The 55698-nt window shown below is 65.8% G+C and carries 56 protein-coding genes (2 of these 56 only partly in view); 24 read left to right on the top strand and 32 right to left on the bottom strand.

Annotated elements, in window-relative coordinates; all coding sequences use genetic code 11:
* The 6 genes from QMG28_RS07855 to QMG28_RS07830 form a co-directional block, all read left to right on the top strand.
* On the top strand, positions 1 to 938 hold the 3' portion of the coding sequence (locus tag QMG28_RS07855) for an alpha-amylase family glycosyl hydrolase (protein ID WP_281841665.1). It extends 733 nt beyond the left edge of the window; only the last 938 of its 1671 coding nucleotides appear in the window; the start codon falls outside the window, past its left edge; its stop codon occupies positions 936 to 938.
* Between the two features lie 12 nt (positions 939 to 950).
* On the top strand, positions 951 to 2045 hold the full coding sequence (locus QMG28_RS07850; RefSeq protein ID WP_281841664.1) for an ABC transporter ATP-binding protein: 1095 nt from the start codon (positions 951 to 953) through the stop codon (positions 2043 to 2045).
* A gap of 273 nt (positions 2046 to 2318) precedes the next feature.
* A complete protein-coding gene (locus QMG28_RS07845) occupies positions 2319 to 2570 on the top strand; it encodes a hypothetical protein (protein WP_281841663.1) in 252 nt (83 codons plus the stop codon).
* A 79-nt stretch (positions 2571 to 2649) separates the two neighbouring features.
* Complete coding sequence (locus QMG28_RS07840; RefSeq protein WP_281841753.1) at positions 2650 to 3924, top strand: Hsp70 family protein; 1275 nt, start codon at positions 2650 to 2652, stop codon at positions 3922 to 3924.
* 56 nt (positions 3925 to 3980) lie between these two features.
* Positions 3981 to 5108 carry a peptide chain release factor 2 gene (prfB, locus tag QMG28_RS07835; protein WP_281841662.1) on the top strand — a complete coding sequence of 376 codons (1128 nt, stop codon included), beginning with the start codon at positions 3981 to 3983 and terminating at the stop codon, positions 5106 to 5108.
* A gap of 147 nt (positions 5109 to 5255) precedes the next feature.
* Positions 5256 to 6056 (top strand): DUF2189 domain-containing protein, encoded by an 801-nt coding sequence (locus QMG28_RS07830; protein WP_281841661.1) that lies wholly within the window; start codon positions 5256 to 5258, stop codon positions 6054 to 6056.
* Between the two features lie 75 nt (positions 6057 to 6131).
* Here QMG28_RS07830 and QMG28_RS07825 read toward each other — a convergent pair whose 3' ends face one another.
* The 4 genes from QMG28_RS07825 to bcp form a co-directional block, all read right to left on the bottom strand.
* Entirely contained in the window at positions 6132 to 6629 is a 498-nt protein-coding gene (locus QMG28_RS07825; RefSeq protein ID WP_281841660.1) for a bactofilin family protein, read from the bottom strand.
* Positions 6619 to 7932 (bottom strand): M23 family metallopeptidase, encoded by a 1314-nt coding sequence (locus tag QMG28_RS07820; RefSeq protein WP_281841659.1) that lies wholly within the window; start codon positions 7930 to 7932, stop codon positions 6619 to 6621. The genes QMG28_RS07825 and QMG28_RS07820 overlap by 11 nt, the downstream gene beginning before the upstream one ends.
* Positions 7933 to 8123: 191 nt before the next feature.
* Entirely contained in the window at positions 8124 to 8930 is an 807-nt protein-coding gene (locus QMG28_RS07815) for a ferritin-like domain-containing protein (RefSeq protein ID WP_281841752.1), read from the bottom strand.
* Positions 8931 to 8947: 17 nt separating this feature from the next.
* Positions 8948 to 9421 carry a thioredoxin-dependent thiol peroxidase gene (gene bcp, locus QMG28_RS07810; protein ID WP_281841658.1) on the bottom strand — a complete coding sequence of 158 codons (474 nt, stop codon included), beginning with the start codon at positions 9419 to 9421 and terminating at the stop codon, positions 8948 to 8950.
* Positions 9422 to 9514: 93 nt separating this feature from the next.
* Here bcp and QMG28_RS07805 point away from each other — a divergent pair, with 93 nt between their 5' ends.
* Together QMG28_RS07805 and queA are read left to right on the top strand one after the other, a co-directional pair.
* Positions 9515 to 12826 (top strand): AsmA-like C-terminal region-containing protein, encoded by a 3312-nt coding sequence (locus QMG28_RS07805; RefSeq protein WP_281841657.1) that lies wholly within the window; start codon positions 9515 to 9517, stop codon positions 12824 to 12826.
* 7 nt (positions 12827 to 12833) lie between these two features.
* Positions 12834 to 13916, top strand: coding sequence for a tRNA preQ1(34) S-adenosylmethionine ribosyltransferase-isomerase QueA (queA, locus tag QMG28_RS07800; protein WP_281841656.1), 1083 nt, complete (start codon positions 12834 to 12836; stop codon positions 13914 to 13916).
* A 43-nt stretch (positions 13917 to 13959) separates the two neighbouring features.
* Here the strand turns inward: queA and arsB are convergent, their stop codons facing one another.
* From arsB to QMG28_RS07770, 6 genes are all read right to left on the bottom strand, one after another.
* A complete protein-coding gene (arsB, locus tag QMG28_RS07795) occupies positions 13960 to 14976 on the bottom strand; it encodes an ACR3 family arsenite efflux transporter (RefSeq protein ID WP_281841655.1) in 1017 nt (338 codons plus the stop codon).
* 22 nt (positions 14977 to 14998) lie between these two features.
* A complete protein-coding gene (locus tag QMG28_RS07790) occupies positions 14999 to 16840 on the bottom strand; it encodes an extracellular solute-binding protein (protein ID WP_434784432.1) in 1842 nt (613 codons plus the stop codon).
* Positions 16841 to 17062: 222 nt separating this feature from the next.
* The gene (locus tag QMG28_RS07785; RefSeq protein WP_281841654.1) at positions 17063 to 17674 is read right to left on the bottom strand and encodes a LysE/ArgO family amino acid transporter; all 612 of its coding nucleotides are present in this window, start codon (positions 17672 to 17674) and stop codon (positions 17063 to 17065) included.
* Positions 17671 to 18453 (bottom strand): DUF502 domain-containing protein, encoded by a 783-nt coding sequence (locus tag QMG28_RS07780; RefSeq protein WP_434784434.1) that lies wholly within the window; start codon positions 18451 to 18453, stop codon positions 17671 to 17673. Before QMG28_RS07780 ends, QMG28_RS07785 begins: the two co-directional genes overlap by 4 nt.
* Before the next feature lie 127 nt (positions 18454 to 18580).
* Positions 18581 to 19492: a pseudouridine-5'-phosphate glycosidase gene (locus QMG28_RS07775; RefSeq protein ID WP_281841652.1), complete on the bottom strand. Its 912-nt coding sequence runs from the start codon at positions 19490 to 19492 to the stop codon at positions 18581 to 18583.
* A gap of 88 nt (positions 19493 to 19580) precedes the next feature.
* A complete protein-coding gene (locus tag QMG28_RS07770; protein WP_281841651.1) occupies positions 19581 to 20474 on the bottom strand; it encodes a PfkB family carbohydrate kinase in 894 nt (297 codons plus the stop codon).
* A 171-nt stretch (positions 20475 to 20645) separates the two neighbouring features.
* On the opposite strand from QMG28_RS07770, the gene rpsB reads away from it, so the two are divergent.
* Entirely contained in the window at positions 20646 to 21431 is a 786-nt protein-coding gene (gene rpsB / locus QMG28_RS07765; protein ID WP_281841650.1) for a 30S ribosomal protein S2, read from the top strand.
* A gap of 73 nt (positions 21432 to 21504) precedes the next feature.
* Positions 21505 to 22380 (top strand): translation elongation factor Ts, encoded by an 876-nt coding sequence (tsf, locus tag QMG28_RS07760; protein ID WP_281841649.1) that lies wholly within the window; start codon positions 21505 to 21507, stop codon positions 22378 to 22380.
* A gap of 362 nt (positions 22381 to 22742) precedes the next feature.
* Here the strand turns inward: tsf and QMG28_RS07755 are convergent, their stop codons facing one another.
* The 8 genes from QMG28_RS07755 to QMG28_RS07720 all read right to left on the bottom strand — a co-directional run bounded on the left by QMG28_RS07755 (position 22743) and on the right by QMG28_RS07720 (position 31189).
* Complete coding sequence (locus QMG28_RS07755) at positions 22743 to 23489, bottom strand: LuxR family transcriptional regulator (RefSeq protein ID WP_281841648.1); 747 nt, start codon at positions 23487 to 23489, stop codon at positions 22743 to 22745.
* Between the two features lie 292 nt (positions 23490 to 23781).
* Positions 23782 to 24468 carry a phosphate regulon transcriptional regulator PhoB gene (phoB, locus tag QMG28_RS07750; protein ID WP_281841647.1) on the bottom strand — a complete coding sequence of 229 codons (687 nt, stop codon included), beginning with the start codon at positions 24466 to 24468 and terminating at the stop codon, positions 23782 to 23784.
* 4 nt (positions 24469 to 24472) lie between these two features.
* Positions 24473 to 25201: a phosphate signaling complex protein PhoU gene (gene phoU / locus QMG28_RS07745; protein WP_281841646.1), complete on the bottom strand. Its 729-nt coding sequence runs from the start codon at positions 25199 to 25201 to the stop codon at positions 24473 to 24475.
* A 19-nt stretch (positions 25202 to 25220) separates the two neighbouring features.
* Entirely contained in the window at positions 25221 to 26006 is a 786-nt protein-coding gene (pstB, locus tag QMG28_RS07740; RefSeq protein ID WP_281841750.1) for a phosphate ABC transporter ATP-binding protein PstB, read from the bottom strand.
* A gap of 26 nt (positions 26007 to 26032) precedes the next feature.
* Positions 26033 to 27397 (bottom strand): phosphate ABC transporter permease PstA, encoded by a 1365-nt coding sequence (gene pstA / locus QMG28_RS07735; RefSeq protein WP_281841645.1) that lies wholly within the window; start codon positions 27395 to 27397, stop codon positions 26033 to 26035.
* Positions 27394 to 28872 (bottom strand): phosphate ABC transporter permease subunit PstC, encoded by a 1479-nt coding sequence (gene pstC, locus QMG28_RS07730; RefSeq protein WP_281841644.1) that lies wholly within the window; start codon positions 28870 to 28872, stop codon positions 27394 to 27396. The genes pstA and pstC overlap by 4 nt, the downstream gene beginning before the upstream one ends.
* 103 nt (positions 28873 to 28975) lie before the next feature.
* Positions 28976 to 30007, bottom strand: coding sequence for a substrate-binding domain-containing protein (locus QMG28_RS07725; protein ID WP_281841643.1), 1032 nt, complete (start codon positions 30005 to 30007; stop codon positions 28976 to 28978).
* Positions 30008 to 30154: 147 nt separating this feature from the next.
* Positions 30155 to 31189 (bottom strand): sensor histidine kinase, encoded by a 1035-nt coding sequence (locus QMG28_RS07720; protein WP_281841642.1) that lies wholly within the window; start codon positions 31187 to 31189, stop codon positions 30155 to 30157.
* Positions 31190 to 31390: 201 nt separating this feature from the next.
* Between QMG28_RS07720 and QMG28_RS07715 the strand changes: the two genes are divergently transcribed.
* Positions 31391 to 31741 (top strand): hypothetical protein, encoded by a 351-nt coding sequence (locus QMG28_RS07715; protein WP_281841641.1) that lies wholly within the window; start codon positions 31391 to 31393, stop codon positions 31739 to 31741.
* Between the two features lie 42 nt (positions 31742 to 31783).
* Here the strand turns inward: QMG28_RS07715 and QMG28_RS07710 are convergent, their stop codons facing one another.
* Entirely contained in the window at positions 31784 to 32893 is a 1110-nt protein-coding gene (locus tag QMG28_RS07710) for a DUF6456 domain-containing protein (RefSeq protein ID WP_281841640.1), read from the bottom strand.
* A gap of 233 nt (positions 32894 to 33126) precedes the next feature.
* Between QMG28_RS07710 and QMG28_RS07705 the strand changes: the two genes are divergently transcribed.
* Complete coding sequence (locus tag QMG28_RS07705) at positions 33127 to 33420, top strand: DUF6477 family protein (RefSeq protein WP_281841639.1); 294 nt, start codon at positions 33127 to 33129, stop codon at positions 33418 to 33420.
* A gap of 7 nt (positions 33421 to 33427) precedes the next feature.
* Here the strand turns inward: QMG28_RS07705 and QMG28_RS07700 are convergent, their stop codons facing one another.
* Positions 33428 to 34972 carry a trimethylamine methyltransferase family protein gene (locus QMG28_RS07700; protein ID WP_281841638.1) on the bottom strand — a complete coding sequence of 515 codons (1545 nt, stop codon included), beginning with the start codon at positions 34970 to 34972 and terminating at the stop codon, positions 33428 to 33430.
* Positions 34973 to 35363: 391 nt separating this feature from the next.
* On the opposite strand from QMG28_RS07700, the gene guaA reads away from it, so the two are divergent.
* From guaA to QMG28_RS07655, 9 genes are all read left to right on the top strand, one after another.
* Positions 35364 to 36920 carry a glutamine-hydrolyzing GMP synthase gene (guaA, locus tag QMG28_RS07695; protein ID WP_281841637.1) on the top strand — a complete coding sequence of 519 codons (1557 nt, stop codon included), beginning with the start codon at positions 35364 to 35366 and terminating at the stop codon, positions 36918 to 36920.
* Positions 36917 to 37210 carry a putative quinol monooxygenase gene (locus QMG28_RS07690; protein WP_281841636.1) on the top strand — a complete coding sequence of 98 codons (294 nt, stop codon included), beginning with the start codon at positions 36917 to 36919 and terminating at the stop codon, positions 37208 to 37210. Before guaA ends, QMG28_RS07690 begins: the two co-directional genes overlap by 4 nt.
* Positions 37207 to 38076, top strand: coding sequence for a DMT family transporter (locus QMG28_RS07685; RefSeq protein WP_281841635.1), 870 nt, complete (start codon positions 37207 to 37209; stop codon positions 38074 to 38076). The genes QMG28_RS07690 and QMG28_RS07685 overlap by 4 nt, the downstream gene beginning before the upstream one ends.
* Before the next feature lie 54 nt (positions 38077 to 38130).
* Positions 38131 to 39027, top strand: a complete 897-nt coding sequence (locus QMG28_RS07680; RefSeq protein ID WP_281841634.1) for a DMT family transporter — start codon at positions 38131 to 38133, stop codon at positions 39025 to 39027.
* A 56-nt stretch (positions 39028 to 39083) separates the two neighbouring features.
* Entirely contained in the window at positions 39084 to 39944 is an 861-nt protein-coding gene (locus tag QMG28_RS07675; protein ID WP_281841633.1) for an ATPase, read from the top strand.
* Positions 39945 to 39987: 43 nt separating this feature from the next.
* Positions 39988 to 40926 (top strand): homoserine O-succinyltransferase, encoded by a 939-nt coding sequence (locus QMG28_RS07670; protein WP_281841632.1) that lies wholly within the window; start codon positions 39988 to 39990, stop codon positions 40924 to 40926.
* 97 nt (positions 40927 to 41023) lie between these two features.
* Positions 41024 to 41971: an alpha/beta fold hydrolase gene (locus QMG28_RS07665; RefSeq protein WP_281841631.1), complete on the top strand. Its 948-nt coding sequence runs from the start codon at positions 41024 to 41026 to the stop codon at positions 41969 to 41971.
* A gap of 36 nt (positions 41972 to 42007) precedes the next feature.
* Complete coding sequence (gene ppk2 / locus QMG28_RS07660; RefSeq protein WP_281841630.1) at positions 42008 to 42877, top strand: polyphosphate kinase 2; 870 nt, start codon at positions 42008 to 42010, stop codon at positions 42875 to 42877.
* Positions 42870 to 43490 carry a TetR/AcrR family transcriptional regulator gene (locus QMG28_RS07655; RefSeq protein WP_281841629.1) on the top strand — a complete coding sequence of 207 codons (621 nt, stop codon included), beginning with the start codon at positions 42870 to 42872 and terminating at the stop codon, positions 43488 to 43490. The genes ppk2 and QMG28_RS07655 overlap by 8 nt, the downstream gene beginning before the upstream one ends.
* Here the strand turns inward: QMG28_RS07655 and QMG28_RS07650 are convergent.
* The 10 genes from QMG28_RS07650 to iscR all read right to left on the bottom strand — a co-directional run bounded on the left by QMG28_RS07650 (position 43451) and on the right by iscR (position 51758).
* On the bottom strand, positions 43451 to 44002 hold the full coding sequence (locus tag QMG28_RS07650) for a class I SAM-dependent methyltransferase (RefSeq protein ID WP_281841628.1): 552 nt from the start codon (positions 44000 to 44002) through the stop codon (positions 43451 to 43453). The genes QMG28_RS07655 and QMG28_RS07650 overlap by 40 nt on opposite strands.
* 86 nt (positions 44003 to 44088) lie before the next feature.
* Positions 44089 to 45309, bottom strand: a complete 1221-nt coding sequence (locus QMG28_RS07645) for a cysteine desulfurase (protein ID WP_281841627.1) — start codon at positions 45307 to 45309, stop codon at positions 44089 to 44091.
* Positions 45309 to 45917 (bottom strand): YIP1 family protein, encoded by a 609-nt coding sequence (locus tag QMG28_RS07640; protein ID WP_281841626.1) that lies wholly within the window; start codon positions 45915 to 45917, stop codon positions 45309 to 45311. Before QMG28_RS07640 ends, QMG28_RS07645 begins: the two co-directional genes overlap by 1 nt.
* Complete coding sequence (locus tag QMG28_RS07635; RefSeq protein ID WP_281841625.1) at positions 45914 to 46393, bottom strand: YIP1 family protein; 480 nt, start codon at positions 46391 to 46393, stop codon at positions 45914 to 45916. Before QMG28_RS07635 ends, QMG28_RS07640 begins: the two co-directional genes overlap by 4 nt.
* Positions 46394 to 46397: 4 nt before the next feature.
* Complete coding sequence (locus tag QMG28_RS07630) at positions 46398 to 47699, bottom strand: SufB/SufD family protein (RefSeq protein ID WP_281841624.1); 1302 nt, start codon at positions 47697 to 47699, stop codon at positions 46398 to 46400.
* Complete coding sequence (gene sufC, locus QMG28_RS07625) at positions 47699 to 48454, bottom strand: Fe-S cluster assembly ATPase SufC (RefSeq protein WP_281841623.1); 756 nt, start codon at positions 48452 to 48454, stop codon at positions 47699 to 47701. Before sufC ends, QMG28_RS07630 begins: the two co-directional genes overlap by 1 nt.
* A 9-nt stretch (positions 48455 to 48463) precedes the next feature.
* Entirely contained in the window at positions 48464 to 48610 is a 147-nt protein-coding gene (locus QMG28_RS07620) for a hypothetical protein (protein WP_281841622.1), read from the bottom strand.
* The gene (gene sufB, locus QMG28_RS07615; RefSeq protein WP_281841621.1) at positions 48610 to 50145 is read right to left on the bottom strand and encodes a Fe-S cluster assembly protein SufB; all 1536 of its coding nucleotides are present in this window, start codon (positions 50143 to 50145) and stop codon (positions 48610 to 48612) included. The genes QMG28_RS07620 and sufB overlap by 1 nt, the downstream gene beginning before the upstream one ends.
* A 13-nt stretch (positions 50146 to 50158) precedes the next feature.
* The gene (locus QMG28_RS07610; RefSeq protein WP_281841620.1) at positions 50159 to 51217 is read right to left on the bottom strand and encodes a cysteine desulfurase family protein; all 1059 of its coding nucleotides are present in this window, start codon (positions 51215 to 51217) and stop codon (positions 50159 to 50161) included.
* 43 nt (positions 51218 to 51260) lie between these two features.
* Positions 51261 to 51758 carry a Fe-S cluster assembly transcriptional regulator IscR gene (gene iscR / locus QMG28_RS07605; RefSeq protein ID WP_281841619.1) on the bottom strand — a complete coding sequence of 166 codons (498 nt, stop codon included), beginning with the start codon at positions 51756 to 51758 and terminating at the stop codon, positions 51261 to 51263.
* 151 nt (positions 51759 to 51909) lie between these two features.
* On the opposite strand from iscR, the gene QMG28_RS07600 reads away from it, so the two are divergent.
* The 3 genes from QMG28_RS07600 (at position 51910) to QMG28_RS07590 (ending at position 53600) form a co-directional block, all read left to right on the top strand.
* The gene (locus QMG28_RS07600; protein ID WP_281841618.1) at positions 51910 to 52563 is read left to right on the top strand and encodes an alpha/beta hydrolase; all 654 of its coding nucleotides are present in this window, start codon (positions 51910 to 51912) and stop codon (positions 52561 to 52563) included.
* A gap of 14 nt (positions 52564 to 52577) precedes the next feature.
* Positions 52578 to 52805 carry a hypothetical protein gene (locus QMG28_RS07595; RefSeq protein ID WP_281841617.1) on the top strand — a complete coding sequence of 76 codons (228 nt, stop codon included), beginning with the start codon at positions 52578 to 52580 and terminating at the stop codon, positions 52803 to 52805.
* 81 nt (positions 52806 to 52886) lie between these two features.
* A complete protein-coding gene (locus QMG28_RS07590) occupies positions 52887 to 53600 on the top strand; it encodes a VIT1/CCC1 transporter family protein (protein WP_281841616.1) in 714 nt (237 codons plus the stop codon).
* An 18-nt stretch (positions 53601 to 53618) separates the two neighbouring features.
* On the opposite strand, the gene QMG28_RS07585 is transcribed toward QMG28_RS07590, so the two are convergent.
* Both QMG28_RS07585 and ctaA read right to left on the bottom strand, forming a co-directional pair.
* Positions 53619 to 55097 carry a carboxypeptidase M32 gene (locus tag QMG28_RS07585; RefSeq protein WP_281841615.1) on the bottom strand — a complete coding sequence of 493 codons (1479 nt, stop codon included), beginning with the start codon at positions 55095 to 55097 and terminating at the stop codon, positions 53619 to 53621.
* Position 55098: 1 nt separating this feature from the next.
* Positions 55099 to 55698: the 3' portion of a heme A synthase gene (ctaA, locus tag QMG28_RS07580; RefSeq protein ID WP_281841614.1), read on the bottom strand. The gene runs 546 nt beyond the window's last position; 600 of the gene's 1146 nt are visible here — the last part of the coding sequence; its start codon lies beyond the right edge, outside the window — the gene reads right to left on this strand; the stop codon is at positions 55099 to 55101.

Genomic DNA, 55698 nt, shown 5'->3' with positions numbered 1-55698 from the left:
ACCCCTATAACTGGCAGGATCACCTCTATGACAAGAACCGCCCGGAAAACGTTGATTTCCTGCGTAAACTGCGCGCCGTGATGAAGCCCTACAACGCCGCTGCCGTGGGCGAGGTGGGCGATGCGCAGCGTGGGCTGGAAATTCTCGGCCAATACACCGCCGGCGACGACCTCATGCAGATGTGCTACGCCTTCGAGCTTCTGTCGGGCCAGCGCCCGACAGCATCGCGCATATCCGAGGTGATGGCGCGGTTCGAGGAGGTGGCGCCCGATGGCTGGGCCACCTGGGCCTTCTCCAACCACGACGTGGTGCGCCACACCACCCGCTGGGATCTGACGCCGCCGGCGCAGCGCGGCTTTGCCACGCTGATGATGTTCCTGCACGGCTCGGCCTGCATCTATCAGGGTGAGGAGCTGGGGCTGCCAGAGGCGCATGTTGCCTATGAAGACCTGCAAGACCCCTACGGCATCGAGTTCTGGCCCGAGTTCAAGGGCCGCGACGGTTGCCGCACGCCGATGGTCTGGGACCGTGACAACCTTTCGGGTGGCTTCTCGACCTCGCCGCGCACCTGGCTGCCGGTGGCGAGCGAGCATCTGGGCCTTGCCGTTGCGTCGTCCGAGGACGATCCGGCGGCGCTGATCCACCATTACCGCAAGGTGATCGCCTTCCGCCACGCCCATCCCTGCCTGATGAAAGGCACGATCGAAGAGATCGCGGTGAAGGGGCATGTGCTGTCCTTCATCCGCCGCCACGAGGGCGAGGAGCTGTTCTTCGCGCTCAATATGGGCGAGGAGCCGGAGACGATCGCTCCGCCGCAAGGCGCGGGCTGGCAGCCGGCCGGAATGGAACTCAACAGCGCCCAGCCGGGCGCGGACGGTAAGCTGCACCTGGCGCATTGGCAGCCATGCATCATGCTGCGCAGGCGCGCGCGGGGATAAGGGGAGGGAGAGATGGCAGACCTGAAACTGAGGAATGTCGGCAAGACCTATGGCGGCAAGGTCGAGGTGCTCAAGGGTATCGACATGGATATCAGCAAGGGCGAGCTCATCGTCTTTGTCGGCCCGTCCGGCTGCGGCAAGTCCACGCTTCTGCGGATGATTGCCGGGCTGGAAAAGATCACGGCGGGAACGCTGGAGATCGACGGCATGGTGATGAACGATGTGCCCCCCTCCCAGCGCGGCATCGCCATGGTGTTCCAGTCCTACGCGCTTTATCCGCATATGACGGTCTACGACAACATGGCCTTCGCGCTGAAGATCGCCAAGAAGTCGAAATCCGAGATCGACAAGGCGGTGCGCCGCGCGGCGGACATCCTGCAACTCACCGACTATCTCGACCGGCTGCCGAAGGCGCTGTCGGGCGGCCAGCGCCAGCGCGTCGCCATCGGCCGCGCCATCGTGCGCGACCCGAAGGTCTATCTGTTCGACGAGCCGCTCTCGAACCTCGACGCGGCCTTGCGCGTCGCCACCCGCATCCAGATCGCCGAGCTGAAGGAAGCGATGCCGGAAAGCACGATGATCTACGTCACCCATGACCAGGTGGAGGCGATGACGCTGGCCGACAAGATCGTGGTGCTGGCCGATAAGGGCATCGCCCAGATGGGCAGCCCGCTCGATCTTTACGAGCGGCCCGACAACGAGTTCGTGGCGCAGTTCATCGGCTCGCCGGCGATGAACCTGATCCCCGGCGAGATCGTGAAAACCGGCAAGATGACCGAGATCGACCTCGCCCATGAGGGCCATGCCGTTGCCGATGTCGAGACGCAGGCCGCCGAGAAGGGCTGGGCGGTAAACGCCGGCGTGCGGCCCGAGGATCTGCGCATTGCCGGGGCAGGGGATACGGTGCTGGTCGATGGCACGGTCGATTACATCGAGGCGCTTGGCGAAGTGACCATCCTTTACTTCAAGGCCGAGCATGGCCGCGATCCGCTGATCGCCAAGCTGCCCGGCATCCATGACGATCTGCGCGGACAGACCGTGCAGCTCACCGCGGACCCGTCGAAAGTGCAGATCTTCCACGAGGGCAAGAGCCTGCGCACCCGCTGAGGGGCCTTTTCTGCCGTGCCCTGTCTGACCGTCCCCCGGACCGGGGGGCGGTTTTTTGCTTGTTTGCGAGGTGTCCGGCAACTTTTCGCCCAGGCTGATGCCTGTTCGGGCGAGCTATTCCTGTTCTGCATGTCGGGTCTTCCTCTGCGGAATTGACCAAAAGGTCAAAAACCCATAGACCACGCCGCAGCGGCACAGCGCATCACGATTATGAGCCTTGTGTCCGACTATCCCAAACTGATCGACACAGGCGTTTCGGCGCAGGAGAAAGACATGACCGATAAACCCCGCGGACCCGCGGCCATTCGCAACCACCCGGCACTGGACGGCACGCCACTGCCGAAGGACGTTGTCCAGCGCCATATCTGGATGCTCGACGTATTGCGCCAGCTTCACCTCTACGCCACCCAGGAAGGGCTGCCCGCCGTGGCTGAAAATATCGTCGCGGCCAGCGACGCGCTGCTCAACGAGTTGCGCGGCCATTTCCACGGGTCCGACCCGGAGGGCGGCGCGGCGGGCGCCTGACCCTTCGGCGCTTGCATCAGCGACGCCAAAACGGTAGCTCCGGGGTCTTTCCAAAAGCCGGGGGCCATCCATGCCTGACATTCTGTCTCAGACGCTTGCCGTCGATTTCGGCACGTCGAACTCGGCTGCGGCGCTGCTCGATGGCGGCGCTGTGCGCCCCGTGCCGCTCGAAGACGGCGCGCCGACCCTGCCCACGGCGGTGTTTTTCCCTGCCGATGGCGGACCGATGCAGATCGGGGCGGCGGCGGGCGCGGCGCTGACCGGCGGGATCGAGGGGCGCTACATGCGGGCGCTGAAAAGCGTGCTGGGCACGCCGCTGTTTCATGAAGAACGGCTGATCGGCGGGCGGCGGCGCACGCTGGCCGAAATCGTCACCGCTTTTCTGGCCGAGGTGAAGCACCGGGCCGAGGCGCGCACCGGCCGCTCCCTGCGCCATGCCGTAGCCGGGCGGCCCGTGCATTTCCACTCTGCCGATGCCGCGCGCGACGCAAAGGCGGCGGACGACCTTGCCGCCTGCTATCGTGCCGCCGGCTTCGAGGGGCTGCGCTTCGTGCTGGAACCTGAAGCGGCGGCGCTGGCCAGCGCCGGGCCGGGTGTGCCCGGCGCGCTCGGGATGATCGTGGATATCGGTGGCGGCACCTCGGATTTCACCCTGTTTCGGCACGGCGGGCCGGGCGCGGCGCTGGAGATCATTGCAAGCCACGGCATCCGCCTCGGCGGCACGGATTTCGACCGGGCGCTGTCGCTCGCCCATGCCATGCCGCTGCTGGGGCAGGGCGGCAGCCTGCGGCGCGATTTCGGGCCCGGCGCGCTGCCGGTGCCCAACGCGATCTATGCCGATCTGGCCACATGGGCGCGCATCCCGTTTCTCTATACCGGCGAGACCCGCCGCGCCGTGGCCGAGATGCAGAAGCGTGCGCTCGACCCGGAGGCGATGGCGCGGCTCGCCGCCTGTATCGAGCACGAACTGGGCCACGAGCTGGCCTTCGCCGTCGAGGCGGGCAAGATCGCGGCCAATGGCGGCGCCGGCGATGCGGCGATCCGGATGGAGATGATCGCGCCGGGCCTTGCCGCGCCGCTGAGCCCGGCGGCGCTGGATGCCACGCTGGCGGAGCAAACGGGCGGGCTGGTTGAGGCGATGGCCGCGGCGCTGGCGCAGGCCGGGGTCGGCGGCAATGACGTGGGCACGGTGGTGCTGGTCGGCGGCTCCAGCCTGATGGCGCTGGTCGGGCGGGCGGCGCTGCAGGTCTGCCCCGGCGCGCGGGTGGCCCGGGCCGAGGCGTTCACCGCCGTGGTGGACGGGCTGGCGCTGGCGATCGGGCAAGAGATCGGCACGCCGGTTCACGCCGCTTGAACCGGGCGGCGCGGAGCGATACATCCCTGCGAGACCAGGAACAAGGCAGAGCGATCATGCGCGCGGAAACGGAAAAGGTGGTCGAGGCGATCAGGGCCTCGCTTGAACTGCTCGAAAAGCGGATCGGCATGGAAAGCGCCGATCACCGGATCGAGGAGCTCAACGCCATGACCGAAGACCCCGATCTGTGGAACGATCCGGAACGGGCGCAAAAGCTCATGCGCGACCGGCAATCGCTGGTCGACGCCGTCGATGGCTACCGCGACATGGCGCAGGAGTTGAGCGACAATGTCGAGCTTATCGAGATGGGCGAGATGGAGGACGATGCCGAGGTGGTGGCCGAGGCCGAGGCGGCGCTGAAGGCGCTGCGCGAGAAATCCGCCGCCGCCGAGCTGGAAGCGCTGCTCGATGGCGAGGCCGATGCCAACGACACCTTCCTCGAAGTGCATTCCGGGGCAGGGGGCACCGAAAGCTGCGACTGGGCCTCGATGCTGGCGCGGATGTATGTCCGCTGGGCCGAGGCGCATGGCTACAAGGTGGAGCTGGAAAGCACCACGCCGGGCGACGAGGCGGGCATCAAGTCGGCCACCTACCGGATTTCGGGCTACAACGCCTATGGCTGGCTGAAATCCGAAAGCGGCGTGCACCGGCTGGTGCGGATCTCGCCCTACGATTCAGCAGCGCGGCGGCATACCTCGTTCTCGTCGGTCTGGGTCTATCCGGTGGTGGACGACAATATCGAGATCGACGTCAAGCCCAACGATATCCGGATTGACACCTACCGTTCTTCCGGTGCCGGCGGCCAGCACGTCAACACCACTGACTCGGCGGTGCGGATCACCCATATCCCGACCGGGATCGTGGTGACCTCGTCGGAGAAATCGCAGCACCAGAACCGCGATATCGCCATGAAGGCGCTGAAATCGCGGCTCTACCAGATGGAACTCGACAAGCGCAACGAGGCGATCAACGCCGCCCACGAGGCCAAGGGCGAGGCGGGCTGGGGCAACCAGATCCGCTCCTATGTGCTGCAGCCCTACCAGATGGTGAAGGATCTGCGCACGGGGTTCGAGACCTCCGACACCGCCGGCGTGCTCGACGGCGATCTCGACGGGCTGATGGGCGCAACGCTGGCCGCCGGCATGTCGGGCAAAGGCCGCGATGCGGCGAGCGGCGAGAGCTGATTTTCCGGAGACGCGAAGTCTTTCCAAGACTTCGCCCCGGTTTCCTAGAAAGAAACCGGGGCGCGCCCGCATCGCTTGACCGATGCGGCGTTCTGACGCACCTTTCTCCTGCGCCACGGGCCGGCGACAAAAGACGACGGGAGAACGATGACAGACGCAACCACGCCGGAGGCCTCCGCGCCGCCGCAGATCGGGCGGGTGACCTTCGCCGATCTTCGTGCCGCCCTGCGGGCGGGCATCAACGACTTTGTCCGCGCACCGCTGCACGGGATATTCTTCGCCAGTTTTTTCGTGATCGGCGGTATCCTGATCTATTTCCAGCTCGACCAGCTCGAACGCAGCTATTCGATCATCCCGCTGGCCTTCGGCTTTCCCCTGCTCGCGCCGTTTCTGGCGATGGGGCTTTACGATGTCAGCCGCCGGCTGGAGCGCGGTGACGATCTGCCGTTTGGCCAGATCGTCGGCGTGGTCTACCGCCAGAAAGACAGGCAATGCCCGTCGATGGCGGCGGTGATCATCGTGATCTTCCTGTTCTGGGTGTTCATCGCCCATATGATCTTTGCGCTGTTCCTCGGCTTCATGCCGATGACGAACATTTCCACCGATTGGGGGGCGACGCTGTTTACCCAGAACGGGATTTCGATGCTGCTCTTCGGCACGGCGGTGGGGGCAGGGCTGGCTTTCGTGCTGTTCGCGATCACCGTGATGGGGCTGCCGATGCTGCTTGACCGGGAGTTCGATTTCATCTCGGCGATGATCTATTCGTTCCAGACGGTGATGGCCAATCTCGTGCCGATGCTGGCCTGGGGCCTGCTCATCGCGGTGCTCACCTTCGCGGCGATGCTGCCGTTCTTCCTCGGCCTGTTCGTGGTGATGCCGGTGCTGGGCCATGCCACCTGGCACCTTTACCGGCGCACGATGAGCTATGCCGACGCGCCCGCGCCGTAGCCGGGGCGCTGGGAAATGGACAAACAAAAAGGCCGCCCTTTGGGCGGCCTTCGTCTTTGGCGCTTTGGCCCGGGATCAGTTTTCCGGCAGCGGCAGCGGCTTCTTGCCGCCGGTGGTGCTGAGCGGATCGTCCTGACGCTGCACCGAACCTTCGAAATGGGCGCCGCTCTCGATCGCGATCGTCTTGTGGATGATGTCGCCCTCGACGCGGGCGGTGGCGGTGAGGCGCACCTTGAGGCCGCGCAGACGGCCGATGATCCGGCCATTGACCACCACATCGTCGGCCACCACTTCGCCCTTCACCGTGGCGCTTTCGCCGACGGTGAGCATATGGGCGCGGATATCGCCCTCGACGGTGCCTTCGATCACGATGTCGCCGGTCGATTTCATGTTGCCTTTGACGACGAGATCAGCCGACAGGGTCGAGGCCGGCGGCTTGGCTTTCGGCGTGGTGGCCGCGCCCGGAACGGGCGAGCTTGCGGCAGGTTTGGGTGCTTCCGGCATCGACGGTTTGGGAGCGCTGTCGCTGGCCGCTTTGGGCCCGGGTTCGTTGATCTTGCTTTTAGAAAACATTGCGTCCTGCCTTGATGTATATCATCGGGTCGATTGCTTTGCCGCCGACGCGCACCTCATAGTGCAGGTGCGGCCCGGTCGAGCGGCCAGAATTTCCCATATCACCGATCCGCTCGCCGCGCGAGACCCTATCGCCAACTTTCACCCCGATGGCCGACAGGTGCCCGTAGCGGGTTTCGACCCCGAAATCGTGGCGGATCTTGATCAGGCGACCATAGCCGGACTGCCAGCCGGCATGGATCACAACCCCGTCAGCGGTGGCGTAGATCGGCGTGCCCACCGGGCCGGCCATGTCGGTGCCCGCATGCAGCCGGCCCCAGCGGTAGCCGAAGCCCGAGGTGTAGCGGAACGAGCTTTTCACCGGCATCGCGAAGGGCAGTTTTTCCGCCGCGATGCGATAGAGGTTCATCCGGTCGAGCTCGCCGAGAATATCGTTGGCGCGCAGCGTATCGGCATCGGGCTCCTCGCCCTTGGTCGACAGGATCATCGGCATCAGCGGGCCGCCCTGGCCGGAATAGCCGCGCCGCACCGTGTCGAGGATCGAATCCGTCGACATCCCCGCCGCCTCGAACATCTTGTCGAGCGGCTCCAGCGAAACGGTCACCGCGTCTTCGAGCTGGCGGAAGATCTGGTCGTTGCGCTCATCGCGCAGACGCTGTTCGAAAACGAGGTTCTCGGCATAATCCTCGGCGGCGGCGGCGGTGCTCAGCGCCGCATCGCGCTCGGCGGCGGTGGCTTCGAGCGCGGCGGTGAGGAAGGAGACGGTGGAACTGTCATCGCGCAGCCCGGGGCGGGCGGCGCCATCGGCGCCATCGACCTCGGCAATCATGGTGTCCAGCTCGGCGCGGGCGGCGTCACGGTCGTTCATCGTGCGCCGCAGGGTGGCCTGGATCACGTTGATCCCGGTTTCAAGCTCCTTGCGGCGGTCTTCGGAGGAGAGCAGCTCCGACTGCATGACCGAGATCTGATCCATCGCCAGCGCAAAACGCCCCTGCGCGGCGGCGGCCTCGGCGGCGCGCGAATCCCGCTCGGTGGCAAGCACCTGCAGGCGTTCCTCGTAGAGCTTCTGTTCACGCTGCGCCTGGTCGCGCAGGGTGCCGGAGCCGATGGAATCCATCAGCAGAACGGCGGTGGCGATGATCGCCCAGGCAACGAAGGCCGCACTGCCGACCCAGCCGATCAGCTGGGTGAGCGGCGAGAGCGTGATGAACCGCGTCCCCTCATCGGAGCGCAGAAACAAGCGCTGCTCCGGAAATCTGCGTTCAAGTCTATGGTCGAGTGTGTGTGCCAGTCTTTTCAGCAATGGCTCATTTCCGTTTGCCCCATCCCGAAAGGCGCGCGACTTATCCACAATCGCGCGCGTTGTCAGTTTGAATAGCCGCTGGCGGCCGATGAGGCAAGAAATCGGGCGTTTTTTCATTGGGTTGGTATGTCGCACTTGGCGAGAAACCGCCGACTTTCGCGGCGATTTTGGCTGTCGGGCGGATGTGAGCGCTACCGCGCGGAAGTGGCGCGGTTTTCAGCAAGCGGCCAGTAGAATTCGGGCGGCAACCCGGCTTCGGCGCGTTTTTCCTCGTTGAATGGCGGCTTTAGCGCGCCGTGGAAGTAGCGCCGCACGAGGCCGTGAAACGTGTCTTTCGGGTCCAGCTCGTGGCGGCCGCAGAGAAAATGGAACCATTTCGACCCATAGGCGACATGGCCGACTTCCTCGGCATAGATCACCCTGAGCGCCTCCACGGCCTTTTCGTCGCCGGCCTTCTCGAACAGGGCGATCATGTCGGGGGTCACATCGAGCCCCCGCGCCTCCAGCACCATCGGCACGACGGCGAGGCGACCCATCAGATCGTCCATCGTGTCTTCCGCCGCACGCCACATCCCGGCATGGGCGGGAAGCGCGCCATAATGGCTGCCATGCGCCTCAAGAACGCCCGTTACGAGCTTGAAATGACGGGATTCCTCGGCGGCGGCCTTCACCCAGTCATCATAGAATCCAGGCGGCATCCTGGTGGCGGTGAAGCGCGCGACGATATCCCAGTGCAGGTCGATGGCGTTCAGCTCGATATGCGCCACGGCGTGCAGCATCGCGATCCGGCCCGCGGGCGAGCCGGGCCGGCGGCGCGGCACGTCACGCGGATCGAGCAATTCGGGGCGTGCGGGCCGGGCAGGCCGGTCGGGCGGGGTTGCGGTGCCGATATCGAGCGGCGCACCGGCTTCGCGCGAAGATTGCCAGCGGGCGGCAAGGCTTTGGGAAAGCGCGGCTTTTTCATGCCCGTCCGCGGTGCGCAAGACCGCTTCGGCCATCGCCGCCAGCGTTTCGGTCACAGCGCGCGCACCGCGTCGAGCACCTCTTCGGCATGACCGGCGACCTTCACCTTCGGCCAGACCTGCGCAACCGTCCCGTCCGGCCCGATCAGGTAGGTGGTGCGGGTGATGCCAAGGAAGGTCTTGCCATACATCTTCTTCTCGCCCCAGACACCGTAGCGCTCGCAGACGTCGCCCTCGGCATCCGACAGGACCGGCATCGCCAGCTCCTGCTTGGCGACGAAGTTTTCCTGCTTCTTCACGCTGTCTTTCGAAATGCCCAGTACCACCGCTCCGGCGGCCTCGAACGCGCCCAGCATGGCGGTGAAATCGCGCGCCTCGGTGGTGCAGCCCGGCGTATTGGCCTTGGGATAGAAGAACAGGACCACCGGCTTGCCGGCAAAATCCGAAAGGCTGACGCTGCCGCCGCCATCGCGGGGCAGGGTGAAATCAGGCGCTTTCGCGCCGAGCTCGACAAGGCTGTCCGACATTGCTTTCCTTCCTGAAGTCATTCGCTTATGGCATATTTCCATGGGCCATGCCCGCGAAACTAGGGCGGAGCTTGAGGCCCTGCAAGAAGCTGTATGACCGACACCACGAGCACGGACAAACCGAAGGCCACCACGCCGGAACCGCGCCGCCGCTGGCGGCCGCGGCGTCTGCACTGGCATCTGAGCATCTGGACGCTGGTTTCGGCCGGGCTGGTCGCGCTGTTTCTCCTGCTGGCCTCGATGTCGCTTACCGGCCGGGTGATCGCGCTGCCCGGCTGGGTGGCGATGCAGGTGCTCGACCGGATGAACGCGGCAATGCCCGAGGGGTCGTTCACGCTGCAGCAGGTGGAATTCGGCGTCACCCCGCGCGGGCGGCCGATGCTGCGCCTTGTCGGCCTCGGGATCAAGGATGCGACCGGGCTGGAACTGGCGCAGCTCAACAGCGTCGAGGGCGGCTTTCGGCTGGGCGGCGCTCTGGTCGGCAAGATCGAACCGACGATCCTGCGGCTGCGCGGCGCGCAGATGACGCTGCGGCGGCTTCAGGATGGCAGCTTCGCGCTGCAACTCGGGCAGGAAATCGGCACGGCGGGCAGCCTCGCCACCGTGCTCGACACGATCGACACCGCCTTCAACGACGGATTGCTCAAAACCACGGCGCGGCTTGAGGCAACCGATCTGACCATCACGCTGGAAGATGCGCGCTCCGGCCGGCTGTGGCAGGTCACCGACGGGCGGCTGGAAATCGCGCCGGGCGAGCGGGTGGTGGATACCACCGTGAGTTTCGATGTGTTCAACGGCACCGAGGAGCTGGCCACCACCGAGTTTGCCTTCCGCTCGGCGCGCGACAGTTCCGAAGCGAGCCTGTCGGCCCGGTTCTCCAATGCCGCCGCCCGCGATATCGCCGCGCAGGCGCCGGCGCTGGCTTTCCTGTCGGTGATCGACGCGCCGATCTCGGGCGCGCTGCGCTCCACGCTCGACCCGAGCGGCGCGGTCTCCGACCTCGCCGGCACGATGGAGATCGGCGAGGGCGCGCTCTCGCCCGTGCCGGGCGCGAAGCCTGCCGCCTTCGACGGGGCGAAAATCTATATCGACTTCGAGCCGAGCCAGCAGCGGCTGGATTTCCAGGGCTTTTCGGTGCGTTCCGAGCTTGGCACCGCCGAGGCCGAGGGGCAGGTGTTCCTCGCCGATTTTCAGGGCGGCTGGCCCGGCAGCCTGATCGGGCAGGTCCGGCTCGGGGGCGCCTTGCTCGACCCTGCCGGCATGTTCGAGGCGCCGCTGGTGCTCGACAGCGGCGTTGCCGATCTGCGGGTGCGCCTCTCGCCCTTCACCATCGACATCGGTCAGGCCGTTGTCTACCGGGGCGACCGGCGCTACGAGGTCTCTGGCACGCTTGGCGCCGAGCGCGATGGCTGGCACATGGCGCTGGACGGGCGCTTCGAAAGCGCGCCCGTGGACGAGATCCTCGCCATCTGGCCGGTCGGGGCCGAACCGGTGACCCGTGCCTGGGTGGCCCGAAACGTCTCTGCGGGCGAGGCGACCGAAGGCGTGGTCGTCTGGCGCAAGGAGCCGGGCGAGAAGGTTTCAATGAGCGGCACGTTCGGCATGCGCGACAGTATCGTGCGGGTGATCGACACGCTGCCGCAGGTCGAGATCGCCGAGGGTTATATCAGCATCGGCCCGCACTCCTTCACCGCCGTCGCCGATACTGCCAGCGTGACCGCGCCGGATGGCAGCGTGATGGATCTTTCGGGCCTGTCCTACCGGATCGCCGATCTGTACGCCGAGCCCAATATCGGCGCGGTGAACCTCGCGATGGAGGGACCGATCCGGGGCGGGCTGGCGCTGCTCGATCTGCCGCCGTTCCACATCTTCGAGGGCAACAGCTACGGGCCGGAACTGGCCCGCGGCCATATGGCGGCGCGCGGCCGGGTGAGCTTTCCCATCGTGCCCGGCGATCTGCACGCCGACCAGTTGCAATACGACATCCGTGCCACCCTGACGGATGTGACCTCCGATCAGGTCATCGCCGAGAAGCTGCTGGTGGCCGACAGCCTGAGCGTGAACGCCACCAATAGCGGAGTGGAGATCACCGGGCCGGTGCGGATCGGGCAGGCCTCGGCCTCGGGAAGCTGGCGGGTGCCGATGATCGACGGCAAGGCCGGCGGTGCGCAGGTGGAAGGGACCATCGCGCTCAACGCCTCCTCGCTGCGCGAGTTCGGCCTCGGCGCCATCGAGGAAATGGTGACCGGCACGACGCGGGCGCATTTCGCGATGGATTTCGAAGACGGGCCGCATCTCGTGCTCACCTCCGATCTCGCCGGGCTCGGCATGTCGATCCCCGGCACCGGCTGGAGCAAGGCCGCCTCCGGCACCGGCAAGCTGGAGGTGGATGCGCGTGTCGGCGACCGGCCGGTTGCCGACAGCCTGGTGCTCGAAGCCTCCGGGCTGACCGCGCGCGGCCGCGTCACCACCGCCGAGGGCGGCGGGCTCAGCGAGGCGGTGTTCGAGCGGGTGACCATCGGCGGCTGGCTCGATGCGCCGGTCACGCTCACCGGGCGCGGCGCCAATCAGCCGATCGCGATCACCGTGCCCGGCGGCACCATCGACATGCGCCATGCCGATCTCGATTCCGGTGGCGGCGGCGGCGCGCCCGGCCCGCGCATGCCGCTGACCCTCGCGCTCGACAAGCTGATCATCTCGGAAGGCATCCAGATCCAGAACCTGCGTGGCGATCTCGATCTGTCGGGCGGGCTGCACGGCACCTTCACCGGCCGCATCATCGGCGGCACGCAGATCCAGGGCACGGTGGCGCAGCAGGAAAACGGCGCCGCCTTCCGCATCACATCCGACAGGGCAGGCGGGGTGCTGCGCGGCACCAACATTTTCCAGACCGCGCGCGGCGGCAAGCTTGAGCTGATCCTCGCGCCGGTGGGCGAGGTCGGCACCTATGAAGGCGAATTCACCATCACCGATGTGCGTCTGGTGCAAGCGCCGGCAATGGCCGAACTGCTCTCGGCGGTCTCGGTCGTGGGCCTGCTCGACCAGCTTTCCGGGCCCGGCATCCGGTTCAGCGAGGTGGAGGGGCGCTTCCGTCTGACCCCCAGCGCGGTGACGCTCTACCGCTCCTCGGCGGTCAGCGCCTCGATGGGCATTTCGCTCGACGGCTATTACGACATGGCCGCCGGGACCGTCGACATGCAGGGCGTGCTCTCGCCCTTCTACCTGCTCAATTCCATCGGCCGGATCTTCTCGGCGCGCGAGGGCGAGGGGCTTGTCGGCTTCAACTTCACCCTCAAGGGGCCGTTCTCGGAACCGGCGGTAGAGATCAACCCGCTGTCGATCCTCACCCCGGGCGCGTTCCGCGAGATCTTCCGCCGTCCGCCGCCGCAGCAGCCGCAGGAGTAACCCGCACATGACCAAGCCCGCTCCCGATGGCGCCGCCGAGGGCCATCGCCTGTCGGATTACGATTTCGACCTGCCCGACGCGCTGATCGCCACGCGGCCCGCGCGCCCGCGCTCCTCGGCGCGGCTGCTGGTGGCCACGCCGTCACGGCTGACCGATGCCACCGCGATCGAGCTGCCGGACTTCCTGCGCCCCGGCGACCGGCTGGTGCTGAACGACACGAGGGTGATCCCGGCGCGGCTGCGCGGCCAGCGGCACCGGGGCACGGCGGTGGCGGGCGTCGAGGTGACCTTGCTGGAGCCCGCGGCGGGCGGCGACTGGCAGGCGCTGGTCAAACCCTTGCGCAAGGTGAACGAAGGCGAGGAAATCGTCTTTTCCGACCGGCTCTCGGCGATCTGTGTTGCCAAGGCGGAGGGGCAGGCGCGGCTGCGCTTCAACCGCGCGGGCGCGGATTTCGACGCGGCTCTGTCGGAAGCCGGGCAAATGCCGCTGCCGCCCTATATCGAAGCCAAGCGCAAGGCCGATGCGCAGGACCGCGAGGATTATCAGACGATCTGGGCCGAGAAACCGGGCGCCGTCGCCGCGCCAACCGCCTCGCTGCATTTCGACGCCGCCCTGATGGCGGCGCTGGCCGCGCGGGGGGTGGAGATCACCCATGTCACCCTGCATGTGGGCGCGGGCACCTTCCTGCCGGTGAAGGTCGATGACCTTTCCGATCACAAGATGCATGCGGAATGGGGCGAGGTGAGCCCGCGCGCTGCCGACGAGATCAACGCCACCAAGCAAGCGGGCGGGCGGGTCGTGCCGGTCGGGACCACCGCGCTGAGGCTGATCGAAAGCGCCGCCGACGCGCCGGGCCATATCGTACCGTGGATCGGCGAGACTGACATTTTCATCCGTCCCGGCTACCGCTTCCGCATCGCCGACGCGCTGATGACCAATTTCCACCTGCCGAAATCGACGCTGATGATGCTGGTCTCGGCGCTGATGGGGCTTGAGCGGATGCGCGCGGTCTATGCCCATGCGATCGAAGAGCGCTACCGCTTCTTCAGCTACGGCGATGCCTCGCTGCTCTTGCCGCAGGATAACTGACCGCCTCCTTTTTCTTGGCAAAAATACTCAAGATCGCGCCGGATCAGGCCGGAAACCAGTGCCGTGTGCGGTTGGCGAACCCCACCAGCGTGAGCATCACCGGCACTTCCACCAGCACCCCCACCACGGTGGCGAGCGCCGCGCCGGAATTGAGGCCGAAGAGCGAGATCGCCACCGCGACGGCGAGTTCGAAAAAGTTCGACGTGCCGATCATGCAGGCGGGGGCGGCGATGTTGTGCGGCAGCTTCATCATCCGCGCCGCGCCATAGGCCAGCGCGAAGATGCCATAGGTCTGGATCAGCAGCGGCACCGCGATCAGGACGATGGCGAGGGGCTGGGCGATGATCTTTTCGGCCTGAAAGCCGAAGAGCAGCACCACCGTGCCGAGCAGGCCGACCACCGACCAGGGTTTCAGCCGGGCGACGAAGCCCGCCACGGCGGCCGGTCCGCGCGCCTCCAGCCGGTGGCGGGTGACCACGCCCGCGACGAGCGGCAGGGCGACGAACAGCACGACCGAGAGGAGCAGCGTCTCCCATGGCACCGCCACCTCGCTGACGCCCAGCAGGAAGGCCGCGATCGGGGCGAAGGCGAAGACCATGATCACGTCGTTCACCGAGACCTGTACCAGCGTGTAATTCGGATCGCCCTTGGTGAGCTGGCTCCAGACAAAGACCATCGCGGTGCAGGGGGCTACCCCGAGCAGGATCATCCCGGCAATGTATTCGCCCGCCGTGGCCGGATCGACCCAGGGCGCGAAGATCACCCGGAAGAACAGCCAGCCGAGCGCGGCCATGGTGAAGGGCTTGATCAGCCAGTTCACCACCAGCGTCAGCACCAGCCCGCGCGGGCGCTTGCCCACATCGCGCATGGCCGAAAAGTCGATCTGGACCATCATCGGGTAGATCATCACCCAGATCAGCACGGCGACGACGAGGTTCACCCGCGCCAGTTCCGCTGCCGCCAGCGCGGCGAACAGCCCCGGCACCGCATAGCCCAGCGCCACACCCGCGAGGATCGCAAGCCCGACCCAGAGGGTCAGGGTCCGTTCGAAAAAGCTCATATCCCTGCTCCGGCTTCGGGGGCTACTCCGCCCACCACCAGGTTTCCGGCTGGAAGCCGAGGTAATCGCCATACATCGGCACATAATCGGGGAAGTGCAGTTGCCGGGCATGGGCGATATGCGAGGGGTTGGGCTGCATCGACCAGATCGGCACCACGTAGCGGCCGGCGGCGAGGAGCCTGTCGAGCGCATGGGCAGCGGCGTTGAACTCGCTCTGATCGGTGGCGGCGAGCATCGTGTCGATCATCGCGTCCACCGCGGGGCTTTTCACCCCGGCCCAGTTGCGGGTGCCCTCGGCATCGGCCTGCGCGCTGCCCCAATAGAGCTTCTGCTCGTTGCCGGGCGAAAGCGAGGCGGCCCAGCTATTTGGCACCATGTCGAAATCGAGCGCCTTGCCGCGTTCGACATATTGCGCCGCATCCACGGCGGTGATCGTGGGCGTGATCCCGAGCCGGCCAAGTGCGGCGGTGTAGATGTCGATGATCTGGCGGCTTTCGGTGGCGTTCTGGCTGACGAGGATGTCGAAGGTGAAGGGCGTGCCGGCCCCATCCTTCATCACCCCGTCCTGCACGGTCCAGCCGGCCTGTTCCATCAGATCGAGCGCCGCGGCGATGCCTGCGCGGTTGCGCTCGGAGCCGTCGGAGACGGGCAGGGCATAGCCTTCGATCGCGCCCGGCGGGATGTCTGCCGCGAAGGGCGCGAGCAGCTCGGCCACGCGGCCCCCGGCGGGGGTGCCCGGCTCGGAGGCCAGCACCGAATTGGCGAAATAGGTCACGATCCGGGGCGGCACGCCGCCATTGATCGTCTGGTTGATGAATTCGAAGGGGAAAGCCTGGATCATCGCCTCGCGCACACGCCAGTCGGCGAATTGCGACCGCCGCGTGTTCATCACGAAGCCGTTGTACCCGTTGGGCCGGCGATGCGGCACTTCCGACAGCACGACATCGCCGCGCTCCACCGCCGGGAAGGTGTATTGCGTGGCCCATTTCTGATCGTTGGTCTCGCGGTAGGTATTGGCCTCGCCGGCCTTGAACGCCTCGAACACCACATCGCCATCGCCGTAATAATCGAGCCGGATCTCGTCGAGATTGGCCTGACCGCGCATGAAGGGCAGATCCTTGCCCCAGTAATCGGGATTGCGGCTGAGCACCATGAAGCGTTGCGGCTCGAACTCGGTGATCACGTAGGGGGCGGATGTGACCGGCACGATCGCCACCCCGTCGCTCTCGTCGAAGGCCACACCGTCATAGGTGGCCTTCTTCAGAATCGGGCGGATGCCGATGATCAGCGCCAGCTCGCGGTCGTCGACATTGAAGGTGAAGCGGATCGAGCGCGGCCCGGTCTGCTCCATGCTTTCGACCTTGGCCCAGGCGCCGGCATAGCGCGGGTGGCCGAGCGTGGCGAGGGTTTCGTAAGACCACATCACATCTTCCACCGTGACCGGCGAACCGTCGGAAAACCTTGCCTCTTCGCGCAGGGTGAACTCGACCCAGCTGCGGTCCGGCGCGGTCTCGATCGTTTCGGCCAGCAGCCCGTACAGGGTGAAGGGCTCGTCATAGGACCGGCCCATCAGGCTTTCCACCGCCCAGTAGCGCAACTGCCAGGGCGCGCTGCCTTTTCGGATGAACGGGTTGAGCGAATCGTAGCCGCCCGATTCGGCAAAAACGATTCTCCCGCCCTTCGGCGCGTCCGGGTTGGCGTGCGGCAGATGGGTGAAGTCGGCGGGCAAGGCGGGATCGCCATACATCGCGATCCCGTGCATCGGCTCGGCCCCGGCGGCGGCGAGGCCGGCGGTGAAAATTGCCAATGCGCCAAGAATCGTTTGGGTTTGTTGACGGGTCCGGCGGAAAAACTCTGGTCTCATCTCGGCAACAAACCTCCAGATTCCTTGTTTCGCTGGTGGCGATGCTAGAGGGGCGTGCCAAGGTTTTCAAACTTTTAGCTTGGAAGGCGGAGGCAGAAGTTCTATATAGAGGTTACTGCTCGATAGGTTTCTTGCCTGTATGAAACCTGCCTCAATGACTTAACGCCGGCCTTGTGCCGGCGTTTTTTTTGGCCGGGTGGGACTACGCCTTTCGGATAGGGGTCAGACCAGCCCGAGCAGCAGCTTCGCCGCAATCGCCAGCATGGTGACGCCGATCAGACCGTCGAGCACGCGCCAGGCCGTGGCCGAGCGCATGAGCGGCGCCAGAAGCCGAGCGCCGTAGCCGAGGCTGAAGAAGAAGACAAAGCTCGCAAAGACCGCACCGATACCGAAGGCGAGCCGCTCCATTCCGGCGGCGAAGCTGGTGGAAACGGCGCCGATCAGTCCCAGCGTGTCGAGATAGACATGCGGGTTGGCCCAGGTGAAGGCGGCGGCCAGCAGGAGCGTGCGCCCGAGGCTGTGCGCCTCGCCTTCGGGGGCGAGGCGGTGGCCGCCGATCCAGGCCGCGCGCAGCCGGGTGATGCCATAGACGATCAGGAACCCCGCGCCGGCGAGGCTCATCACCACCGGCAGCGCCGGGAGCGCCGCGGTCAGCGCGCCGAAGCCCGCCACGCCCGCGGCGATCAGCAGCGCATCGGAGGCGGCGCAAAACAGTGCAAGCGGAAAGACATGGCTCTGCAACAGGCCCTGGCGCAGCACGAAGGCGTTCTGTGCACCGATGGCGAGGATGAGCGACAGACCGGTGAAGAAGCCGGTAAGCGTGGCGGCGCTCATGCGGGCCGGTCAGCCGGGGCGGGGGTGGCCTTGCCTTCAACCGCCGCCTTGGCCTCTTTGCCGTTCGGGTAGACGAGGCCCGCCGAGATCACCAGCTTGGCGGCGTCCTCGACGCTCATGTCGAGCTCGATCACCGAATGGCGGGGCACGAAGAGCAGGAAGCCCGAGGTGGGGTTGGGCGTGGTGGGCAGGAAGACAGAGATGATCGGTTCATCGACGGGAATGCGGCTGTCGATCTCGCCCTTGGCATTGGTCGAGATGAAGGCGATGGCCCAGATCCCCTTGCGCGGATATTCGACGAGGCAGGCTTTGTCGAACTTGCTGTCCTGCTGGGCGAAGATCGTCTCGGCGATCTGCTTCACCCCGTTATAGAGCGAGCGCACGATCGGCACCCGGGCAACGACGCGCTCACCCCAGGCGACGAAGCTGCGGCCGATGAAGCCCTTGGCGGCCCAGCCGACCAGCGAGGTGAACAGCAGGAAGAAGACGACACCCACGCCGCGCACGTTGACATGCACGTCTTCGCCGAAGATCGCGATGAACCACTGGCTTTGCCCGAACCAGCGCTGAATCAGCGCGTCGGGGTGGTAATAGCCGGGCACGAAGGGCATCACCCAGCTGTCGATCCAGCCGACGAAGGCCCAGATCATCCACAGGGTGATGGCGATGGGGCCGACCACGACGAGACCGGCGAGGAAGTTGTTACGAAAGGCCGTGACCGGACGCAAAAGCCAGCGCGACAGGCGCGACCTGCCGCCGCCATCGGCGTCTTCGCTCATATCCTTGAGGTCTTTCAGATCCATGCCGCTTCCCCGGGGTGCCGTTTCTATGTAGGGGGAATGCGGCAGGGCGGCAATGGGCCGCGCGTTCGCGGGCCGCCCAAATTCACATCACTCCATGGGCCAGTCAGCCGGCCTGGGCGAAGGCCCGAGCGATCCCGGCGGCGAGGCGGGCATTGTTCTTCACCAGCGCGATATTGGCGGTGAGCGAGCGGCCTTCGGTGGCGTGGAAGATATGGTCGAGCAGGAAGGGGGTGACGGATTTGGCCGCGATCCCTTCGGCTTCGGCGGCGGCAAGTGCCGCGGCGATCACCGGGGCGAGGTCTGCGGCGGGGATCTCGTCTTCCACCGGGATCGGGTTGGCGACGAGCTGGCCGCCCGGCAGGCCCATCGCCGCGCGCATTCTTGCGGCGGCGGCGATCTCTTCGGGGCTGTCCATGCGCAAGGGCGCGGGCAGGCCGGAGGAGCGCGACCAGAAGGCGGGAAAATCGTCCTGCCCGTAAGCGATCACCGGCACGCCGGCGCTTTCCAGCACTTCCAGCGTTTTCGGAATGTCGAGGATCGCCTTGGCCCCTGCGGCCACGACCGTGACCGGCGTCTGCGCCAGTTCGGCGAGGTCGGCGGAAATGTCGAAGCTGGTCTCGGCGCCGCGATGCACGCCGCCGATGCCGCCGGTGGCGAAGGTTTCGATCCCGGCCAGATGCGCGGCGATCATCGTCGCCGCCACGGTGGTGGCTCCGGTGCCGCCACTGGCGAGGCAGGCGGCGAAATCGGCGCGCGAGAGCTTGGCCACGCCCTGCGCCTGGCCGAGCCGGTCAAGCTCATCGTCGGTCAGCCCCACATGCAGCCGCCCCGCCAGCACAGCGATGGTGGCGGGCACGGCCCCCTCGGCGCGGATCACGGCCTCGACCGCACGGGCGGTTTCGACATTCTGCGGAAACGGCATCCCGTGAGTGATGATCGTGCTTTCGAGCGCGACGAGGGGCAGGCCGGCCTTCCTGGCGGCGGCGGTTTCGGGGGAATAGGAAATGTCGATCATGTCTGATGTCCGGTCTGGGCGGCGAGGCCGGGGGCGCTGCCCCCGGACCCCCGGGATATTTATCGGCAAGATGAAAGGGGCAGGGGGGTCATGCGGGGTCTTCCCCGCTGACATAGGTGGCGGCGGCGTCGAGGGCGGTTTGCAGCGCCGCCTCGCCGGTGAGGCCACGCGCCTGGGCGGCGATATGGGCGGCCATGAAGGTATCGCCCGCGCCGGTGACGCGCGCGAGGACCACCCGTGGCGGGGTGGCGGTGACGATCCCCCCGCGCGTGCCCTCGGCGGCGGCGCGCGCGCCATCGGTGACCAGCGCCTGGGCAAGCCCGGCCTCGACCAGCGCCTCCGCGGCGCGCGACGCCGAGGTGAAGACGCTGCCGAGGATCAGCCCGGCCTCTTCGAGATTGACGTAGAAGCTCGCGCCGGGATGGCCGATCAGCGGGCGCAGCCTTGTGGCCTTGCCGGGGCTTGCAGGCGCCACGCGCAGATCGGCGGCGGCGAAGGAGGGGCGGGTGGCGATCTCGGCGAGCAGGGCTTCGGTCAGATTGCCGTCGAGCGCGATGAGGCCGCAATAGGGCGCATCGGCGCTGCCGAGGGTGCCGTTTTCCAGCGGGGCGAGGATCCGGTCGCCCGCCGCTTCCAGCGAATGGGCATCGGCGATGGCGGCCACCAGCCCCTCGCCGCTTTCGATCGCCATGTACTGATCGGTGGGCAGCCCGTGATCGCGGGTGACATGGCCTGTATCGAGCCCGAGGCGCCGACATTCCGCCATCAGCACCTCGCCATCGGCATCGGCGCCGATCGCGGTGAGCAGCACCGGCGTCAGCCCGAAGCGCGCAAGCCCCGTGGCGATGTTCATCGCCACGCCGCCGGGCAGCCGGGTGATCCGCCCCGGCACATCGTTGCCGAGCCGCATCGGCCCGCCTGCGCGACCGATGATGTCCCACAGCACCGAGCCGATGCAGAGAATAGTTTGCCCGTTACCCATGCTCCGCTTGTGGCAGGGCGGAGAGGGGCTTGCAATAGCCCCGAAAGGGAGGTAGGACGCGCGCACTTCACAGGCGGGGTTGGGCCCTGCGGGGAGACATCCCGCAACGGTCCGCCGGTTGGGCGCGAGCCCTGATGCCCCGCCGAGGCGCAAACCGGAAAGGAAATGGACATGGCGCTCCCTGATTTCTCCCTGCGTCAGCTCTTGGAAGCTGGCGTTCACTTCGGTCACCAGACCCAGCGTTGGAACCCGCGCATGGCGGAGTTCATCTACGGTGACCGCAACGGCATCCACATCATCGACCTGACCCAGACCGTGCCGATGCTCGACGCGGCGCTGAACGTGATCCGCGAGACGGTGGCCAAGGGCGGCCGCATCCTCTTTGTCGGCACCAAGCGTCAGGCGGCGAAGCCGATCGCCGAGGCGGCCGAAAAATCGGCCCAGTATTACATGAACCACCGCTGGCTCGGCGGCACGCTGACCAACTGGCAGACCGTCAGCCAGTCGATCAACCGGCTGAAGGAATATGACGAGAAGCTCGCCGCCGGCGCCGAGGGGCTGACCAAGAAAGAGCGGCTGAACATGGAGCGCGAGCAGGGCAAACTGCAAGCCTCGCTCGGCGGCATCCGTGAAATGGGCGGCGTGCCGGACCTGCTGTTCGTGATCGACGTGAACAAGGAAGACCTTGCCATCGCCGAAGCCAGGAAGCTGGGCATTCCGGTCGTGGCCGTGGTCGACACCAATTGCTCGCCGGACGGTGTGGATTACATCATCCCCGGCAACGATGACGCCGCGCGCGCCATCGCGCTCTACTGCGACCTTGCCGCGCGCGCCGCGCTCGACGGCATGTCGGGCCAGCTCGAAGCCGCCGGCATCGACGTGGGCGCGCTCGAAGAGCTTCCGGTTGAGGAAGCCGTCGAGGCCGCCGCCGAAGAGGCGCCGCAAGCCGAGGCCTGATCCTCGCGTCACAACGCTGTTACCGGGAGCGCCGAGAACGCTCCCGGCCGCTATTCATTGAAGGAGAGCCGAAATGGCAATCACCGCCGCACAAGTGAAAGAACTGCGTGAAATGACCGGCGCCGGCATGATGGACGCCAAGAAGGCGCTGACCGAAACCGATGGCGACATGGACGCCGCGGTGGACTGGCTGCGCACCAAGGGCCTGGCCGCCGCCGCCAAGAAATCGGGCCGCGTCGCGGCTGAGGGCCTCGTGGGCGTCGCCGTTGCCGGTGGCACCGGCGTGGCCGTCGAGGTGAACGCCGAGACCGACTTCGTCGCCAAGAACGCCGAGTTCCAGGAGATGGTGGCCGCGGTCACCAAAGCCGCGCTCGGCGTCGCCGATACCGAAGCGCTGAAAACCGCCAGCGTGGACGGCAAGCCGGTGGCCGACCTGATCACCGACAAGATCGCCAAGATCGGCGAGAACATGACCCTGCGCCGGATGGCGAAGATCGAGGGCGATGTGGTGGCCGCTTACGTCCACAACGCTGCTGCCGAGGGCATGGGCAAGATCGGCGTTCTGGTCGCGCTCAAGGGTGGTGACGAGGCGTTCGGCAAGCAGGTCGCCATGCATATCGCCGCGGTGAACCCGGCCTCGCTGTCGGAAGCCGACCTTGATCCCGCCGTGCTTGCGCATGAGCGCCAGATCCAGATCGACATCGCCAAGGAATCGGGCAAGCCCGACGCCGTGATCGAGAAGATGATCGAGGGCCGGATGCGCAAGTTCCTGTCGGAAGTCACGCTTCTGGGCCAGAACTTCGTGATCAACCCCGATCTGACCGTGGCGCAGGCTGCGAAAGATGCGGGTGCCGAGATCACCGGCTTCATCCGCATGGAAGTGGGCGAAGGCATCGAGAAGAAAGAAGACGACTTCGCCGCCGAAGTCGCCTCGATGGCCAAGGGCTGATCGGACGGATCAGGGCGGGGGCAGGGGCCCGCGCCTTGTTTTGCAACAATAAAACGGCGCCAGTGCAGCACTGGCGCCGTTTTTCTTGGCGCGACATTTGGGATGGAACACGCCAAACACCTTTTAAACACCCGGGCATGTCTGCCCATAAAAACCCGAGACGAGGGATCACCGCGGGCCATTTTTGTGGGATGAGGGATCCCTGTAATCGCAGGCCCTCACCCCGTGTTCCCTGGCCAAAAGCCACCACTCACGGAACGCCCCGATTATCTCAGTATTTGGGAAAAAATAACAGTCAGGAAAACCTTACTGTCGGGTCCGAAACGCGCTCACGTTCCCGTGAAAACAAGGCCGTCAACGGCTCAGAGTGAATAGATCTGGTTCTGAAACGCGGCTTTCAGAATGGCCTGCGCCGTGGTCTCGACGCCCAGCTTTTCGCGGGCGAGTCGCAGGTGCTTTTCGACCGTCGGGACGGTTACCCCGAGGATCGTGGCAATGTCCTGGTGCGACTTGCCTTCGCCGACCCATTCCAGCACCTCGCGTTGCCGGCCGGACAGGCTTGCGCGCGAGGTACGCAGCGGCAGCGACATGATCTTGAGATGCAGCATGTGGTTCATCGTCTCGATCTCGCGCCCGAATTCGCGCCAGGCGGCGTCGGCATCCTCCTGCGATTTGTTGCGCTCGGCGGCGAGGGCGATCAGCGCGAAGGAGCGCGGGCTGGGATCGGCAAAGCGGATCGAATAGCCCGCCTTCACGTTCATCGTGAGGTTGAAGGCAATAACCTCGCGTTCTTCGCGGCTGAGGCCCTCACGATCGGCCCAGAGCGTGCCCCAGGACATCGCGCCGACATTTTCCCTGGCCCAGCGGACCATGGGGGCCTGAAGAAACATCTTCTCACGGACGAAGCGATTGAAATATTCGGGATCGTGATTGGAGAGAAAGAAGGCGTCGTCATAGACGCCGAGTGAATCCTCGGTGGTGAATCGGGTATTGCCGTAGATCAGCCTGTCGAAGCCGAACTTGGCCATCGTCTCGCAATGCAGATCCCAGACTTCTTCCAGCGTCGAGGCGCGGGCGAGGGTGTCGAGATAGTCGAGCATCACCCGCATGCCGGCCTCCCGGCATTCATGTCCTGGCCCCGGATCCGGAGGGCCATATCTTCCTGTGGCCTGCGTTTCGGCACGGCAGCGTTTCCCAATATCCCCAAGGTTGAGTTTAAGCCAATCGCACTATGGTTTGTCCAGAGGGTAAAAGTTATCAACGAAAACGGCCAAACATTTGCAATGCCACCATAATAGCGGCTGCAGCGGCTCATCTTAATATTACATAATACTGATTATACGCTTTAGAGGTAGCGAGATGAGACAGATATCGCCACCGCGCGGCCAGCGCGTCCGCCCCCTAACCCAGCGCGTAGCCGGTGCCGCGCACCGTGCGCAGCGGGTCTTGCGAGCCGGTCATACGCAGCGCCTTGCGCAGACGGCCCACATGCACGTCGACCGTGCGGGTATCGACGAACACGTCGCGCCCCCAGACCCGATCAAGCAGTTGCTCGCGGGTCCAGACCCGGCCGGGCTTTTCCATGAAGGTCGAGAGCAGCCGGAATTCGGTCGGGCCGAGTTTCAGCTCCTGACCCGCCCGGGTCACACGATGGGTTTCGCCATCAAGCACAATGTCTTCGAATTCAAGGCGTTCGCCGACCGAGACCGGACGTGTGCGGCGCAGCTGGGTGCGGATGCGCGCCATCAGTTCGCTCACCGAATACGGCTTCACCATGTAATCGTCGGCGCCGGTTTCGAGCCCCCTCACCCGGTCCACCTCTTCCGAGCGTGCGGAGAGCATTATGATCGGGATTTCAGAGGTTTGCCGGCGTGTCTTCAATTGCCGCAGAACCTCGATGCCGCTCACGCCGGGCAGCATCCAGTCGAGCAGGACGAGATCGGGCGCCACCTCGTCGGCGAGCAAGAGCGCGTCGTCGCCGTTTTCGGCCATCGTTACGTCATAGCCTTCCGAGGCGAGGTTGTAGCGCAGGATTTCACGCTGCGCCGGTTCGTCCTCGACGAGCAATACGCAAGGGCGGTCTGACATCGGCCTACTCGTCGCTTTCCTTGAAGGCATCGGGGTCATAGGCCACCGAATTGCCCTTCGGGCGGTCTTCTTCCGGCAGTTCGCCGGTGGCGAGATAGACCACCTGATCGGCCACCGAAGTGACGTGGTCGCCGGCCCGCTCGATGTTCTTGGCGATGAAATGCAGATGCATACAGGCGGTGATGTTGCGCGGGTCTTCCATCATGAAGGTAAGGAATTCGCGAAACAGCGCGTTATACATCTGGTCCACTTCGAGGTCGCGGTGGCGCACCTCGTTGGCCAGCGCCGCGTCGCGCCGGATATAGGCGTCGAGCGCGTCGGAGAGCATGTGGCGCACCTCCTTGGCCATCCGTTTCACCGCGCCCGAGGCGCCCTCGATCGGCTGAAGCTGGGCCAGAACAGCGGTGCGTTTGGCGATGTTCTTGGCATAATCGCCGATCCGTTCGAGGTTGGCTGCCACTTTCATCACGGTGAGCACGGTGCGCAGGTCGGAGGCCGCGGGCTGGCGCAGCGCGAGAATGCGGGCGCAGTCCATGTTGATCGTCTCTTCCAGCGCGTCGATATCGGCATCGGCGCGGCGCACCGCGTCGGCCATTTCCAGATCGCGGGTTTTCAGCGCCACGGCGGCCTGCCGGATATTGTCTTCGACAAGCCCGCCCATCTTCATCAGAGAGGCCTGCACCGCTTCCAGGTCGCGGTCGAAGGCGGAGGCGATATGGTGTTGATCTGTCATCATTTCTCTCCCTGCCCCGTCAGCCGATCCGGCCGGTGATGTAGCTTTCCGTCCGGGGATCGACGGGGTTGGTGAAGATCTGGTCGGTGTCGCCGTATTCGACCAGATTGCCGAGGTGGAAGAAGGCCGTCTTCTGGCTGACCCGCGCGGCCTGCTGCATCGAATGGGTGACGATCACCACCGAGAAGTTCTGCTTGAGCTCGTCGATCAGCTCCTCGACCTGCGCCGTGGCGATCGGGTCGAGCGCCGAACAGGGCTCGTCCATCAGCAGAACCTCCGGCTCTGTGGCCACCGCGCGGGCGATGCAGAGCCGCTGCTGCTGGCCGCCCGACAAGCCGGTTCCCGGCTCCTGCAGCCGGTCTTTGACCTCATCCCAGAGCGCCCCGCGGCGCAGGGAATGTTCAACGATATCATCGAGCTCGGCTTTGTTCCTCGCAAGGCCGTGGATGCGCGGGCCATAGGCGATATTGTCATAGATCGACTTCGGGAAGGGATTGGGCTTCTGAAACACCATCCCCACCTTGGCGCGCAACTGCACCGGATCGACCTTCGGGTCGTAGATGTCCTCTCCGTCGAGCAGGATCTTGCCCTCGACCCGGGCGATCGGGATCGTGTCGTTCATCCGGTTGAGCGAGCGCAGAAAGGTGGACTTGCCGCAGCCCGAAGGTCCGATAAAGGCGGTCACCGTCTTGTCGAGGATGTCGACATTCACATCCTTGATGGCGTGGGTGTCGCCGTAATAGACCTGCACATCGCGGGTCTGGAATTTCACATCCATCTGGTCCACGAGCTTCCGTCCTTCCATGTTGTCTTTCATGTCTGCCCCCTGGCTTACCAGCGGCGCTCGAAGCGGCGGCGCAGGATGATGGCGATGATGTTCATGACCATGAGGAATACCAGCAGGATGATGATCCCGCCCCAGGCGCGTTCGTAATACGCCGGATCGGCCCTCTTGGCCCATTCGTAGATCTGCGCCGGCATCGCCGAGTTCGGCGCGAGGAACCCGTCGGCAAAGCTCGCCGGCGCGTTCGAGGCGATGAAGCCGACCATGCCGATCAGCAGGAGCGGCGCGGTTTCGCCAAGCGCCTGCGCCAGCCCGATGATCGTGCCGGTGAGGATGCCCGGCATCGCCAGCGGCAGAACGTGGTGAAACACCGTCTGCATCTTCGAGGCCCCTACCCCAAGCGCCGCCTCGCGGATCGAGGGCGGCACCGCCTTCAGCGAGGCACGGGTGGAGATGATGATCGTCGGCAGCGTCATCAGCGTCAGCACCAGCCCGCCGACGATGGGTGCCGACGAGGGCAGATGCGCGAACTGGATGAAGACGGCAAGGCCAAGGATACCGAAGACGATGGAGGGCACGGCGGCGAGGTTGGAGATATTCACCTCGATCAGATCGGTGAACCGGTTCTGGGTGGCGAATTCCTCAAGGTAGATCGAGGCCGCCACACCGATCGGCAGCGCCAGCGCCAGCACCACCAGCATCATGAAGAACGATCCCAGCATCGACACGCCGATGCCTGCCGATTCCGGGCGGCTTTCGGAGGCGTCCGCCCCGAAGACGAAGCCAGGGTTGAAGCGCCGCTCGACGAGCCCGGCTGCGATCATCTGATCGACGATATCGAGATGTTCGGCGCTGATATTCTTGTCGCGCGCCACGCTTTCGCGGGTTACGCGGCCCTTCATGTAGCCATCCACCCGGCTGGCGGCGAGCAGGCGGAATTCATGGCTGGTGCCGACCAGGGCGGGATCGGCGAGCACCGCATCGCGCACCTGTGCGGCGACCGAAGCGGAGACGATCTGGCGCAGATCCTTGGCATTGGCGAAGGGGGTTTCGATCCCTGCCTGCGCCAGCGCCTCTGCCAGCGCGTCATCGACCAGCGGGGCATAGCCGAAGGTCGAGACCTTCTTCATCTCTTCGATGTCGCGGTTGCCCGACTTGTCGAGCTTGTCCGCAGGCAGCGCCACCTCGATGGTCACGAAGGTCTGGGTGAAGGCGGGCGTGCCGTTGCGCACGATGGTGACGAGCAGCACGAGGAGAAAGAACAGCCCGATGGCGATGGCCGCGATGCCATAGGCGCGAAAGCGCTTCTCGGCGGCGTTGCGGCGGCGGGTATGCGCATCGCTGGCATAGAGCGAGGCCTTCCTGCGGCGCGGTTCGGCGGGCTCGGCGGTGCCGTGGGTCGCGTCGGTCATTCGTATTGCTCCCGGTATTTGCGCACGATGTAGAGCGCGAGCACGTTGAGGCCGAGGGTGACGACGAACAGCGTTATCCCCAGCGCGAAGGCCACCAGGGCCTCGGGCGAGGCGAAATCGCTGTCGCCGGTGAGCTGGCTGACGATCTTTGCGGTGACGGTGGTCATCGCCTCGAACGGGTTGAGGCTCATCCGGGCCGCGGCCCCTGCCCCCAGCACCACGATCATGGTTTCGCCGATGGCGCGCGAGGCGGCGAGCAGTACCGCGCCGACGATGCCGGGAAGCGCGGCGGGCAGCACCACCTGGCGGACGGTTTCGGATTGCGTCGCGCCAAGGCCGTAGGAGCCATCGCGCATCGCCTGCGGCACGGCGTTGATGATGTCGTCCGACAGCGACGAAACGAAGGGGATGAGCATCACCCCCATGGTGATGCCGGCGGTCATCACCGCCCGGCCGCCGCCCATCCAGTCCACCCCGAGCAGCCCGCCATTGCCGAAGACCGAAACCAGCAGCGGCCCCACGGTGAGCAGCGCGAACAGGCCATAGACGATGGTGGGGATGCCGGCGAGCACTTCGAGCAGCGGTTTCGCGAAGGCACGCACCCGCTTGCTCGCATATTCCGAAAGATAGATCGCTGCGAAAAGCCCGATCGGGGTGGCCACGAGCAGGGCGACGATGGAGATGTAGAAAGTGCCCCAGAGCAGCGGCAGGATGCCGAGCGCGGATGCCCCGCCCCGGCCCGAGAAGCTGGGCGCCCATTCGAGCCGGGTGAAGAAATCGAGCGCCGGGTAGAGCCGGAAGAACTCGATGGTGTTGAACAGCAGCGACAGCACGATGCCGAGCGTGGTCAGGATCGCGATGGAGGCGGCGGTGATCAGCAGCGTGAGAATGCCGTTTTCCACCCGGTTTCTGGCGCGGAAATCGCCGCGCGCTTCGCGGATGGCGAAGAAAAACCCGGCCAGCGCCACGATCAGCACGGCGGCGGTCATGAACCATGTGCCCGTCGCGGCGCGCGCCCGGTAGGCTTGTGCGGCGCGCAGCACATCGCGGTCGACATTGGCGCCGAGCGCCACGCCCACTTCGCCCAGGCGGGCCCGGACATCGGTGAATTCGGTGCGGATCGAGCGGGCCTCCTCGGCGCTGAGCGCGCCCTGGGCCACGGCCACGTCAAGCCCTTCGGCGACGCGCTTCACATCCGACATGATCAGGTTGAGGGCGCCCGCATCTTCGTAGCTCGTCTCGGGGATCAGATGCGAGACGCTGGCATTGATGACGATGGGCTGCGCCACGACCCAGACCGCGAGCAAGAGCGCTGCCGGCGCGAAGGCCAGCATGGCCACGTTGGTGCCGTAATAGTTCGGGCGCGAATGCAGCTTGCGGTGATCGTCGACGCTGGCCATGGCCCGCGTCCGCCCGATCGCGAAACCCGCAATCGCAAGAACAAGAATGAGGATCAGGAGCCAGAGAGGCGACATGGCAGCACCCGCGCGCGAGAGATCGTGCATGTACCGGCTGCGAGCGGCCGGCGTGAGGGGGTGAGGCGGCGCGGGAAAAGCCGCGCCGCCCCGGTTCGGAATATTACTGCATGGTCTCTTCGTTGGCGACCATCGCTTGCGTGGCGGCAAGCTCCGGGTCCGACACGAGGCCGTATTCGGCAAGCGGGCCATCGGGGCCGGCGATCTCGTCGGAGATGAAGAACTCGGTATATTCCTTCAGCCCCGGAATCACGCCGATATGGGCCTTCTTGACGTAGAAGTAGAGCGGGCGCGACACCGGATACTCGCCCGAGGAGATGGTTTCGGTCGAGGGTTCGACACCGGCCATCGTCGCCACTTTGAGCTTGTCGGTGTTGTTTTCGTAGAAGGCGAGGCCGAAGACGCCGATGGCGTTCGCGTTCGCGTCGATCGAGGCGAGCGTTTCGGTGTAATCGCCGTCGATATCGACCGAGCGGCCGTCGGCGCGCACCGCAAGGCAGGCGTCTTCGGCGTCGTCTTCCGACATGCCGCCGGCGATCATCGCTTCGAGCGCGCCGGTGGCTTCACAGCCGACCGCGATCACCTTTTCTTCAAACACTTCGCGGGTGCCGTGCTTGGTGCCCGGGATGAAGGCGAGAATTTCGGCATCCGGCAGGTCGGGGTTGAACTCGTTCCACTTGGTGTAGGGGTTGTCGACAAGCTCGCCGTTCACCACCACTTTCGGCGCCAGCGCGTTGAAGATATCGGCCTGGGTAAAGGAGGTGTAGGCCGGGCCGTCGAGCTGCGAGGCGAAGACGATGCCATCGTAGCCGATGCGCACTTCGATGATGTCGGTCACGCCGTTGGCGGCACAGGCTTCGATCTCGGCATCGCGGATCTTGCGCGACGAGTTGGCGATATCGGACTGCTCTTCGCCGACGCCCTGGCAGAACTTCTTGAGACCGGCCGAGGAGCCGCCCGATTCAACGACCGGGGTCGGGAAGTCGAAGTTTTCGCCGAAGGCTTCGGCGACGATCGAGGCATAGGGAAGCACGGTGGACGAGCCTGCCACCTGCACCTGGTCACGCGCCGCGGCAGCGGTGGCGGAAACGGCAGCGATCGCCAGGCTGGAGGCGGTCAGTTTCACGAAGGACATATCTGTCTCCTGGAATTTGGTTTCATGCGGGGACGCGCCGAGGCATCCTTGGCGGCGGGTCTATGCCTCCCGCGCAACGTATTTATGACAGACGTGTAACAGGTATATGACAGCGCGCCGCTTTGGGCGGCCCTGGCCGAAACGCCTTTAATCCAGGGGCAAAAACACGCTGAAGGTGCTGCCCTGCCCGGCCTTGCTCTCGATCCGGAGCCGTCCGCGGTGGCGGTTTACGATATGTTTTACAATCGCCAGGCCCAGCCCGGTGCCGCCCATGCCGCGCGACCGGTGGGAATCGACGCGGTAGAATCGCTCGGTGAGTCGGCCCAGATGCCGCTCGTCGATCCCCTCGCCATCGTCGGCGACGGTGATCTTCAGCCCCGGCCCCTTCAGAAGCTGCGCATCGTCCAGCCGCTCAAGCGAGATATCCACCCGCCCGCCCTCGCGCCCGTACTTGATCGCGTTCTCGACCAGATTGGTGAACACCTGGGTAAGCTGGTCGGGATCGCCCGGCGCCCTCGCGGGCAGGTCGCAGCCCGACAGCGCCAGCGTCACCGACCGCCTTTCCGCCTGTGGATGCAGCCCGCGCACGGCGCCGGACAGCAGCTCGGCCACATCCACCTCTTCCGGCGGGCGCATCCGCTCCACATCCTCGACCCGCGCCAGCGACAGCAGATCGTCCACCAGCCGGTTCATCCGCCGCGTCTCGCGCTCCATGATGTCGAGAAACCGCGCGCGCGCCTCCGGGTCGTCGCGGGCCGGGCCACGCAGCGTTTCGATGAACCCCGAAATCGCGGTAAGCGGCGTGCGCAACTCGTGGCTCACATTGGCGACGAATTCCGACCGCCGCTCGCCCGCCTCTTCGAGATGGGTCATGTCTTCCAGAAACACGAGGCAGCCACCCGGCCTGCCATTCGAGCCGATCGGCGAGATCGTCGCCACATGGGTGGTGTCCTGACCGGCCTGACGGCCGCTGTAGCGCCCTTCCTGGCGCGTGCCCTCGGCCAGCGCCGCCTCGATCCGGTCGATCAGCGCGGGCTGGCGGAATGCGGTGATATAGTGCCGCCCGCGGATCGCCTCGCCGAACAGGGCGGCCATTGCCGGATTGATCGTCCCGACCCGCCCATCGGGCAGCACATGCGCGCAGGGCATCGGGATCGCGGGCACCAGCTCGTCGGGGGTCATCGGTCACTCCTTGTCGCGGCGCGACCATCGGGCGGCGCGCCTGCGCTGTAAAGCCCTCTTGACCTCTTGAATGAAACGAGTTTCTCTCCCCTTGCGCGTTTCGCTCCGCGCAGTGGTCAACTTATGATTGTGATACGTAGTATTTTTGTGGAGTAGTCAATGTGCGCTATCTCAGTATCAGGAGGTCTCGCGGATTGGCGCATGCGCCCTGACGAAGATTTCCGGCAGGACGAGACAGCGCCCCGCGTTCTGACGGTGGGCGACGTAGCGGCAGACCAGGCCGCCGATATCGCACCGCGCGAGGTGATTCACGCCGATTTCGCCGATGTGAGCGCCGCCGCGCTGGAACGCTGGGCGCCCGATATCGTCATCTCGCCGCTGGTCGGAGAGGGGTTCGATTGCCTCGATCTCGCCAACCTGCTGACCGAAGCCGGGTTTGCCGGGCGCTATCTCGGCGCCGCCGGATCTCTGCCCAAACCCGCCGTGGTCCGCCGCGAAGTGCGGGCCTGCTATCCCGATCTGGACTTCGACATTCTCGGCGCCGCCCCCTGAGCGCGGCGCACGGCCCGGTGGCCTGCGCCGCCGCTGCGTGGATCACGAGATCATGTCGAACCCGCCGGAGCCTGTATCCGCATAATGGCGCGCGAGCCTGCGCAACGCGATCCGCAGCACGATCTTGCCCGAGCGCGCGGGAAAATCGAGCCGGTTCTCGATATCTTCCATCCCTTCCTCGCGGCAAACCCCAAGGATGAGCGTTTCCGCGAGATCGGGGCCGAGAACGCGCATCGCCGCCTGCAGCTCCGCCTCGGCCTCCAGCCGCCGGGTCGGCGCGCCGGGGGCAGCACCCCCTGCCCGGCCACGCCCGCCGGCGGCCATCATCTGCGCCCAGGCCCGCGTGGCATCGGCGCCGATCTGCGCAATCTCCCAGGTTTCGCGAAACCGCGCGGCGGCGGCGATCAGCGCCGGCGGCAGCCAGGCCTCGCCATCCGCGCGGCGGCGGCGTGACAGCACGTAATAGGGCGCGTCGGTGCCGGCGCTGCGGCGGCGCACCGGGATCGGCCTGTCAGCCCTTGCCGCCCGGCCGGCATCTTCGGCCGCACCCAGCAGCGCCGAGCGGCGCGACTCGCTCTCGGCCATCAGCCGCCCGGCCTCGGCCCGGCCCGCGGCGGTGATATGATAGCGGGTAAGCCGCCCGGTCTGGGTACCGGCGATGAATTCCCGCAGCGCCAGCACCTCCGCCAGATCCCGGCCAAGCACCGCACGGCGCACCGGTCGGTCGCCGCCGGTATCCTGCACCACCACCGCGTCGTCGACACCGTCGGCGATAACGAGCAGGCTCCTAGGCGCCATCATCGCCCGCAGCACGCGCAAGGTATCGCGCGCCAGCATGGCCTGGCCCTCGGGTGTGAGTTTCATCTGCATATGATCCTGTGCTGTGGAGGGGGGCAAGCTCTGACCCGCCGCGCCGCTCACCAGCCGGCCCAGCCGCGCGAGGCCGGAATCGGCCAGCGGATCGTCGCGCAGCGTTTCGGTCCGGCGCACCTGTCTCAGCACAGTCGAAGGATGGTGCCCAAGCGCGCGGGCAATCGAGCGGATGCTCTCGCCCGCCTCGGTATGGGCGAGATAGACCCGGACTTCCTGCGGCACCCATCCCGGTAGCCGCACCTGCGCGTCCAACGCGCCAATCGCCTGCGCATTCCCCATATGATCCCCCAAGGTGAGATCGCTCAAGCGGCCGCAGCAGCACAACCCCAAGGCGAACTTGCACGATTCCAACTTTGCCAAAAAAGGTTACCGGGACGTTAACGCCGGGCAACGAAACCAGCTTGTCGCGCAATTCTTAAGGGGTGAGTAAGGGAGCGTGCGCCGATCTGCCCGGCACGCAACACCCGCATAGGTTGTGCAATACGAATGGCGACTCATCACGGGAGACCGCCATGACCGATACCGCCACCCTCCTCGCCGGCCTGCGCCGCCCCCGCCTTCTGATCCGCGCCGCCCGCTTCGGGCTGGCCGATTACAACCGTGAGCGCGATCTGAAGCGGCTCACCCGCCAGCCCGTCGCCCCGGCGCCCCGCGCGGCGGTCGATGCACTGATCGCGGCGGAGGCCGCGCTGGAAGAAAGCCGCCAAACGGGCGCCGCCGGATACAGCCCGGCGCGCCATGTCGACGTGCTGATCGCTCTGATCTCGGAGGCGCGGCTGCTGGCGCGCGCCGACCACGGGGTGTGAGCGGAGCTCAGGTGAAGGCGTCGGGCATCGCGGCCTTCTTCTCGGCCACATAAGCCTCCAGCGCGGCACGAATGGCCGGGTCCAGCGCCGGCGCCTCGTAATCGGCGAGCAACCGCGCCACCCGCGCCCCGGCCAGCGCCTGCGTATCGCGCGCGCCCTCTTCCTCCCAGGTCTCGAACGGCTTGTAATCCAGCACCTGCGACCGCCAGAAGGCGGATTTGAAATGGGTCTGGGTATGGCCGCAGCCAAGGTAGTGGCCCCCCGGCCCCACCTCGCGGATCGCATCCATCGCCTGGGCGTCCTCGTCCATCGCCACGCCCGCCGCCATCTTGTGCAGCGCGCCGAGCTGATCGGCATCCATCACGAATTTCTCGAAACTCGCCACCAGCCCGCCTTCGAGCCAGCCGCAGGCATGCAGCATGAAGTTGACGCCCGCCATCAGCCCCATATTCAGGCTGTTGGCGCTTTCGTAACCGGCCTGCGCATCGGGCAGCTTGGAACCGGTAAAGCCCCCCGCCGAGCGGTAGGGCAGCCCGAGGCGGCGGGCAAGCTGGCCCACGCCATAGGTGATCTGGCTGGCTTCCGGTGTGCCAAATGTGGGCGCGCCCGAATTCATGTCGATCGAGGTGACGAAGGCGCCCATGATCACCGGCGCGCCGGGGCGCACGAGCTGGCTGTAGGCCACCCCCGCCAGCGTTTCGGCCAGCACCTGGGTGAGCGTGCCCATCACCGAAACCGGCGCCATCGCCCCGCCGACGATAAAGGGCGAGACGATGCAGGCCTGGTTCGCCGCCGCGTAGACTTCCAGCGCCCCCATCATCGTCGCGTCGAAGGTGAGCGGCGAGTTGATGTTGATCAGCGAGACCATCACCGTGTTCTGGTCGACGAAATCGGCGCCGAACAGGATCTTCGCCATCTCCACACTGTCGGCGGCGCGGCTCGGTTCGGTCACCGATCCCATGAACGGCTTGTCCGACAGCGTCATATGGGCCAGCAACATGTCCAGATGGCGCTTGTTGACCGGCACGTCGGTCGGCTCGCAGACGGTGCCGCCGGAATGGTGCAGCCAGGGCGACATCTGGCCAAGACGCACGAAATTGCGGAAATCCCCGATCGTCGCATAGCGCCGCCCGCCCTCTGCATCACGCACGAAGGGCGGACCATAGACCGGCGCGAGCACCAGATCGCGCCCGCCGATCTCGACCGAATTGGCCGGGTTGCGCGCATGCTGGGTGAAGCGCGCGGGCGCGGTGGCGCAGAGCTTGCGCGCCAGCCCGCGCGGGATATGCACCCGCTCGCCGCGCACATCTGCCCCCGCGTCGCGCCAGCGGGCAAGAGCCGCGGGATTGTCGGAGAAGGTCACGCCGATCTCTTCCAGCACGGTATCGGCGTTGCGCTCGATGATCTGCAACGCCGCTTCGCTCAGAAGCTCGTAATCCGGGATCGCCCGGGTGATCCGGGGCGCCGCCTCGATCCGTTTCGCCGTGCGCTCGGCCCGGCGCGCCGCCCCACCGCCGCCGCGCGTCCGCCTGCGTGCCTGACCCTCGTCCATGTCGCGCCCTCCGGGATGTTACCCTTTCAGCGATACACCGGCGGGTCGCCGGGGCCGGGCGGATTTGCGGCATTTCCGGCGCGAAAACGACATCCAGGGGGGCGCTGCCCCCCTCGCCCTGCGGGCTCACCCCCCCGAGGTATTTTTCGAACAGAGAAGAACGATTTGTTAACCTTGTCGGGTTTAGCTGCGAGGGCGGGACAGGCTGAGGAGCCGATGGCCGTGAACGGAGAAGCCCCCGCGTGGCCGGTCCGGCCGGCGGGGGTGGATCGTGCCGCCCCTGCTTCTTCGTTCCAAAAATACCTTCGGGGGGTGAATGGCGCAGCCAGAGGGGGGCAGACAGCCCCCCTGCCCCCTTGCCAGCCGCGCGCCACAGCCCTAATCAGCGTGCATGACTCAGCATGATCGCCTCCTCATCATCGACTTCGGCTCCCAGGTCACGCAGCTCATCGCGCGCCGCCTGCGCGAGCTCAGCGTCTATTGCGAAATCCACCCCTACCAGAACGTCACCGACGCCTTTCTAGCCGACTTCGCGCCGAAAGCGGTGATCTTCTCCGGCGGCCCCGCCTCGGTGATCGACGAGGGCTCGCCCCGCCCGCCGCGCTCGGTCTACGATCTCGGCGTGCCGATCCTCGGTATCTGCTACGGCCAGCAGGTGATGATGGCCGATCTCGGCGGCAAGGTGGAGCGCGGCCATGGCACGGCCGAGTTCGGGCGAGCCTATGTCGAACCGAAGAACGGCGATATCGACTTGCTGTTTGGCTGGTTCCTTGAGGGCAAGGAGCAGGTCTGGATGAGCCATGGCGATCATGTGAGCGCCATCGCCCCGGGCTTCGAGGTTTACGGCACCTCACCGAATGCGCCCTATGCCATCACCGCCGATCCCGACCGCCGCTTTTTCGCCGTGCAGTTCCACCCCGAAGTGCACCACACCCCGAACGGCGCGACCTTCTACGAGAATTTCGTGCGGATGGCCGGGTTCAGGGGCGACTGGACGATGGGCGCCTACCGCGACGAGGCGATTGCCAAGATCCGCGCGCAGGTGGGCGAAAGCCACGTGATCTGCGGCCTCTCCGGCGGGGTCGATTCTTCCGTCACCGCCGTGCTTCTGCATGAAGCCATCGGCGACCAGCTCACCTGCGTTTTCGTCGACCACGGGCTTTTGCGCCAGAACGAGGCGCAGGAAGTGGTCACGATGTTCCGCGATCACTACAACATGAAGCTCATTCATGCCGATGAGGCGGAGCTGTTTTTGGATGAGCTCGAAGGCGTAAGTGACCCGGAAGTAAAGAGAAAAACCATCGGTAGGCTGTTCATCGACGTGTTCCAGCGCGAGGCGAACAAGATCGAGGGGGCGGAGTTTCTGGCGCAGGGCACGCTTTACCCCGACGTGATCGAAAGTGTGAGCTTTTCCGGCGGCCCCTCGGTGACGATCAAATCGCACCACAATGTCGGCGGCCTGCCCGAGAAGATGGGGCTGAAGCTGGTCGAGCCGCTGCGCGAGCTGTTCAAGGACGAGGTGCGCGCGCTTGGCCACGAGTTGGGCCTGCCCGCCAGCTTCATCGGCCGCCACCCCTTCCCCGGCCCCGGCCTCGCCATCCGCGTGCCGGGCGAGATCACCCGCGAGAAGCTGGAAATCCTGCGCAAGGCCGATGCCGTCTATATCGACCAGATCCGCAAGCACGGGCTTTACGACGAGATCTGGCAGGCTTTCGTGGCGATCCTGCCGGTGCGCACGGTGGGCGTGATGGGCGACGGGCGCACCTACGATTACGCCTGCGCCCTGCGCGCGGTTACCTCGGTCGACGGGATGACGGCGGATTACTACCCGTTCAGCCACGATTTCCTCGGCGAAACCGCGACGCGGATCATCAACGAGGTGCAGGGGATCAACCGGGTGACCTACGACATCACCTCGAAACCGCCGGGCACCATCGAGTGGGAATGACCCACGCCGCGCATATCCGCCTCACCGGCCATATCGACGTGCCGGAGCCCCGGCGCGCGGCGATCGCCGCGGCGCTGCCCGAGCATATCCGGCTGACCCGTGCCGAGCCCGGCTGCCTGGCTTTCGAGGTCAGGCCCGATCCCGCCATGCCGGGACGCTATACGGTGGCGGAGCTGTTCGCGAGCCGCGCCGCCTTCGAGGCGCATCAGGCGCGGGTCGCGGCGAGCGATTGGGGGCGGATCAGCGCCGGCCTGCCGCGCAGCTATACCATCGACGAGGTGCCGGCGTGAGCGACACGGCCCGCGCCGCGTTGTGGATGATCGGCGCCATCGCCTCCTTCACGGCGATGGCCATTGCCGGGCGCGCGGTGAGCTTCGATCATGACACGTTCGAGATCATGCTCTATCGCTCCATTGTCGGGATCGTGGTGGTGCTCGCGGTGGCGACGCTTTCGGGCACGCGCAAGGATATCCGCGCCCGCTATCTCGGCCTGCACACATTGCGCAATATCAGCCATTTCACCGGCCAGAACCTGTGGTTCTACGCGATCACGATGGTGCCGCTCGCGCAGGTCTTCGCGCTGGAATTCACCTTGCCGCTCTGGGTGCTGCTGCTTTCACCGATCTTTCTGGGCGAGCGGATCACCCGGCCACAGGCCTGGGCGGCGCTGATCGGCTTCGTGGGCGTGCTGATCGTCACCCGGCCCTTCTCGGCCACGCTGAGCCTGGGTGTGATCGCCGCCGCCGCCGCGGCGATCGGCTTTGCCGGATCGGCCGTCTCCACCCGCAAGCTGACCCGGACCGAGAGCGTCGTCTCCATCCTGTTCTGGCTCACGGCGATGCAAACGCTCTTCGGCCTCATCATGGCAGGCTATGACGGCGATATCGCGCTGCCGGGCCTCGCTGCCCTGCCCTGGCTGGTGCTGATCGGCATCGCCGGGCTGCTCGCGCATTTCTGCCTGACCTCGGCGCTCAGCCTCGCGCCCGCCAGTGTGGTGATGCCGGTGGATTTCACCCGGCTGCCGATCATCGCCGTGGTCGGCTGGGCCTTCTATGACGAGGCGTTCGACCCCTACGTGCTGGCCGGCGGGGCGCTGATCATCGCCGGCAACTGGATCAACCTCGCACTCGCGGCCCGGGGCGCCCGGGCGGGATGACATTGCGCAGGATCCGGGTCGCCGGGCGCGGGCTGGCTGCCTAGGGTCGCGGCCATGACACAAGCCTCACTTTCCCCCCGCGCCTGGATGCTGCTGATCCTGCTCTCGCTGATCTGGGGGTCCAGCTTTCTGACCACCACGACCCTGGTCGGGATCATGGCGCCGCTGCACGTGGTCACCCACCGGGTGCTCTGGGCGGCGCTGTTCCTCTGGGCCTATGTTCTGGTGCGCCGCCTGCCCCTGCCGCGCGACCGGGGCACGGTGCTTGCCCTGCTGGTGATGGGGGCGGCCAATAACGCGATCCCCTTCGCGTTGCAGGCCTATGCCCAGCAGAGCATCGAATCGGGGCTGGCGGGCATCCTCAACGCCACAACGGCGATCTTCGGCCCGCTGATGGCGGCGATCTTTCTCGCCGATGAGCGGTTGACCCGCCGCAAGGCCACCGGCGTGGCGCTCGGCTTCTTCGGCGTGGCGGTGATTCTCGGCCTCGACAGCCTCAGAAGCTTCGATCTGCGGGCGCTGGCGCAACTTGCCATGCTGGGATCGACGATGGCCTATGCGCTGTCTTCGGTCTGGGCACGCAAGCGGCTGCGGCATCTGCGCCCGGAAGTGGCGGCGCTGGGGATGCTCACCGGCGCGGCGCTGATCATGCTGCCGCTGTCCTGGCTGGCAGCCGGGCCGCTGCCCCTTGCTTTGCCGCCGGACATTCTGGCGGCCATCGCCTATTACGCGCTCGTGGTCACCGCCGGCGCCTACCTGCTCTATTATGCCGTGATCAACATAGCGGGTGCCGGCAATGCCACGCTGGTGACCCTGCTCATCGTGCCCACGGCGGTGGCGCTCGGGGCCATGGTGCGCGCCGAGGCCCTGCCGCTTTCGGCCTATCTCGGCTTCGGTCTGATCGCGCTCGGCCTCGTGGTGATCGACGGGCGGCTGTTCAGGCGGCGTTAGGATTTGACCGGCCCGCCCGGCCCCGCTACCACCGGGGCGGGCAAAGGAGGCCGGGCATGATCTACCAAACGGCGACGGAATGGCTGGGCGCGTCCGGCAAGCATGTGCTGCTTTTCGGCATGTCGGGGCTGGGCAAGACCCATATCGCCAGCATGTTGCGCGCGGCGGGCGGCTGGTTTCACTATTCCGTCGATTACCGCATCGGCACGCGCTACATGGGCGAGCACATCGCCGACAATTTCAAGCGCGAGGCGATGAAGAACCCGTTTCTGCGCGAGCTCCTGCTGACCGACAGCGTCTATATCGCCTCCAACATCACCTTCAACAATCTCGCCCCGCTGTCGAGCTATCTCGGCAAGCCCGGCGATCCGGCCAAAGGCGGGCTGCCTTTCGCCGAATATATGCGCCGGCAGGCCCTGCATCACGATGCCGAGGTCGCCGCCCTGCTCGACACCACCCGCTTCATCACCCGCGCCCGCGAGATCTACGGCTACAGCAATTTCGTCTGCGATACCGGCGGCTCGATCTGCGAAGTGGTGAACCCGGACGACCCCGCCGATCCGGTGCTGAAGGAATTGTCCGAACACCTGCTGATGGTCTGGATCGAGGGCAGCGAGGCCCATACGGAGGAGCTGGTGCGCCGCTTCAAACGCGCGCCGAAGCCGATGTATTACACGCCCGATTTCCTCGAAACCGCCTGGGCGCATTATCTCGATGAGCGCGGGCTCTGCGAGGCCGAGGTGGACCCCGACGATTTCATGGCCGCCACCTATGCCCGCGCCATGGCCCACCGCCAGCCGCGCTACGCCGCGATGGCGCGCAACTGGGGCGTCACGCTCAAGGCCGATGACGTGGCCCATGTGACATCGCCCGAAGACTTCGACGCGCTGATCGCGCGTGCCCTTGAGGCTCGCTGACCGAGGGGCTATCTCACCCGGATACAATCCGAAGGAGGCTCCGATGCCGATCAAGATCCCCGCCACGCTCCCCGCCTACAGCACGTTGCGCGCGGAAGGCATCATGATGATGCGCGAGGATCAGGCCGAGATGCAGGAGATCCGCCCGATGCGGATCGCGCTGCTCAACCTCATGCCGAAGAAGATCGAGACCGAAACCCAGTTTGCCCGGCTGATCGCCGCCTCGCCCCTGCAGGTGGAGCTGACCCTCGTGCGCCCGACCGAACATGTCTCGAAAACCGAGAGCCAGGCGCATATCGGCGCGCACTACGTGCCGTTTCAGGAGATCAGACATCAGAAATTCGACGGGCTGATCATCACCGGCGCGCCGATCGAGCATCTGCCCTATGAAGAGGTCACCTATTGGGACGAGATGCAGGAGATCATGGAGTGGTCGCAGACCAACGTGCATTCCACCTTCGGCGTCTGCTGGGGCGGCATGGCGATGCTCTACCACTTCTGGGGCATCCCCAAGCATATGCTCGATCACAAGGCGTTCGGCTGCTACCCGCAGAAGAACCTCGCGCCGAAATCGCCCTTCCTGCGCGGGTTTTCCGATAATTTCGTCATCCCGGTGAGCCGCTGGACCGAGATCGCCGAGGCCGATATCCGCGCCCAGCCGGAGCTTGTGCCGCTGCTCGGCTCGGACGAGACCGGCTCCTGCCTGGTGGAAGACCCGCGCCACCGCGCGCTCTACATCTTCAACCATTTCGAATACGATTCGGACACGCTGAAGCATGAATATGACCGCGACGTCGCCAAGGGCACGCCGATCAACGTGCCGATGAACTACTATCCGAACGACGACCCGTCGAAGCCGCCGCAGAACCGCTGGAAGAGCCATGCGCATCTGCTCTACGGCAACTGGATCGCGGAAATGTACCTGACCACGCCCTTCGACATCGACAAGATCGGTACGGTGGTCGAGGACCGGCGGGGGTGATGGGTTTCGAATTGCTGACGCAATCCGACCCGCCGGGGGGCTGTCTGCCCCCCGGACCCCCCGAAGGTATTTTTCGAACAGAGAAGATGGCTGGGGTATGAGCCTGCTCACCGCCACAGGGATTGGGCTGCTCGGGTTCACCGGCGCGACCCAAGTGCTTGCGGCGCGGCGTGAGGCGCGGGCGGCGAAGCTTTCGCCGCCGCGCGGGCAGGATGTGGAGGTGGCGGGCCGCAGGGTTCATGTCGAGGTGCTGGGCGCGGCGGGGCCGGACCTTGTGCTGATCCATGGCTCTTCCGGCAATACCCGCGATTTTACCTTTCGGCTGGCGGGCGAGCTGGCCGCGCGCTACCGCGTCTTCGTGGTCGACCGGCCTGGTCTCGGCTGGTCGGACGCACTGCCGCAAGGTGACGGGCTGGAGGCGCAGGCGCGCGCGATCCAGGCGGCGGTGGCGGCGCTGGGGGCGGAGCGGCCCATCGTGCTCGGCCAATCCTATGGCGGCGCGGTGGCGCTGGCCTGGGCCGCCGCCCTGCCCGGGACGCTTGCGGGCGTCGTCTCGGTCTCCGGTGTCGCCTATCCGTGGGAGACCGGGCTGGGGCTCTATTACACGATCCTGTCGCACCCGCTCGGGCGGGCACTGCTGATCCCGCTCATCACCGCCTGGGTGCCGCGCGCCGCGATCAAGCGTGAGATCGACAAGGTGTTTGCGCCGCAGACGGCGCCCGCCGGTTATGACGAGCATTTCGGCCCCGAACTCACCGTGCGGCGCGGCGCGATGCGGGTGAATGCGCTGCAAAGGCGGGCGCTGCATGGCGAGATCTCCTCTCTCTCGCCCCGCTGGGCGGAGATCGGGCTGCCGATCGAAATCGTGCATGGCGATGCCGACATGATCGTGCATCACAGCATCCATGCCGACCGCCTTGCGGCGGAGAACCCGCAGGCGCGGCTTACCCTGTTGCCCGGCATCGGCCATATGCCCCACCACGTCGCCCGCCCCGAGGTGATCGCCGCCATTGACCGCGCCGCATTGCGCGCCAATGTAAAATAGCGATACATTCGCAGAACAAGAAACCGGAGGCAGGCCATGCAACTTCCCTTCGACGGGGCGATTAGCGCGTTCTACGAGCAGACGGCGTCGGAAGAAATCCGCCGCGCCATCGCCGAAGGCGACAAGAAGGATATCCTGCAGCCGGACTTTCCCTATGACCGCTGGATGAAGAAATCCGACTACGAAGAGGCGCTCGATGCGCTGCAGCTCGAACTGGTCAAGCTGCAGGCCGATGTGAAGGCCACCGGCAAGCGCGTGGTGGTTGTGTTCGAGGGGCGCGATGCCGCCGGAAAAGGCGGCGCGATCAAGCGGTTCCGCGAGAACCTTAATCCTCGCGTGGCGCGCGTTGTGGCGCTGCCCAAACCCTCCGACCGCGAGGCGGGAGAATGGTATTTCCAGCGCTATGTGCGCCAGTTGCCGACGGAAGGCGAGATCGTGCTGTTCGACCGCTCATGGTACAACCGGGGCGTGGTGGAGAAGGTGTTCGGCTTCTGCACCGACGCGCAGCGCGCGGCCTTCTTCCGCCAGCTTCCAGAATTCGAGGATATGCTGGTGGATGAGGGTATCCACTTCTTCAAGATCTGGCTCAATGTGGGCCGCGCCGAGCAAATGCGCCGCTTCCTCGCCCGCGAGCGCGATCCGCTCAAGCAATGGAAGCTGAGCTCGATCGACGTCGAGGGGCTGAACCGGTGGGATGCCTATTCCGAGGCGATCCGCGAGACCTTTGCCGCCTCGCACCGCAGCCGCGCGCCCTGGACGGTGATCCGCTCGGACGACAAGTACCGCGCCCGGCTCGCCGCGATCCGGACCGTGTTGAGCCGGATCGACTATGCCGGCAAGATCGCCGGCGTGGCCGCTGCGCCCGACCCGGCCATCGCCGGCGGCCCGGATATCTGGAATGACTAAGAAGCGCGGATATCACCACGGCAATCTGCGTCAGGCGCTGGTGGATGCCGCCCTGGTGCTGATCGAGGAGAAAGGCCCCACCGGCTTTACCCTCTCGGAAGCGGCCAAGGCGGCGGGGGTGACCCCGGCGGCGGTCTACCGTCATTTCGCGGGCCGCGAAGACCTGATCGCCGAGGCCGCGCGGCAGGGCTTTGAGGTGTTTGCCGATCTGATGGAGCACGCTTATGGCAAGCACAAAGGCTCGGCGCTGGCGGCGCTGGAGGCCACGGGCCGGGCCTATCTGGCCTTCGCCCGCAAGTTTCCGGGGCATTACGTGGCGATGTTCGAATCCGGCATCTCGATCAACCGCAACGCCGATCTGGCGCTGGTGGCGGGCCGGGCGCTGGGGGTGATCGAAAAGGCGGCCTCGGAGCTGATGGCCGAACTGCCGGCCAACCGCCGCCCGCCGGCGCGGATGGTGTCGTCGCATATGCTGGCCTTTTCGCACGGGGTGGTGGAGCTGTTCGCGCGCGGCGCGCCGGGCACCAAATCGCCCTTCCCGCCCGAGGATCTGCTGGAAAGCGGGATCGGGATCTATCTGCGCGGGCTGGGGCTGATCACGCCGGACGGCTGATCGGCCCGGTGCAGGAACAGATAGCCCCGCTTGCGCGTCTCCGTGCGCCAGTCCGCGCCATGACCGGCAATGAGGGCGGCGAAATCCGCGATGTTCGACGGCTCGTCGGCGATCAGCAGCCAGCCTTCCGGCGCGACATGATCGAGCAAGCCCGACAGAACCGAAAGCCGCATCGCTCGCCCCAGCATGTGCAGGGTGCGGTCGATCAGGACGATATCGAACAGCCCGGCAGGCGTGAACGCCGCGATATCGGCGACGATCCCTTCGACGGCCAGGCGCTCGGCCGTCGCGGCCGCAGTCAGATCTCGGATGCCGTTGGGCGACAGATCAACGCCCACCACCCGATGACCGCGCCGGGCAATGAACAGCGCATCGCGGCCCTGCCCGCATCCCAGATCGAGCACGCGGGCATTCTCCGGCCGGTATCGGTCGAAGAACTCGACGAAGACCGGCGTTGGCGGCCCCAGCGCCTCGCGCTTTTCGCCGTAGAGTTTGTCATAATCGTAGCTCATGGGCGTAGCGATAGCCGAGCCGGCCCGACATGGCGAAGTGAAATATTTCGTGAGCGGGCGGCGGCTTGCGCCCGGAACGCGGCGCCCTAGCCTAGCAGGCGATGCGCCAGTTCCAGCCCCTCGACCAGCTTGTCCACCTCTTCGGTGGTGTTGTAGAGGCCGAAGCTCGCCCGTGCCGTGGCGGTGAGGCCGAGATGCTCCATCAGCGGATGGGCGCAATGGTGCCCGGCCCGCACGGCGATGCCCTTCTGATCGAGAATGGTCGAGATGTCATGGGCATGGCCGCCGCCCTCGATCGTCATCGAGAAGATCGCCGCCTTGCCCGGCGCGTCGCCCTGAATGTTGAGCCAGTTCAGCTCTTTGAACCGCTCGCGGGCGTAAGACACGATCATCGCTTCATGCGCCGCCACATTGTCCATCCCGAGATCCATCAGGTAGTCCAGCGCCACGCCAAGGCCGATGGTCTGCACGATGCCGGGCGTGCCGGCCTCGAATTTCATCGGCGGATCGGCGTAGAGCACGCCCTCTTTGGTGACTTCGCGGATCATGTCGCCGCCGCCCATGAAGGGGCGCATCTCTTCCATCCGTTCGCGCCGGATATAGATCGCGCCCGAGCCGGAGGGGCCGTAGAGCTTGTGGCCGGTGATCGGGTAGAAGTCGCAGCCGATCTCCTGCATGTCCACAGGTGCATGCACCGCGCCCTGGCTGCCGTCGACCAGCACCGGCACACCCGCCGCATGGGCGCCCTCGGTGATGCGCTTCACATCCACCACCGTGCCCAGCACGTTCGATACATGGGTCACCGCCACCAACCTGGTGCGCGGGGTGATCGCGGCGATCACCTTTTCGGGGTCGAGGCTGCCATCGGGCTCGGTATCGACCCAGACCAGCTTCACCCCCTGGCGTTCGCGCAGGAAGTGCCAGGGCACGATATTGGCATGGTGCTCGGCGACAGAGAGCACGATTTCATCGCCCTCGCCCATCCGCGGCGCGGCCCAGCCATAGGCGACGAGGTTGATCGCCTCGGTGGTGCCGGAGGTGAAGACGATCTCGTCTTCCTCTGCCGCATTCAGAAAGCGCGCGACGATCCCGCGCACCGCCTCGTAATGCTCGGTGGTGAGGTTGGAAAGGTAATGCAGGCCCCGGTGCACATTGGCGTATTCGTCGGAATAGACGCGCGTGACCGCGTCGATCACCGCCTGCGGCTTCTGCGCCGAGGCGCCGTTATCGAGATAGACCAGCGGCTTGCCATGCACTTCGCGCGACAGGATCGGAAAATCCTTGCGCACCTCGTTGACGTCATACATCAGCTCACTCCCATCTCAGCGGCGCCCACCGGCACGCCGAGGCCGATCAGCGCGAAGACCACCGACATCACCACCGCCAGCGCGATCATCACCATGAAGATCCCGGCAAAGACCGCACCCGCCGAGCGGAACCCGTGCATCTCGGCGATGAAATGGCTGAGGATCCAGAAGGTCAGCACCATGCCCATGACCCAGAGCAAAAGCGCGAGGCCGGGGGCGAAGACGCCGAGAAACAGCACGCCAAGCTCGACGATCAGCAGCACGAATTGCAGCCAGATCACCGTAAGCAGCGCCTGATCGAAACTGCCGGTGCCGCCAAGCGCCCGGCCGATCCAGTAGATCCCGAACACCGTGAGCACCGTCACCGAACCTTGCGCGATCCCGGTCATGATCGGATCGGACAGCAGCGCGCCGAAAGCGTCCGGATCGACCGGGAACAGGATCGAGGAAATCACGCCAAGGAAGGTTGTGGCAACGAGCAGCAGGAGCAGCGCCTGCCACAGCACCGCGCGCGGAGCACCGAGATTCTGCACCTCGCGCGCGATCTTGCGCGGCTCCGGCACCGTTTGCAGCACCATGCCGAAAAGATAGCCCCACTCGAACTTCATCGCCGTTCCGCTACGCTCAGGTTGATGCCCCAGTGCAGGATAAACGCCAAAAGCGCAACCGCGCCGACGATCCGGGTTTGCAGCCCGGGGCCGGTGAACCCTTCGGTCAAGCCCGCCAGAAGCCAGAGCGGGCTGGCCACCAGCAGTGCCCAGAACAGCGCGAAGCGGGCCGAATAAGCGCTGCCGCCGCCGCCGAACGGTCTGGCGATCAGATGCGAGATCGTGCCCACCGCATAGGCCACGAGGGGCATGATGAAAAGCCAGGCCAGCAGCGTGGCCCCCACGAGCATTTCGAACTCGTTGCCGGTCTCGATCGCCTCGCGCTGCAGCGCGGGCCAGCGGCCGACGAAGATCAGCAGGCAGGCCACCATCAGGATGACCAGGGCCCGGTCTTCGCGCGGCTGCTCGCCCGCACGGGCGCGAAACACCTCGCGCGGGGCGGCATAGGCGCGCAGGATGTCGCTGGCCACGCCCATGGCTCTAGCTCCGGCGGCGTTGCAACCAGGCGTCGAGGCGTCCGGTGATATCGTCGGCGATGGCCGGGTTCTCGATCTCGGCGATGGCGTCGGCAAGGAAGGCGAGCACCAGAAGATCGGTGGCGATCAGCTCCGGCACCCCGCGCGAGCGCAGGTAGAACATCGCCTCCTCGTCGATCGCGCCGGAGGTGGAGCCGTGCGAACAGGCCACGTCGTCGGCGTAGATTTCCAGCTCGGGCTTGGCGAGGAAGGTGCTGTCGTCATCCAGCAGCAGCGATTGCGACTTCTGGTAGCCATCGGTTTTCTGCGCGCCGGGCTTGACGAGGATCTTGCCCTGAAACGCACCCACCGCGCCGTTGCGCAGCACCTTCTTGAACACCTGCCGGCTCTCGCAATTCTCGGCATCATGGGTGACGAAGACCGTATCGTCATGGTGAAAGGCATCGTCGCTGCCATCGCCCATCGCTGCACCGGCGATATGGGCAACGGCATTGTCGCCTTTCATCTCGACCACGCATTCATTGCGGGTGAGCCGCCCGTTCACCGTCAGCGTGAAGCTCTTGAAGATGCTTTCCGCGCCAAGGCGGGCGAAGACATGCGTGACCGCCTGGCGCTCATGGTCGCGGCCCTGTGTGCGCACATGGTGGAACGCCGCGCCATCGGCCACCTCGACCTCCAGCACCTTGTTGAACCGCGCCGCGGCGGGGCCGTTTTCCAGCAGGGTCAGATCGGCCCCGGCTTCGAGCTTCACCACATGGTGCAGCATCGCGTCGGAATTTTCGTTCTCATGGCGATAGACGAGGTTCACCGGCTTTTCAGCCGGGCCGGTGACGCGGATCACCACGCCATCGGCGGCAAAGGCGGTGTTGAGCGCGGCAAAGGGCCGCTCGACCGGCGCCTGCCCCCGGGCTTCCAGCTTGCCATAAAGCTCGCGCACCCAGTGAATGTCTTTCCCGGCCGCATCCGCCAGCCGCTCGATCTCGATCCCCGCCATTTCCAGCGGGTCGGATTGATCCGGATCGAAGACGCCGTCGACAAAGACGATCGTCAGCCGGTCCACCGCGCCGAACACGGGCGCCTCGCAGCCGTGATCGAAGATCGCGGCCGGCACCGGCACGGGCGCGTTCAGGCTCGCAGGCCGGGTGAAGCGCCAGTATTCATCGCGCGGGGCGGGCAGGCCCATCGCCTCAAGCCGGGCGCGCGCATCGGCCCGGGCCTCGTTCGCCCAGGCACCGCCCGCCGGGCTTTCGAGCACCGCCAGCCGGTCGGCCAGCGCCGTTTGCTTCAATTGTGCCACCGCGCTCATCACGCTGTCTCCGACAGGATATCCGCGTAGCCGTTATGCTCGACTTCCAGCGCCAGCTCCGGCCCGCCGCTTTTGATGATCCGGCCCGCCGCCATGATATGCACCACATCGGGTTTGATATGGTCGAGCAGACGTTGGTAATGGGTGATGACGAGGAAGGAGCGGCCTTCATCCCGCAGCGCGTTCACGCCGTCGGAGACGAGCTTCATCGCGTCCACGTCGAGGCCGGAATCGGTCTCGTCGAGGATGCACATCTTCGGCTCCAGCATCGCCATCTGCAGGATCTCGTTGCGCTTTTTCTCGCCGCCGGAGAAGCCCACATTGACCGGCCGCTTCAGCATCTCGGCGTCGATCTTCAGGGTCCTGGCCTTCTCGCGGATCAGCTTGAGGAAATCGGCGGCCGACATCTCTTCTTCACCGCGCGCCTTGCGCTGCGCGTTCACGGCGGTGCGCAGGAAGGTCATGTTGCCGACGCCGGGGATTTCCACCGGGTACTGGAAGGCGAGGAACAGCCCGGCAGCCGCGCGCTCCTCGGCCTCCATGCCGAGCAGGTCCATCCCGTCGAGGCTGGCGGAGCCTTCCGTTACCTCATAGCCGTCGCGGCCCGAGAGCACATAGGAGAGCGTGGATTTGCCCGAGCCGTTCGGCCCCATGATCGCATGGACGGCGCCGGCGGGTACTTCGAGATCGACACCCTTGAGGATCTGCTTGTCCTCTTCCTCAAGTTTGACGTGCAGGTTATTGATTTTCAGCATGTTCTTTCCTCAGCGCTTGACCCGCGGATAGCAGGTCGGCCCGCAGATTTCCTGTTCCTGTTTGACCGGCTGGGCGGTGGTACGGCGCCAGCCCAGCGTCATTGCCGTGGCGAGCCCCGCCACCAGCAGCACGATGAATGTCCAGATCGCCAGCATCAGCCCACGCTCCCTTCCAGCGAGATCGCCACAAGCTGCTGGGCTTCCATGGCGAATTCCATCGGCAGCGCCTGCAGCACTTCACGGGCGAAGCCGTTGACGATCAGCGCCACCGCTTCTTCCTCGTCCATGCCGCGCTGGCGGCAGTAGAACATCTGCTCGTCATCCACCTTCGAGGTGGTCGCCTCGTGCTCGACGCGGGAAGAATTGTTCTTCACCTCGATGTAAGGCACGGTATGCGCCCCGCATTGGTCGCCGATCAGCAGGCTGTCGCACTGGGTGTAGTTGCGGCTGTTCTTGGCGCGCGGGTGCATCGAAACGAGGCCACGATAGGTGTTCTGCGCCTTGCCGGCGCTGATCCCTTTCGAGACGATCCGGCTTTTCGTGTTCTTGCCCAGATGCGTCATCTTGGTGCCGGTATCGGCCTGCTGGTAGTTGTTGGTGATGGCGATCGAGTAGAATTCGCCCTGGCTGTCATCGCCGCGCAGCACGCAGGAGGGGTACTTCCACGTCACCGCCGAGCCGGTTTCCACCTGGGTCCACATCACCTTCGAGCGGTCGCCGCGGCAATCGGCGCGCTTGGTGACGAAGTTGTAAATCCCGCCCTTGCCGTTTTCGTCGCCGGGGAACCAGTTCTGCACCGTCGAATACTTCACCTCGGCATCTTCGAGGATCACGATCTCGACCACGGCGGCGTGAAGCTGCGCCTTGTCGCGCTGCGGCGCGGTGCAGCCTTCGAGGTAGCTCACATAGGAGCCCTTGTCGGCGATAATCAGCGTGCGCTCGAACTGGCCGGTATTCTCCGCGTTGATGCGGAAATAGGTGGAGAGCTCCATCGGGCAGCGCACCCCCTCGGGGATGTAGACGAAGGAGCCGTCGGAGAAGACCGCCGAGTTGAGCGTGGCATAGAAGTTGTCGGATTGCGGCACGACCGAGAACAGGTATTTCTTCACCAGTTCCGGGTGCTCGCGGATCGCTTCCGAGATCGAGCAGAAGATCACGCCGGCCTCGGCCAGCTCCTTCTTGAAGGTGGTGCCGACCGAGACCGAGTCGAACACCGCATCCACCGCCACCTTGCGCTCGGAATTGGCGCCATCGGCGGGAACCTCGTCGGCGCCCTCGACGCCGGCGAGGATCATCTGTTCCTTCAGCGGGATACCGAGCTTTTCATAAGTCGCCAGCAGCTTGGGATCGACCTCGTCGAGCGATTTCGGCTTTTCCGCCATGCTCTTGGGCCGGGCGTAGTAATACTGATCCTGAAAGTCGATCTCGGGGTATTCGACCATCGCCCAGTCGGGTTCTTTCATCTGCAACCAGCGCTGGTAGGCGGCGAGGCGCAGTTCAAGCATCCAGTCCGGCTCTTCGTTCTTGGCGCTGATCAGCCTCACGATATCCTCAGAGAGCCCTTTCGGCGCGCGCTCTTCCTCGATCTCGGTTTCCCAGCCGTATTTGTACTTGTCGCCAAGCGTGCGGACGGCGTCGACAGTCTCCTGCTCGACACCTTCCTTAACGATCACGTCATCGTTCCGGGCCATGCTGCCCTCCTCGTCAGACCCGCGCCGCCGATTGCCGGCGGTTGCGGAATTTTCTCTCTTCCCGCGTCCAGGCGTCGACGAAACGCAATACATCGTCTTGCGTCGTCGTCGGCCCGAGCGAGACCCGGATGGCACTCGAAGCGGCCACATCGTCAAACCCTAGGGCCTTGAGCGTGTGGCTCGCCTTGACTTTTCCCGAGGAGCAAGCCGAGCCCGCCGATATGGCAAACCCCGCCAGATCCATTACCATAACCTGGGTTTCCCCCTTCCACCCCGGCGTGATGAAGCACGAGGTGTTCGGGAGCCTGTTCGCGTCTTTCCCGACAAAAATAGTCTTATTTGCAGATTCGGCAATGGATTTTTCTAGAATGTTTCTAAGTTCCGATACATCCGCCCAAATTCCGCCATCCAGATCGCGCGCCGCCGCCTCGGCTGCCGCGCCGAAGCCCGCAATTCCAATCAGGTTTTCCGTACCCGAGCGCCGCCCCATCTCCTGCCCGCCGCCGAGAATGCGGGCATGAACCTCGGTGCCGCGCCTGACCACAAGCGCGCCCACGCCCTTGGGTCCGCCAAGCTTATGCGCGCTGATCAGCGCCATCGCGGCGCCCGACCAGTTGAAGGCGAAGGGGATCTTGCCGAAGGCTTGCGTCGCGTCGGTGACGGCAAGGCCATCGGGCAGCGCCTGGATCACGCCGGTTTCGGAATTGGCGGCCTGAAGCGTGGCGCGGCCCGGATCGGGCACGCTCACCCGGCCCATGGCATCGACGCTCAGGCTCTGCGTGCACCAGGCCGCCACCGCATCATGCTCGATGCCCGCGCAGGCCAGATCGCGGCCCGCCAGCGCCAGCGCCGCGGCCTCCGTCGCCCCGGAGGTGAAGATCACATCCGCCCCCTCGGCCCCGAAAGCCGTGGCGACCTGACGGCGCGCCTTTTCGATCACCGCCTTGGCGGCGCGGCCTTCGCTGTGCACGCTGGAAGGGTTGCCCACCACGTCCATCGCCGCGAGCATTGCCGCGCGCGCCTCCGGCCTCAGCGGCGCGGTGGCATTCCAGTCGAGATAGACCCTGGCCAATCCCCGCTCCTTCGTCTTGTGCCTCCCGCCCGGACGGCGGACCTCAGCTTTCGGCGTCTTCGATCAGTTTGGCCTCGTCGTGGTCTTCGTCGACGAGATGAAAGAGCGAGGGCACGGCAGGGCACGGGGCCAATTCGTTATGCACCACATCCGAAAGCCGGGTTTGGTGAAGAAAAACATAGACATGCGCGGAGAAGCTCTGCCACAGCCGGTTGGTGAGCGATTGCGCCTGGCTGCCCGACAGCCCGCCCGAGGCCCCGGCCCCGGTATGCATCGCGCTTACGGTTTCGTCGACCGCGCCGAGCACGTCGGCCACGCGGATCTCGGCGCAGGGCCTGGCCAGCCGGTAGCCGCCGCCCGGCCCACGCACGCTTTCGACAAGCCCCGCCCGGCGCAGCTTCACGAAGAGCTGTTCGAGATAGGGCAGCGAGATATTCTGCCGTTTGCTGAGGTCGGTAAGCGAAAGCAGGGTGCCCTCGGGCTGCAGCGCCAGATCGGCCAGCGCGACCATTGCATACCGTCCCTTGGTGGAAAGCTTCATCGCCGAACCCTCTTGTAACGTTGACGTTTCGCCTCCTCGTCAATATGTGAACGGAGACGCACCCGGTCCCGGCGGTCCGGAACTGCTTTGGTAATATGGTGCCCGACTATTTTCGTCAAGAAATGCGGGCCGCGAAGGAGACCAATACTGAATGCCTGAGGTGATTTTTCCCGGCCCCGAGGGCCGGCTCGAAGGCCGCTACCACGCACAGGCGGAAAAAGACGCACCGATCGCCATCATCCTGCATCCGCATCCGCAATTCGGCGGCACGATGAACAACAAGGTGGTCTACAATCTGCACTATGCCTTTCACAAGATGGGCTTCAACGTGCTGCGCTTCAACTTCCGCGGCGTGGGCCGCAGTCAGGGCGAATACGATCAGGGCGTGGGCGAATTGTCCGACGCCGCATCGGCGCTCGACTACCTCCAGTCGATGAACCAGAACGCCAAGCATTGCTGGGTGGCGGGCTTTTCCTTCGGCGCCTGGATCGGGATGCAGCTTCTGATGCGCCGGCCCGAGATCACCGGTTTCATCTCGGTGGCGCCGCCCGCCAACATGTACGATTTTTCGTTCCTCGCCCCCTGCCCGGCTTCGGGCCTGATCATCAACGGCACCGCCGACCGCGTGGCGCCGCCCGCCGACACCCATGCGCTCGTTGACAAGCTGCACGAGCAGAAGGGCATCACCATCACCCATACCGAGGTGGAAGGCGCCGGGCATTTCTTCGAAAACGCCCATATGGACACGATGATCGGCGCGGTCGACACCTATGTCCGCCGCCGGCTGACCGAGAATACACGATAACAGCGGGGGCAGGCATGGATCTCCAGGCACGGGTCGCGGACGAGCTGGCGCAGAAGGCGCTGGAACTGGCCGAGGAAACCGGAAACCCGGATATCGTCGACGAGATCAAGAAGGTCATCGGCACCTCGTCGACAACGCTCGAAGAAGCTTACATGACGGCGGTGCGCGTGCGCCGGGCCGAGACCCGTGCGCTCGACCTGATCGAGACCAAGCGCGCCACCTTCCGCGCCGAAAACGGCTGAACCTGCGCTGAAATGCGGGCTGTTCGGCCCGCCCGGCGCGCGCTAGGATTGCATCAGCCCCGGATAGTCAAGGCCAGCCATATGCCCGCCTCCAATGCGCGCGACGCGATCCGCACTTACCTCAAGCAGATTGTCTATGGTGGCAATGACGGGATCGTCACGACCTTTGCCATCGTCGCCGGCTTCGCGGGCGCAGAGGCACAGGGCGTGGGCCTTGTCGGCAGCGTGGCGGTGCTGATCTTCGGCATGGCCAACCTGACGGCGGATGCGGTGTCGATGGGGCTTGGTGAATTTCTCTCTGGCCGGTCGAGCCGCGATATCTTCCACGCCCGCCATGCCGAGGCGGAGGCCGCCGCCGCGGCCGATCCGGCACAGGCCGCCGCACGGCTGGCCGGGCATCTCGCCCGTCAGGGGCTGCCCCCCGCCGACGCGCGCCACGCCGCCGATCATCTGGCCGAAAGCCCGCGCCTGATGGCCGATCTGAGCCTGCGCTACGATCACGGCATGGAAGCGCCGGATGCACATAACCCGGCGGCGCGGGCCTGGATGACCTTTCTCGCCTTCGTCACCTTCGGGGTGATCCCGATCCTGCCCTATCTGATCGCGCCCACCGGCAGCGCGACCTTCCTCGTCTCGCTCGTTGCCACCGCCTTCGCGCTGATCCTGCTGGGGCTGTTGCGCTGGTCGGTCAGCGCCGAGACGGCGCTGCGCTGCGTGAGCGAAACGCTGGCCATCGGCGGGCTCAGCGCCGCCGTGGCCTTCGCCGCCGGGCTGGCGGTGACGGTCTTTGCCTGAGCGCCGCCCGGCGCGCGCTCAGAGCCGGTAGATCTCGGAAAACTTCGCCTCAAGGTAGTCGAGCAGCGGCCCTTCGCCCGGCGCCTCGCCACAGGCAAGGGTGATGACCTCTTTCGGCTCGTAAAGCCCGCCATGGCGCTGCAGCCTGTCGGCCAGCCATTCGGTGGGCTTCGCGGCATCGCCGGCGGCGAGGTGGGTGTCGAGATCGGGCATGTCGGCGCGCAGCGCCTTGTGCAGACAGCCCGCATAGACATTGCCCAGCGAATAGGTCGGAAAGTAGCCAAACAGCCCCACCGACCAGTGCACATCCTGCAAACAGCCTTGCGAGGCGCGCTCCACCTTCACGCCGAAATCGGCCTCGAACCGGCTGTTCCACGCCTCTTCGAGATCGGCCACATCGAGCGTGCCCGCGATCATCTGGCGTTCCAGATCAAAGCGCAGGAGAACGTGCAGGTTGTACTGCACCTCGTCGGATTCGGTGCGGATGAAGCCCGGATGCACCCGGTTGGCGGCGGCATAGAACGCCTCGGCATCGGCAAGCGCAAGATCGCCGAACGCGCCTTTGAATTCGCCGAACAGCCAGCCGGTGAAGGCGCGCGAGCGGCCAAGCTGGTTTTCGTAGATCCGGCTCTGGCTTTCATGCACCCCCATCGACACGCCCGCGCCGAGCGGGGTCAGCAGATAGGCCGGGTCGATATGCTGCTCGTAGCAGGCATGGCCGGTTTCGTGGATCGTGGAATAGACCGCGCCGAACGGGTCTTCGGGATTGGTGCGGGTGGTGATCCGCACATCGAGGCCGGACCCCGACGAGAACGGATGCACCGCCTTGTCGATCCGGCCATGGGCCATGTCGTAGCCAAACGCTTTGGCGAGCCTGCGGGTGAGCTTCATCTGCGCCTGTTCGTCGAAACTGCCGGTGAGCGCGGCGGGCTGGTGTGCGGCGCCGAGGATGCGCGCGCGCAGATCGACAAGCCGGGGGCGCAGGGCGTCGAACATTGCCTGAAGCTCGGCCCCGGTGGCGCCCGGCTCGTAATCGTCGAGCAGCGCATCGTAAAGATCGCCGCCCGCCGCCAGCGCCGCCGCCTCCTCGCGTTTCAGCGCCACGATCCGCGCCAGCACCGGCGCGAACCCGGCGAAATCGTCCGCCGCGCGCGCCTCGGCCCATTGCCCCTGCGCCTCGGAGGTGACGCGCGCCAGCTCGCCCGCCAGCCTGGCCGGCACCCGCGTGGCGCGGGTGAAGCTGCGGCGGATGTGGCGCAGATTGGCCCGCCCGACCTGGTCCAGCGCCGCCTCGTCGATCGCGGCCAGCCAGTCGCCGAGGCGCGGATCGGTCCGGCGGGCATGAAGCACCTGCTCCATCGCCTCCGATTCTTCCGCGCGCTGCGGCGCGGCCGCACGCGGCATCACGGTTTCCTGATCCCAGCCCAGCCGCCCGGCGATTTGCCGCAGCGCCTGTGTCTGGCGGTCGAACGCCATCAGCTCTTCATAGGCAGACATCTCAGCCCCTTACCGATTGTGCTTGCGGATAGCCCGCCGCGAAGCGGGCGCGCAGGATCAGCGCCCAGGCCAGGATCGCCCCGACCTGATGCGTGATCGCGATATGCATATGCGCCCCGTTCATCACCGTGGTGATGCCGAGCAGCATCTGCGCGATGATCACCACCACCGCCAGCCCGAAGGCCGAGCGCGTCGCCGCCGCCCCGGCGCTGCGCGAGCGCCAGAATACGACAAGAGCATAGATCACCAGCAGATATCCCACGATCCGGTGGATGAACTGCACCAGCCCGGGATTTTCGAAGAAGTTGCGCCAGAGCGGCTCGATCTCGAACGCATAGGGCGGAAAGACCTGCCCCGCCATCAGCGGCCAGTCGGTATAGGAGCGGCCCGCGTCGATCCCGGCCACCAGCGCGCCCAGCAGGATCTGCAGAAAGGCGAGATGCATCAGCCCGGTGCCCATGCCAAAGAGCTTCCTCTCGCGCAGCCGTCGCGCCTGCATGAGCTGCGCCTCGCTGCGGCTCAAAAGCAGCACCGCCCAGACGATCAGCCCGAGGATCACGAAGGCAAGGCCGAGATGGGTGGCCAGCCGGTAGGAGGCCAC

It is taken from the genome of Sinisalibacter aestuarii, from assembly GCF_027923545.1.
In the GTDB taxonomy this organism is placed as follows: domain Bacteria; phylum Pseudomonadota; class Alphaproteobacteria; order Rhodobacterales; family Rhodobacteraceae; genus Sinisalibacter; species Sinisalibacter aestuarii.
The sequence above is the reverse complement of the archived record's forward strand: the minus strand, read 5'-3'. Positions and strand labels throughout refer to the sequence as shown.

Excerpts from the sequence above, each read along its gene's own strand:
- QMG28_RS07595 (WP_281841617.1), top strand. The coding sequence starts at position 52,578 with ATGGATCTCCAGGCACGGGTCGCGGACGAGCTGGCGCAGAAGGCGCTG.
- QMG28_RS07700 (WP_281841638.1), bottom strand. The coding sequence starts at position 34,972 with ATGGACGAGGGTCAGGCACGCAGGCGGACGCGCGGCGGCGGTGGGGCG.
- QMG28_RS07650 (WP_281841628.1), bottom strand. The coding sequence starts at position 44,002 with ATGAGCTACGATTATGACAAACTCTACGGCGAAAAGCGCGAGGCGCTG.
- QMG28_RS07725 (WP_281841643.1), bottom strand. The coding sequence starts at position 30,007 with ATGTCCTTCGTGAAACTGACCGCCTCCAGCCTGGCGATCGCTGCCGTT.
- QMG28_RS07815 (WP_281841752.1), bottom strand. The coding sequence starts at position 8,930 with ATGGCCGAAGCGGTCTTGCGCACCGCGGACGGGCATGAAAAAGCCGCG.
- QMG28_RS07640 (WP_281841626.1), bottom strand. The coding sequence starts at position 45,917 with ATGAAGTTCGAGTGGGGCTATCTTTTCGGCATGGTGCTGCAAACGGTG.
- sufB (WP_281841621.1), bottom strand. The coding sequence starts at position 50,145 with ATGGCCCGGAACGATGACGTGATCGTTAAGGAAGGTGTCGAGCAGGAG.
- QMG28_RS07845 (WP_281841663.1), top strand. The coding sequence starts at position 2,319 with ATGACCGATAAACCCCGCGGACCCGCGGCCATTCGCAACCACCCGGCA.
- QMG28_RS07775 (WP_281841652.1), bottom strand. The coding sequence starts at position 19,492 with ATGATCGACATTTCCTATTCCCCCGAAACCGCCGCCGCCAGGAAGGCC.
- QMG28_RS07635 (WP_281841625.1), bottom strand. The coding sequence starts at position 46,393 with ATGGGCGTGGCCAGCGACATCCTGCGCGCCTATGCCGCCCCGCGCGAG.
- QMG28_RS07600 (WP_281841618.1), top strand. The coding sequence starts at position 51,910 with ATGCCTGAGGTGATTTTTCCCGGCCCCGAGGGCCGGCTCGAAGGCCGC.
- QMG28_RS07720 (WP_281841642.1), bottom strand. The coding sequence starts at position 31,189 with ATGACCCCCGACGAGCTGGTGCCCGCGATCCCGATGCCCTGCGCGCAT.
- QMG28_RS07790 (WP_434784432.1), bottom strand. The coding sequence starts at position 16,840 with ATGAGACCAGAGTTTTTCCGCCGGACCCGTCAACAAACCCAAACGATT.
- pstB (WP_281841750.1), bottom strand. The coding sequence starts at position 26,006 with ATGGAAGGACGGAAGCTCGTGGACCAGATGGATGTGAAATTCCAGACC.
- phoU (WP_281841646.1), bottom strand. The coding sequence starts at position 25,201 with ATGACAGATCAACACCATATCGCCTCCGCCTTCGACCGCGACCTGGAA.
- rpsB (WP_281841650.1), top strand. The coding sequence starts at position 20,646 with ATGGCGCTCCCTGATTTCTCCCTGCGTCAGCTCTTGGAAGCTGGCGTT.
- QMG28_RS07755 (WP_281841648.1), bottom strand. The coding sequence starts at position 23,489 with ATGCGGGTGATGCTCGACTATCTCGACACCCTCGCCCGCGCCTCGACG.
- QMG28_RS07770 (WP_281841651.1), bottom strand. The coding sequence starts at position 20,474 with ATGGGTAACGGGCAAACTATTCTCTGCATCGGCTCGGTGCTGTGGGAC.
- QMG28_RS07670 (WP_281841632.1), top strand. The coding sequence starts at position 39,988 with ATGCCGATCAAGATCCCCGCCACGCTCCCCGCCTACAGCACGTTGCGC.
- QMG28_RS07705 (WP_281841639.1), top strand. The coding sequence starts at position 33,127 with ATGACCGATACCGCCACCCTCCTCGCCGGCCTGCGCCGCCCCCGCCTT.
- QMG28_RS07655 (WP_281841629.1), top strand. The coding sequence starts at position 42,870 with ATGACTAAGAAGCGCGGATATCACCACGGCAATCTGCGTCAGGCGCTG.
- pstC (WP_281841644.1), bottom strand. The coding sequence starts at position 28,872 with ATGTCGCCTCTCTGGCTCCTGATCCTCATTCTTGTTCTTGCGATTGCG.
- QMG28_RS07850 (WP_281841664.1), top strand. The coding sequence starts at position 951 with ATGGCAGACCTGAAACTGAGGAATGTCGGCAAGACCTATGGCGGCAAG.
- queA (WP_281841656.1), top strand. The coding sequence starts at position 12,834 with ATGACCAAGCCCGCTCCCGATGGCGCCGCCGAGGGCCATCGCCTGTCG.
- QMG28_RS07830 (WP_281841661.1), top strand. The coding sequence starts at position 5,256 with ATGACAGACGCAACCACGCCGGAGGCCTCCGCGCCGCCGCAGATCGGG.
- QMG28_RS07665 (WP_281841631.1), top strand. The coding sequence starts at position 41,024 with ATGAGCCTGCTCACCGCCACAGGGATTGGGCTGCTCGGGTTCACCGGC.
- arsB (WP_281841655.1), bottom strand. The coding sequence starts at position 14,976 with ATGAGCTTTTTCGAACGGACCCTGACCCTCTGGGTCGGGCTTGCGATC.
- pstA (WP_281841645.1), bottom strand. The coding sequence starts at position 27,397 with ATGACCGACGCGACCCACGGCACCGCCGAGCCCGCCGAACCGCGCCGC.
- QMG28_RS07590 (WP_281841616.1), top strand. The coding sequence starts at position 52,887 with ATGCCCGCCTCCAATGCGCGCGACGCGATCCGCACTTACCTCAAGCAG.
- QMG28_RS07710 (WP_281841640.1), bottom strand. The coding sequence starts at position 32,893 with ATGGGGAATGCGCAGGCGATTGGCGCGTTGGACGCGCAGGTGCGGCTA.
- tsf (WP_281841649.1), top strand. The coding sequence starts at position 21,505 with ATGGCAATCACCGCCGCACAAGTGAAAGAACTGCGTGAAATGACCGGC.
- phoB (WP_281841647.1), bottom strand. The coding sequence starts at position 24,468 with ATGTCAGACCGCCCTTGCGTATTGCTCGTCGAGGACGAACCGGCGCAG.
- QMG28_RS07690 (WP_281841636.1), top strand. The coding sequence starts at position 36,917 with ATGACCCACGCCGCGCATATCCGCCTCACCGGCCATATCGACGTGCCG.
- QMG28_RS07645 (WP_281841627.1), bottom strand. The coding sequence starts at position 45,309 with ATGTATGACGTCAACGAGGTGCGCAAGGATTTTCCGATCCTGTCGCGC.
- QMG28_RS07715 (WP_281841641.1), top strand. The coding sequence starts at position 31,391 with ATGCGCCCTGACGAAGATTTCCGGCAGGACGAGACAGCGCCCCGCGTT.
- iscR (WP_281841619.1), bottom strand. The coding sequence starts at position 51,758 with ATGAAGCTTTCCACCAAGGGACGGTATGCAATGGTCGCGCTGGCCGAT.
- QMG28_RS07785 (WP_281841654.1), bottom strand. The coding sequence starts at position 17,674 with ATGAGCGCCGCCACGCTTACCGGCTTCTTCACCGGTCTGTCGCTCATC.
- sufC (WP_281841623.1), bottom strand. The coding sequence starts at position 48,454 with ATGCTGAAAATCAATAACCTGCACGTCAAACTTGAGGAAGAGGACAAG.
- QMG28_RS07780 (WP_434784434.1), bottom strand. The coding sequence starts at position 18,453 with ATGAGCGAAGACGCCGATGGCGGCGGCAGGTCGCGCCTGTCGCGCTGG.
- QMG28_RS07805 (WP_281841657.1), top strand. The coding sequence starts at position 9,515 with ATGACCGACACCACGAGCACGGACAAACCGAAGGCCACCACGCCGGAA.
- bcp (WP_281841658.1), bottom strand. The coding sequence starts at position 9,421 with ATGTCGGACAGCCTTGTCGAGCTCGGCGCGAAAGCGCCTGATTTCACC.
- guaA (WP_281841637.1), top strand. The coding sequence starts at position 35,364 with ATGACTCAGCATGATCGCCTCCTCATCATCGACTTCGGCTCCCAGGTC.
- prfB (WP_281841662.1), top strand. The coding sequence starts at position 3,981 with ATGCGCGCGGAAACGGAAAAGGTGGTCGAGGCGATCAGGGCCTCGCTT.
- ppk2 (WP_281841630.1), top strand. The coding sequence starts at position 42,008 with ATGCAACTTCCCTTCGACGGGGCGATTAGCGCGTTCTACGAGCAGACG.
- QMG28_RS07630 (WP_281841624.1), bottom strand. The coding sequence starts at position 47,699 with ATGAGCGCGGTGGCACAATTGAAGCAAACGGCGCTGGCCGACCGGCTG.
- QMG28_RS07675 (WP_281841633.1), top strand. The coding sequence starts at position 39,084 with ATGATCTACCAAACGGCGACGGAATGGCTGGGCGCGTCCGGCAAGCAT.
- QMG28_RS07825 (WP_281841660.1), bottom strand. The coding sequence starts at position 6,629 with ATGTTTTCTAAAAGCAAGATCAACGAACCCGGGCCCAAAGCGGCCAGC.
- QMG28_RS07620 (WP_281841622.1), bottom strand. The coding sequence starts at position 48,610 with ATGCTGGCGATCTGGACATTCATCGTGCTGCTGGTGGCGGGGCTCGCC.
- QMG28_RS07680 (WP_281841634.1), top strand. The coding sequence starts at position 38,131 with ATGACACAAGCCTCACTTTCCCCCCGCGCCTGGATGCTGCTGATCCTG.
- QMG28_RS07585 (WP_281841615.1), bottom strand. The coding sequence starts at position 55,097 with ATGTCTGCCTATGAAGAGCTGATGGCGTTCGACCGCCAGACACAGGCG.